The following is a 54,171-nucleotide window of genomic DNA, read 5'->3' on the forward strand; positions in this document are numbered from 1 at the left end:
CGGTCTTGCCGACTTTTGCGCCTTTTTCCTTGAGGAAGGTGCTCAGTTCTTCGACGAAAGTGTCGACCTGGGCAGGCGAGATGTCAGGTCGTGTGATCACGACGTGCTCGTAGAGTGCCATGTTTTCATTCCCAAAATCCGAAGATGCGGCGCCGGAGGGCGGGAACCCCTGCCAGCGATGGCCCCTCTTTTTCCGGCTCATTCCGGGGACTTGAGGACCGCACCTTGCTGTGAAGAGGCGCTCTAAAGCCCATCTGGCCGCAGATTTCAAGCGCTTGCATGCGGCAAGGGCCCGCTTTAGGGACGCCAAAAAGCAGGGAGCCCGGTAACCATATGACATTGGCATTCATATTCCCCGGTCAGGGCAGCCAGGAAATTGGCATGGGCAAGGCGCTGGCGGACGCGTTTCCGGCGGCGAAGGCCGTATTTGACGAGGTTAACGAGGCGCTCGGGCAGGACCTTTCGGGGCTGATGTGGGGGGGCGACATTGCCGAGCTGACCCTGACGGCCAATACCCAGCCGGCGCTGATGGCGCATTCCGTGGCGGCCATCCGGGCGCTGGAGGCGGGGTTCGGCATATCGGTGAAGGACGCGGCCTTTGTGGCGGGCCATTCGCTGGGCGAGTATTCGGCGCTGTGCGCGGCCGGGGCGATCAGCCTGGCGGATACGGCGAAGCTGCTGCGCATCCGCGGCAATGCGATGCAGACGGCGGTGAAGCCGGGCGAGGGCGCGATGGCGGCCCTTCTGGGCGCGGACTATCCGCAAGCGGAAGCCGCGTGTGCAGCGGGCCGCGAGGCCGGCGGCGTGTGCGACATCGCCAATGACAATGCGCCGGGCCAGCTGGTGATTTCCGGCAGCAAGGCCGCGATTGATGCTGCGGTGGAATGGTCGAAGGCGAACGGCGTGAAGAAGGCGATGGCGCTGAACGTGTCGGCGCCGTTCCATTGCGCCCTGATGCAGCCGGCCGCCGATGCGATGGCGGCGGCGCTGGCCACGACCGTGATCAACGCGCCGGTGGTTCCCCTCGTGGCCAATGTGATGGCGAGCGAGGTGACTGACCCGGAGACGATCCGGCAGAATCTGGTAAAGCAGGTGACGGGCCGGGTGCGCTGGACCGAGAGCGTGCAGTATATGGTCGGCAAGGGCGTCACCACGACCGGTGAAGCCGGCGCCGGAAAGGTGCTGACCGTGATGCAGCGCCGGATCGAGAAATCCCTGAACGGCCTCACCCTCGGCACGCCCGAGGAACTCGAAGCCTTCGCCACAGCGATCAAAGGATAAAGACAGATGTTTGACCTCACTGGCCGTACGGCCCTCGTCACCGGCGCTTCGGGCGGCATTGGCCGCGCAATCGCTCAGGCGCTTTCGGAAGCGGGCGCGAAGGTTGCGCTTTCGGGCACGCGCGAAGCGGTGCTGCAGGAGGTCGCCGCGACCCTGAAGGGTGAGAGCGCCATCGTGCCGTGCAACCTGTCTGACCCGGCGGCGGTCGACGCCCTCGTCGGGCAGGCGGAAGCGGCCATCGGTCCGCTGGATATCCTTGTGGCGAATGCCGGTATCACCAAGGACAAACTGCTGATCCAGATGAAGGACGAGGACTGGAGCGACGTGATCAACGTCAATCTCGGCTCGTATTTCCGGCTGACGAAATCGGCTGTCAGGGGAATGATGAAGCGCCGCCATGGCCGCATCATCGGAATCACCTCGATTGTTGGCGTCACTGGAAACCCCGGACAGGCGAATTACTGCGCCTCCAAGGCCGGGATGATCGGCTTCACCAAATCGCTGGCCCAGGAAGTGGCCAGCCGGGGAATCACGGCCAACACGATTGCCCCCGGTTTCATCGAATCGCCGATGACGGATGTGCTGCCGGAGGCCCAGAAGACAGCCCTGCTTGGCCAGATTCCCTCGGGCCGGCTGGGCCAGGGCGGGGATATTGCCGCAGCCGCCGTTTATCTGGCATCCAATGAGGCCGCGTACGTCACGGGCCAGACCCTGCACGTCAATGGCGGGATGGCAATGATCTGAGGGGCACTCGCCCCTATTGAGACAAGGGCTTGGCGCTCTGATAAAGTGTGTGCTAGGCGCAACACCAAGGGTTCGGAAACGGGCCGCAATACAGGCATATCGAGAGAGGTATCCATGTCTGACGTTCTTGAACGCGTGAAAAAAATCGTTGTCGAAAACCTCGACGTCGAAGCGGATAAAGTGGTTGAGGGCGCAAGCTTCATCGACGACCTCGGCGCTGACTCGCTCGACCTGGTCGAGCTGGTCATGGCTTTCGAAGAAGAGTTCAACATCGAGATCCCGGACGATGTCCAGGAATCGATCCGTTCGGTCGGCGACGCCGTATCGCACATCAAGGCCCACATCTAAGGCCGCCGCACAGCAATGTCCGGACGTCGCGTTGTCATTACCGGTATTGGTATCGTCTCGCCCCTGGCCAATGGCCGCGAGGCGACCTGGGAGCGTCTGATCGCCGGCAAGTCCGGCGCGGGCCGCATCGACAATTTCGACGCCTCGGACCTGCCGTGCAAGATTGCCTTCCAGGTTCCGTGGGCCTCCGGCCGCGGCGGCGGGGCAGGCGATGAGCATGCCTTCGATCCGGACAAGGTTCTGTCGGCCAAGGAACAGCGCCGCATCGACGAGTTCATCCTGTACGGCATTGCCGCCGCGGATGAGGCGATTGCCGATGCAGGCCTGACACTCGAGACGGATGAGCAGAAGGAGCGCGCCGGCGTTCTGATCGGCTCCGGTATCGGTGGTCTCGAGACGATCTACGAGACCTCGATCATCCTGCACGAGCAGGGCCCCCGCAAGGTGAGCCCGTTCTTCATTCCGGCCTCGCTGATCAACCTCGCCTCCGGGCAGGTGTCGATCCGCCACGGCCTGAAAGGCCCGAACCATTCGGTGGTGACGGCCTGCGCCACCGGCGCGCACGCCATCGGCGATTCCGCGCGGCTGATCATGTACGGCGATGCCGACGTGATGGTGGCAGGCGGCGCAGAAGCGGTGATCGGCAAGCTCGGCATTGCAGGGTTCTGCGCGGCCAAGGCGATGTCGACGAACTTCAACGACACGCCGGAGAAGGCTTCGCGTCCCTACGACAAGGACCGTGACGGATTCGTCATGGGCGAAGGCGCGGCGGTGCTGGTGCTGGAAGAGTACGAGCACGCCAAGGCGCGCGGCGCGAAGATCTATGCCGAAGTGGCCGGCTATGGCCTGACGGGCGACGCCTATCACATCACGGCGCCTGCCGAAGGCTCCGAGGGCGGCTACCGTGCCATGAAGATGGCGCTGAAGAATGCGAAGATCGATCCGACCGAGATCGACTATGTCAACGCGCACGGCACTTCGACGCCGAAGGGCGATGAGGGCGAGGCCGGCGCGGTCGAGCGGGCGTTCGGCGAGCATGCGAAGAACCTGTCGATGTCGTCGACCAAGTCGGCCGTTGGCCACCTGCTCGGCGCGGCCGGGGCGATTGAGGCGGCGTTCTGCGCCCTCGCGATCCGTGACCAGGTGATGCCGCCGACCCTGAACCTCGACAATCCGAGCTTCGAGACACCCATCGATCTTATCCCGCACAAGGCCAAGAAGGGCCGGGTACGCGCGGCGATGTCCAACAGCTTCGGCTTTGGCGGCACCAATGCCTCGCTGATCCTGCGTAAAGTCGACTGATCCGGGCGCCCCGCACTGCGACAGGGCATTTCCCCTGCCGGGCGAGGAACGCTAAAGTCCGCCGGATACCGCTGAGACGAGGCCGTGCATGCGATTCCTGAGAGCGCTGTTTGTCTGGATTTTCATGCTGGCCCTCCTGGCCGGGGTGGGCCTCGGGGCGGGCTGGGTCTGGTTCAACAACGCGATCAGTTCGCCGGGGCCGCTGGCCGAGGAGCGGGTGATCGAGGTGTTGCCGGGCGAGACGCTGACGGCGGTGGCCGCGCGGCTCGAGGCGGAGGGGGTGATCTCCGACGCGCGGCTGATGCGGATGAAGGCGCGCCTCGACAAGACCGAACTGGCGATCAAGAGCGGCGAATACCTGATCGAGCCGGGCACGAGCCTTGGCAAGGTGCTCAGCATACTGATTGAAGGCCGGTCGATCCTCTATTCCATCACGCTGCGCGAAGGACTGACGACCGGGCAGATGCTGCGCCTGATCGAGAAGCATGAGCACCTGACCGGCGACCTGCCGGAAGAGCCGCCGGAAGGCTCGCTGCTGCCGGACACCTACATGTTCCACAAGGGCATGACACGCGCGGACCTGATCCAGAAGATGCGCGATGCGCAGGCGAAAGTCATCGAGGAACTGTGGCCCGCGCGGCAGGAGGGCCTGCCTTTCGATACGCCGGAAGAGGCGGTGATCCTTGCCTCCATCGTCGAGAAGGAAACCGGCAAGCCGGACGAGCGCGACGAGGTGGCCGGCCTGTTCATCGGGCGGATGAAGAAGGGCATGCGGCTGGAGAGTGATCCGACGATCATCTACGGCGTCTCGCGCGGCGAGCCGCTGTACAATGCCAAGGGTCAGCGCCGGCCGATCCTCCTGTCCGAGAAGAACCGCGTGACGGACTGGAACACCTACCAGATGGACGGCCTGCCGAAGACGCCGATTGCCAATCCGGGACGCGAGGCGATTGCGGCGGTGCTGAATCCTCCGAAGACGGATTATGTATTCTTCGTGGCCGAATGCAAGGATGGCAAGATCACCGGCGACCATGTGTTCAGCCAGACCTATGCGCAGCACCAGCGCGCGGTGGCGGAATACCGCGCCTGCGCCAACCGGGAAATTGCCAGGGAGCGGGGGGGGAGCAACTGATGGGGCAATTGTCGGGGATGACCGGCTTCGCGCGGGTCTCGGGGGAGGAAAGCTGGGGCGCCTGGGCATGGGAGGCCAAGAGCGTCAATGGCCGCTCGCTGGATGTGCGGGTGAACCTGCCGCCGGGCTTCGAGGCGCTGGAGCGCGAGGTGAAGGCCGAGGCGGGGGCGCGGTTCAATCGCGGCTCGCTGCAGGTTGGCTTGCGGATTGATCTGGCTGCTGGCGCGGGCGGCGCGGTGATCGACGAAGCGCTGCTCGGCGCGATGATTGCGGCGACACGCAAGGCTGCCGGAACGGATGTGACGGCAGAAGCAGTGGCGGCGCTGATGACGGTGAAGGGCGTGGTGGAGACAGGGGGGGCTTCGCTGCGCGACCTCGCGCAGGATGAGGCGATTGTCGCGCTGCTCTCGGCGGGCGCGAAGAAGGCGCTGGACGAGCTGGCTAAAGGGCGGCTGGCGGAGGGCAGGGCGCTGGCAGGTGTGCTGGGCGGGCATCTGGACGAGATTGAGCGGCTCGCGGCGGAAGCGGCGACACATGCGGTGACGCAGCCGGGGCTGATCAAGGTGCGGCTTCAGAAGCAGCTGGATGAGCTGGACACCGACAAGCGCGTTGATCCGGAGCGTTTCGCAGCGGAGGCGGCGCTGTCGGCGGCGAAAGCTGATGTGCGCGAAGAGCTGGACCGGCTGGCGGCGCATGTGCGCACGGGCCGGGACCTGCTCAAGGCGGGCTCGCCTGCGGGACGCAAGATCGACTTTCTGGCGCAGGAGCTGAACCGCGAGGCGAACACGCTCTGTTCGAAATCGATCAGTCTAGATTTGACGAATGCCGGACTCGGCCTCAAAGGGGTGATCGATCAGTTCAAGGAGCAGGCGGCCAATGTCGAATAGCGGACACCCGAAGGATCACGGTCGCCGGCGCGGGCTGATGCTGGTGCTGTCGAGCCCGTCGGGCGCTGGCAAGACGACATTGTCGAAGATGCTGCTGGACGAGTTTTCCGATGTGAAGCTGTCCGTCTCTGCAACGACGCGCGAGCCGCGGCCGAACGAGGTGAACGGGAAGGACTATTTCTTCAAGACGCAGGACGAGTTCCGCGCGATGATCGACCGGCGCGAATTCCTCGAATGGGCGCATGTGTTCGACAAGTATTACGGCACACCGAAAGCCGACACCGAGGCGCGCCTCGAAGACGGGCAGGATGTGCTTTTCGATGTCGACTGGCAGGGCGCAGATGCGCTGCACGATCAGATGCCGAACGATGTCGTGTCGGTGTTCATCCTGCCGCCGAGCATTGCGGCGCTGGAAGAGCGGCTCAAGAACCGGCCGGGCTCGTCGCCGGACATGGTGGCGCGCCGGATGGAAGACGCCAAGCGCGAGATCATGCATTGGCGGCGGTATGATTATGTGATCGTGAATGACAGCCTCGACGTCGCCTATCAGCGCCTGAAGCGCATTCTTCTGGTTGAACGCCTGAAGCGGCTGCGGCAGCTGGATCTTGAAGATCTGGTGCGGGGGTTACTCGGGGAAGCGTGAGACAATGCCGGAACATTCTGGCGCGGCCCCGAGCAAATTTGGAGCGAGGACCGACCAGTGATACCTTCGCACCAGTTGTGGGGGTGAAACATGGACCGGCAAACCACAAGGCACGCGGAATGGGCCGGATGGGCCTTCTGGGCGGTGTATGGCGCGTTGCTGATACTCGCCCTCGTGGCCACGATCGCATTCAGTCCTCTTCGCGAGACTTATGACTGGCGCTTCTTTCTGCATATTGCCGCGGGCAGCTTATTTCTTGGCCTTGCGCCCTTCCAGTTCATCGGCGCGGTGCGGCGCAAGTTTCCAAAATATCACAGGATGGCGGGGCGCGGGCTGGTTGTGGCCGCGTTGCTGGCAATCTTCTCGACCTTTGCCCTGCACATGACGCCGCTGGGCACCGGCATACTTCCCAGCCAGACGGTGTTGCTTCTGATCTGGCTGGGAAGTGTCCTTGCGGCGGTTTGGTGCATACGCCATGGCGATGTCGTCTGGCATCAGCGGCACATGGCGCGGGCAGTGGTGGCGGGCGCCTATTTTCTGCTGATCCGGATTGTCGACCGGCTTATCGGTGTCGATACCATCCTGGGATTTGAGGAGAACCCGTCGATACAGTTTGTAAACAGCGACTGGCTCGGCTGGTTGGTCCCGATGATCGCCGTTGAAATCTTCATGGTGCTGACGACCGGTGGGCGCGGCAGACCGAGGGTTTCGGCGTAGCCCAGGTCAGGCGAGGCTAGCCGCTAATATCCTGAACTGCGCCTGCGTCAGCGTTTCGGCGCGTGCGGTGGGGTCGATGCCGCAGTCTTCGAGCCATTGTTCGGCTTTCATCCCGCGCTTCTTTGCAAAGGGCTTTAGCGCGGCGCGGAGCATCTTGCGGCGTTGGCCGAAGGCGGCGCCGGCGATCTGTTCGAGAAGCGCGATATGTTCAAAACGCTCCGCAGGCGGAAGAGGTGTCAGCACAGCAACGGCACTGTCGACCTTCGGCGGCGGGCGGAAGGCGCCCGGTGGCAGGGTGAAGGCGATGTGCGGCCTGGTCACAGCCTGTGTCAGCACCGCCAATCGTCCGTAGGCGTCGGTATCCGGTTTGGCGCAGATACGCTCGGCGACTTCTTTCTGGAACATCAGCGCCATCTCGCCGCGCCAGTCTCCGGCCTTCAGCCAGTCGATCAGCAGGATGGTGCCGACATTGTAGGGCAAGTTGGCAATGATCATCGCCGGCCCTTCGGCGTCCGCTTCGGCAAGTGCCTTTTCCCAGTGAACCTTGCGCGCATCCTTCGCGATGACGGTCATCTGGCCGGTCTTCGCCTCGGGCCATTCGAGCAGGGCCTGCGAGAATCGCGGATCGGTTTCGACCGCGATCAGTTTCGACGAGCCTTCGTTGAGGATGGCGCGCGTCAGGCCGCCGGGGCCGGGGCCGACTTCGATGACCGTGCGGCCCTTGGGCGAGCCGGCGGCCGTGGCGGCGCGTTTCAGGATCGAGGGGTCGAATAGGAAATGCTGGCCCAGCGATTTGCGGGCGGGCGCATCTGTGAGGGGCGGGGTGTCGTCGCTCATGCGGCGGCTTTCTGGCGGTTGGCGGCGAAAAGCGCCGCAAGGCGGATGGCGGCGATCAGGCTGTCCGGCTTGCAGGTGCCGGCGCGGGCGGCGTCATAGGCGGTGCCGTGATCGGGGCTGGTGCGCACGATCGGCAGGCCGAGCGTGGAGTTCACGCCGCCCCACATGTCGAGCGTCTTGACCGGGATCAGGCCTTGATCGTGCGTCATGGCGATGACGGCATCGAAGGCGCCGCCGCGCATTTCGGCGAAGACCGTGTCGCCGGAGCGGGCGTGGGAGATGGTGATACCTTCCGCTCTCAGACGATCTGCGGCGGGGTTGATGATCTCGACTTCCTCGCGGCCGATGGTGCCATCCTCGCCCGCATGCGGGTTGAGGCCGGTGAAGGCGATGCGCGGCGCGGCGATGCCGAAGTCGCGGCGCAAGGAGGTGTCAACGACACGCGCGATGCGTTCGAGGCGGCCATCGGCTAGGGCGCAGGGAACGTCCGTATACGGCATATGGATGGTGGCGAGGGCGACGCGCAGGCCGCCGCCGGTCAGCATCATCACCGGCTGCGCCTTGTGCCCGGCCTGTTCACACAGGTGGGCGACAAACTCCGTATGCCCCGGAAAGCGGAAGCCGGTGGAGTAGAGCAGGGCCTTGTGGATCGGGTTGGTGACGACGCCGGAGGCGCGCCCGGCGAGCGCGTCGGCGACGGCGTGCTCGATGGACCGGATGATGCTGGGCGCTGCGGCCGCATCGGGATGGCCGGGGGTGACAGACGGGATGCCGCCGAGGGCGAGAACCGGCAGCGCTTCGTAAAACACGCCGCGCGCTTCGGCGGGATCATCGATTTCGCGGAGGGGCACGTCCTGGAAGAGGTGCGGGGCGCCGATGAGATAGAAGGCGCAGTCCGGCTCGGTGCGCAGCGCGGCCCAGGCGGCGGCGCTGATCGGCGGGCCGCAGCCGGCAGGATCGCCCATCGTCAGGGCCAGGGGAGGCAGGTTGGCTTTGCTCACGCCGGCGGTGTCGCGCCAATTCGCGCGCCGTGCAAGCGCCATCGCCTGATCAGCGATAGATGATCGTGGCGTCGCGGCGGGAATTGCGCAGCTCGCGCTCCGAAATCATGTTCAGCTCGCGGGCCTTGATCGAGTTTTTCAGGTCTTCCTTGGACGGCAGCGCTTCGGCGCCCTCGTCGCGGCGGCAGACATACATCACCGCCAGACCGCCGCCGGCCGCGAAGATTTCTGTTGGCGAGCCGACTTCGGTGGCCATGACCATATCGCGGCCTTCCTGGCCGAGTTCCTCGACATTGAGATCATTCAGGTCCTGGGCGCGGAGCTCGGATTTCGAGTTGGCGACGGACTGGACATCATTGCAGGACGTGATGCGGATCATCGCGTCGGTCAGGGTGGATTCCTTGCCGTCGGTGGTGATCAACCGTTTCAGGTCAACCTTGGTTGTCGGCTGGCTCGGCTCGCGGCGGGCGTTCACCGAGAGGATGTAGATGCCGGAGGCCACTTCGATGGGCGGCAGCAAGGCAGGCGGCTGCGCCGACGAAAGCGCTTCGGCGAGTTCCGGGGCGAGGTCTTCCGGCGTCACCCAGCCCATGTCGCCGCCGGTGGCGGAGGTGGGAGCGGAGGAGATGCGCTGTGCGGCGATGCGGAAGTCCGCGCCCTGCTGCAGCTGCTGGACGATCGACTCGGCGGCCTTCATCGCTTCGACCTTGGTTTCCGGGTCCGGGGCGTAGAGGAAGATTTCGCCGACGCGGTATTGCGTCTTCTTCGACGCGGCGCGCATGCGCTCGAGCTGGTCTTCGACCTGGTTGTCGGAAATGCGGATGCGCGAGCCGTAGAGGCCGCTCATCAGGCGCTGCCAGGCGATGTCTGCGCGAATCTGTTCCTCGAGGCTGACCGGGTTGACGCCGGCGGCGAGCAGTTGCTGGCGCAGGCCGCTGGCGCCGATCCCGCTTTCGGAGGCCATGTCGGCAAGTTCGGCGTCAATCTCGCGCGGATCGACTTCGACCTTGTACTCCGCCACGCGGTCAAGCTGCAGGCGTTCATCGATCAGCTGTTCGAGGGCCTGGCCGGTGATCTGCTGGACCTGTTCAGGGGAGGGTTCGCCCCGCCCGAGGGTCAGCAGCAGCAGGCGCGCGCGCTGGCGCACGTCGGAATAGGATATCGGCTTGTCATTGACGATGACTGCGATGCCTTCCAGCTGGAGGCGATTCTCCTCCTGTGCCTGGGCCGCGGCCAGAGGGGCCGAGAGGGCCAGGAAGCCTGCCATCAACGCTGCGCGCACCATACTGATCCTCCGTGGAATTCCGCCCGGCGGAACCCTTAGACACTTTGCCGAAACCATACAAATCCCGATCCGGCGCGCAACGCACCAGCACAGTAATGCAGGCTTCCGGGCGGGATTAACTGCAGTTTCCGGGCCGGAATGGGGCCGGATCGAGGCCGGATCAGTCGAAATCGCTGGACCCGAAGTTTCCGAGCGATTTCAGGGTGAACCGGAACTGGATGTTTTCGGACGGGCCAAGGGTGCGGTCGCGCAGCTCATTCCGGCTGTAGATCAGCTCGAACCGGGCACAGTCATCGGAATAGGCAATTCCGATTTCCTGCTTGGCGTCGATGTCGTCGGTAATGTCCCGCAGCTGGCCGAAGATCAGCGAATAGCTGTCGGTGAGCTGGACCTCGCCGCGCACATACACCCCCTCATCGGGTGTGCCCAGCGGACTGATCCGTTCATCGATCTTGTAGTACTGGCCGACCATCCGGAACCGCTTCAATGAGGTAGATACCCGCACATCCAGACGGTTGAGGGCCAGGTCTTCATCATCCAGCCGGAGCCGGCTCGTGAGGGAGAGGGCCGGGCCAAGATCCAGTTCGGCAGAGGCGACCCAGTCCGAGGATTTGCCGTTCAGGTTTGATCCGACATCGAAGGCAGTGTCCTCGCGCGAGCGCCAGCGGCGTCCCACGGTCGAGCTGAGTTCGACCCCGTTCTTCCAGATCGCGCGGGCGGTGAGGCCGGCACTGAGTTTCGCGTCGCCTTCGTAGAGATCGTAATTGCCGAAGCCGTTAGCCTCGAACAGGCTCGATTCGTCGAACTCGTAGAGCAGGCTGTCCTCGACCGGGATGGCCGGATCGTTGACATTGGAAAAGCCCCAGGCGGCCATGACCGCCGGCTCGATCATCAGGTCAACGGCTTCGCCGGTGCGGATCAGCGGATAGGCGAGCTTGGCCCCCGCATTTCCGACCGCGCGGGAGACTTCGCTCTTGCCGCTGACGGCTTCGTCGAGGGCGTAATAGTCGCCGCGCAGTTCGGCGAAGGGTTCGAAGGTGAAGCCGCCGGGCAGAAGGTTGAAATCGCGCCATTCCGCGCCGGCGCTGATGCGGTGACTGTCGGCGCCGATATCGCGGGTCAGCACGGCAGAGGAGAGGTTGATGTTGGCAAAGCCGAGATTGCCGAGGTCGAAATTCTTTTCGGCGTAGAGCAGAGGCGAGACGACGGGCAGTCGGCTGGCATCGTCTTCGCCGCGCAGGCCCTGGAAGTTCAGCAACGAGACGTCCGTGTAATAGTCGTCGCCCTGGCCGATCATGTAGAGCTGGGATAGCAGGCGGCGGGGCTGGTTCGAATACAGGCCGCGCTTGTCGTTCTGGCCGTCGATATCGTAGCGCCGGTCGTAGAGGTCGTCGGTCTGGTGCTCAACGGCGAAGCCCCAGAGCCAGCCGGGCTGGAGCGCGAAGGCGCCGTTGGCAAAGACGTGGCCGCGGAAATTGTCTTCCCCGAACTTCTCGCCGTCGCCATCGAAATCCTGTTCCTGCGTGAAGCTGCCATCGATCTTCAGGGCGCCGGAATAGAACCGCTTGCGGTATTCGAAGTTCATCACCGGATTGACATTTTCCGTCACCATCGGCGCGACTGTCAGATCGGAATGTTCGGAAATCGCCCAGTAGTAGGGCTGCTTGTAGAAGGCGCCTAGCTTGGACGAGAGGCCGGCATTCGGGATCAGGAAGCCCGAGCGCCGGTCCGAGTTCGGATCGGGATGGGCGAGATAGGGCAGATAGAAGACCGGGATGCCGGCAACTTCCACGACCGCATCGCGGTAGGAAATCATCTGGCTTTCCTGGTCGAGCACCGCGCGCCGGGCGCGGATCTGCCAGGTGGGCGTGCGGTCTTTCTCGCAGACTTCGCAGGACGTGTAGACGACCTGATCGAGCGCATTGAAGCCGCCTTCCTTGCGGATGGCGGAATTGGCCGCGACACTGGCCCCATCTGCGAGGCGGGCGGAAAAGCCGATGGCGTAGCCGTCAGACAGACTCGGGCCGACATCGACCTCATCGGAGAATTGCTGCGAGCCGTCCGTGTCGGTGATGACGACATTGCCGCTGGCGCGGACGCGCTCCGTGGTGCGGTTGTAGACGAGCCGGTCGGCGCGCAGGGTGCGGCCCTGATACAGCGCCTGAACGTTGCCTTCGGCGACGAGGCTGTTCTCCTCGCTGAGTTCGTAGACCGTATCGGCCTCGAGGATCACGCGTTCGTCTGCGGCTTCGGCGGGGGCGGAGACGGGCGTTGCGGCGGCATCCTGTGCCTGCGACGCCAGGGGCAGCACGGCCGAGAATCCGGCGAGCAGCGCAACTTGGGACCAGAAAGCCACGGGTTCCACCCTCACTCTGCAACCGGATTGCGCGGGCCTGCACTCCCCTGCAAGCGCGCGCGGCGATGGGAGAGGCTTAGAGTTGATCCTGCGGGCCGTCCAGATGTCGATGCTGTTAGTTGCAGGTCAGGCCCGGCTGGCTTTCACGAGCGCCATCGCGGCGTCTGCCAGGTTGCCTGCAGGCTCTGACCCGGCCAGCAGCACGTTGCTGACGAAGGCGCCATTGATGAGGACAGCGAGCTGTGTCGCGAGGCGGGCAGGATCGCAGGCGCCGAGGCGGGCGGAGAGGTCTTCGAGCCTGCGGCGAAGCTCCTGCATATGCCGCGCCGCCACGAGGCGGGCGGGGTGGCCGGCCTCCGGGAATTCTGCGGCGGTGTTGATTTGCGGGCAGCCGCGATAGCCCTCGCGGCGGGTGCGGGCGCTGATCCAGTCGAGATGGGCGGCGAGCTCCGCTTCGGGATGGCCCCGGTGCGGCGCTGAGGCGTCGTCCCATGTCTGCCAGAAGTCGGCATCCTCGCGGTCGAGGAAGGCGGCGATCAGGTCGTCCTTCGTGCGGAAGTGCCGGTAGAGGCTGGTCTTGGCGACGCCAGCGGCCTCGACCACCAGGTCGACCCCGACAGCGCGTACGCCGCGCGCATAGAACAAGGCGGATGCGGTCTCTAGGATGCGCTCGCGCACCTCGTTGGGGGGCGGGGCTTCCGGGGACGCGGACCGGGGGGATTTCTCTGCCATGCGGGACCTCCTTCCTGTTTCATACCAGATACAGACTTGACGCACTACAGACCTGTATGTATCGGAATGTAAACAGACAGGTCTGTAGCGTCAGGGGATGATGATGGCGAGCCACGAAACGGGAGTGGAGCGGATGAAGGGTGCGAAAGTCGCCGTGGTCGGCGCAGCGGGGCATACCGGGCGGTTTGTTGTGGCGGATCTGCAGAAACGGGGCATGGCGCCCGTTGGCATTGTCAGGCCTCAGGCCCGGTCAGCGGAGCTGCGCGCCCAGTTCCCCGGCCTTGAGGTGCGGGAGGCTTCGCTGGAGCACCCGGCAACTCTCGATTCGGCCATTGCGGATGTTTCGGCGGTCATCAACTGCGCGGGCCCGTTCATGGACACGGCGGGGCCGGTCCTGCGCGCAGCGCTGAAAGCGGGCGCGCACTATGCGGACGTGACCGCCGAACAGGCGAGCGCATGGGCGACGCTCGGGGAATACCGCGAAGCGGCCCTCGCGGCCGGGGCGACCGTGCTGCCGGCGATGGGGTTTTTCGGCGGGTTTGCGGACCTGCTGGCCACGGCGGCGATGGGCGACTGGCAGGACGCCGATGAGATATGTACCGGCATCGCGCTCAATTTCTGGCACCCGACGGCCGGAACGCGCCTGACCGGCGCACGCAATACGGCGGTCAGGCAGATCGTGACCGGCGGAAACCTCGCCCCGCTGGCGCAGCCGGCAGCGCTGCAGAGCTGGCGCTTTCCAGCGCCGTTCGGAACGGAGACTGTGATCGAGCTGCCCTTCTCGGAGATTGCTCTGATTACGGATCATGTCCGTGCCGGCGAGGTGCGCACCTGGATGAGTGCGCGGGCCCTGAACGATATTCGCAACGCCGAGACACCGCCGCCCACGGCTGCGGATGCGCTGGGCCGGTCTGCGCAGCGCTTTGCCGTTGAGGTTCGGGTGCGCAGGGGCGGTGAAACCCGGCAGGCGCTTGCGGCCGGGCAGGACATCTATGCCTTTTCCGCACCGCTGATTTGCGAGGCGGTGCAGCGGGTTCTGGACGGGCGCGTGGCGGTGCGCGGGGCGAAGGCGCCCGGCGCAGTGTTCGATGCTGCGGATTTCCTCGATGCCCTCCGGACAGACCTCAGTATGCTGACGATCCGCGCCTGCTGAGCCTGGGGCGGGCTATACGGCGCGGGCGGCGAGCCCGCCGGGCAGCGTTAGAGCCTCGCCCGCTAGTTCAAGTTCCATCAGCACGGCGCTGCACTGGGCGGCGCTGAGGCCACAGGCGCGGGCGATTTCGTCGAGAGGCATGGCATGGGGCGTGAGCGCCTCGCGCACGCGGGCGAGCAGGTCGCGGGGCACCTCGCCGCCGGGGAAGTCCGCCTCGAATTCCGGCGCAGGCGGCGCAGCGACGCGCAGCGGCGGCAGGCCGGAGAGCACTTCGAGGACATCTTCCGCATGGCGCACCAGCGCGGCGCCCTGGCGGATGAGCCGGTTGGTGCCTGCTGCGCGCGGGTCGAGCGGGGAGCCGGGGACGGCCATCACTTCGCGGCCCTGTTCGCCCGCCATCCGCGCCGAGATCAGCGAGCCGGAACGCTCTGCGGCCTCGACCACGACCGTGCCGCGCGCGAGGCCGGTGACGATGCGGTTGCGGCGGGGGAAGTCCTGCCCGCGGGCGGTGTAGCCGGTGGGGCTTTCCGAGATGATCAGACCGCGCTCTGCGATTTCGCGGTACAGGCGTTCGTGCTGCGGCGGGTAGATGTGATCGATACCGCCGCCGAGGACGGCGACCGTGCCGGTGGCGAGGCTGGCGGTATGGGCTTCGCCGTCGATGCCAAGGGCGAGGCCGGAGATGACGGCGAGGCCGCTGCGGCCGAGTTCGGCGGCCATGTCGCGCGCGATCTTGCGGCCGGCGGCGGAAGCGTTGCGGGCGCCGACAATGGCGACGGCTTCCGGCCGGGCGTGTTCCGGATTGCCGAGCATCGTCAGCATGGGCGGCGGCGGATCGAGCGCGTGGAGGAGTTTGGGGAACTCTGCCTCGCAGCTGGCCACAAGGCGGGCACCGAGTTTTTCGGTGGCGGCGATCTCGTCTTCGATGCGGGCGGAGGGGGGAAGGTCGATGCGGCGGCCACGACCTGCGCGGTGGGCGATTTCGGGCAGGGCTTCGAGCGCGGCGGTGGCCGTGCCGTAGCGCTCCAGAAGTTTCTGGAAGGTCAGGGGGCCGACATTCGGTGTACGGACGAGGCGGAGCCAGTCGCGCCGTTCAGCATCGCTGAGGGCGCGGGGCAGGCTCATGCGGCGGGCTTGTCCTTGCCGCTGCCGAAGCGGGGCTCCGTGCCCTTTAGCAGACGGCCGAGGTTGGCGCGGTGGGTCCAGAAGACGAGAAGGGAGAGCGCGGCGAGTCCGCCAAGAACGACCGGATTGCGCTCGCCAAGCAGATAGGCGCCGGGCGGCACCGCGACAGCAGCGCACAGGGCCGAGAGCGAGGATATCCGCGTCAACGCAAACAGGCCGAGCCAAACCGGCGCGCCTACCAGCAGGCCCTTGAGGGGCGTGATGAAGATCAGCAGCCCGGCATAGGTGGCGACGCCCTTACCGCCCTTGAAGCCGAGCCAGACAGGATAGCAATGGCCGAGGAAGGCCGCGACGCCGGCGATCATGCCCGCTTCGCGCCCGCCGATCCATGTAAAGGCGAGCGCGGCGAGGCCTGCCTTCAGGCTGTCGAGCAGGAAGGTGGCGAGGGCGAGATCCTTGCGCCCGGTGCGCAGCACATTGGTCGCGCCGATATTGCCGGAGCCGATGGCGCGGATGTCGCCGAGGCCGGCGGCTTTCGTGATGACGAGGCCGAACGGAATTGACCCGGACAGATAGCCGACGACCGCCGCCAATGCGTAGAGTGCCTCAACTGGCATCTGAATTTCCCTCGCCCGTATTGCGGCAAGGTTTAGGGGGGCGGCGAGGATGGGGCAAGGCCCCCGCGGTCAGTTCGCTGAGTGGCTTGCTACCGCTCGAACACTGTCTTCCCGCCGACGAACGTCCGCATCACGCGGCCTTGCAGTCTGCGCCCGTCGAACGGGGAGTTCTTGGAGCGGGAGAGGAGGTGGTCGCGGTCACAGAGCCAGGGTTTGCCGGGGTCGAAGAGAATGATGTCAGCGGGCGCGCCTTCGGCGAGGCGGCCCTGCGGAAGGCCGAGGATGGAGGCGGGGCCGATGGTGACCGGGGCGAGGGCCTTGAGCAGGCTGAGTTCGCCTTCGGCCACAAGAGTCATCAGGCAGGGCAGCACGGTTTCGAGGCCTGCAGCGCCGAAGGCGGCTTCGCCGAGCGGCAGGCGCTTTTCCTCCGGGGGCTGAGGATCGTGCGCGGAGACAACCGCGTTGATCGCGCCTTCCTGCAGCGCGGACACCAGCGTCTTGCGCATCTGTTCGGTGCGGAAGGGCGGGTTCACTTTGCAATAGGTGAGATAGTCGCCGATATCGAGTTCGTTGAAGAACAGCGAGTGCGCGGCGACCGTTGTGAACACTTTTGCGCCGCGGCCTTTGGCGATGTCGGCTATGTCGAGCGTGCGCTGCGTGGTGACTTGATCGAGGATCAGCGTGCAGCCGGTCTGCTCGGCGAGCGTCACATCGCGCATGGCGCCGAGCCATTCGGCTTCGACGGGAATACCCGAGAGGCCGTGGCGCGCGGCGAACTCGCCCGCGTTCATCACGCCATTGCCGGAGAGGGTGCGGTCATCCGGGCGGGACATGACGATGGCGCCGCGGCTGGCGGCATAGGTCATCGCGCGTTTCATCACCTGCGCGCTGGCAACCGGCCAGTCGCCATTGGTGAACATCACGGCGCCGGCCTCGGCCATCATACCGATCTCCGCCATTGCCTCGCCGCCAAGGCCGACCGTGAGACCGCCGGCGGGATAGACGCGCGCGAAGGCAGTTTCACGGCCGCGCTCGGCGATGAACTGCACCAGCGCCACATCATCGATCACGGGGCGCGTATCGGGCATCACCACAAAGCTCGTGATGCCGCCGGAAAGGGCGGCGCGCGAGGCGGTGGCCAGCGTTTCCTTGTGCTCGCCGCCGGGTTCGCCGGTCTTGGCGCGCAGGTCGATCAGGCCGGGCGCGAGGCAGAGGCCGCCCGCGTCGAGGGTTTCATTCGCATCCGGGAAGGAAACGTTCGTCCCGGTACGGACTTCGCTGATCTTGCCCTTGTCGATGAAGAGGCCGCCGGGCGCATCGGTCTGCGAGGCGGGGTCCAGGATGCGGGCGTTCAGGATGGCGAGGCTCATGCGCGGCCTCCGGCGAGGAGGTGCAGCACCGCTTCGCGTACCGCGACGCCCATCTCCACTTGCTCGGTGATGACGGAGCGCTCACCGTCGGCGATGGAGCTTTCGATCTCGACGCCCCGGTTCATCGGACCGGGGTGCATGACGATGGCATCGGGCTTGGCCAGCGCCAGCCGGTCGGCGGTGAGGCCGAAATAGTGGAAATATTCCCGCTGGCTCGGCAGGAAGCTGCCATTCATCCGCTCCAGCTGAAGGCGCAGCATCATCACGACATCCGCGCCCGGCAATACGGCATTGAAATCCGTGCCCGCGCTTTCCGCCCCCCAAGTGTCCGTACCCGGAGGGGTCAGCGTGCGCGGCCCGCACAGGTGCACGCGCGCGCCCATCAGGTGCAGCGCCATAGTGGTGGAGCGCGCAACGCGGCTGTGGGCGATGTCGCCGCAGATGACGACCTTGAGGCCTTCGATACGGCCCTTCACGCGGCGGATGGTGAGTGTGTCGAGCAGGCCCTGCGTCGGGTGTTCGTGCGTGCCGTCGCCGGCATTGACCACCGCGCAATCGACCTTGCGCGAGAGCAGCTTGGCGCCGCCGGAAGCTGAGTGGCGCACCACCAGTACGTCGGGCTTCATGGCATTCAGCGTCATCGCCGTGTCGATCAGCGTCTCGCCTTTCTTCACCGAGGAGTTGGCGACCGGCATGGAGACGACATCGGCGCCGAGGCGGCGGGCGGCGATCTCGAAGCTCGACATGGTGCGCGTGGAGTTCTCGAAGAAGAGATTAACCACAGTGCGCCCGGTCAGGATCGGGTCGGGCCGCTTGCCGGCGCGAGTGGCCTCGGCGTAAGTGTCCGCGAGGTCCAGAATGTGAGAAATATCAAGGGGGTGGAGACCTTCGATTCCCAGCAGATGCTCGTGCCGGAAGGTGTAGTCTGCGTGCGCCGCTGCCATGAAGGCCCCTTCGATTTGCGGCGGTTTAGAAGGGATTCCCGGTGGGGGCAAGCCTTCACGCTGCCCCCAGCCACAGTATGACGAGCCACACCAGCGGCAGGGTCAGCGATGCCGCCACGGTCTGCACAGCGATCAGGTTGGCCGCCAGGGTCGTGTCGCCGCCGAGTTCGCGGGCGAGGACATAGGAGTTGGGAGCGGTCGAGGTGGCCGCGCACAGGAGCGCAATCGCGAGTGGCAGACCGGTGAGACCAATGGCGAGGCCGATGGCCAGCACGATGGCCGGCATGCCGAGCAGGCGGACGGCGGACCAGAAGAAGGTGCGCGCCCCGGCCCGTTTCAGCGCGCCGAGATCGACGCCTGCGCCGGCGCTGAGCAGGCCGGCGGCGATGGCGGCGTTCGCCAGCATCTTCAGCGTCTCGTCGGCGACGACCGGCAGCTTGATGTGAAAACTCGCGAGCGAAATGCCGATGGCGCAGGCGATAACCAGCGGATTTCTCAGCATGGCGAGCAGCGGCTGCGGCTTCTTTCCGGGCGGATGGTCGGCGTGCGAAATCAGGGCGTACACGGAAATAACGTTCGCCATCGGGATCATCGCGGCAGCGGCAAGGCTGACGAGGGCGACACCCTCATTGCCGAAGAGCTGGGCGCCTAGGGAAAGCGCAATGATCGTGTTCCAGCGCACGTTGGACTGCACGATCGTGCCGATGGCGGGGCGCTCTGTTACGGGCCACCAGCGTGCGCCGAGGCCGATCCCCGCCATCACAGTCTGCGCCAGCAGAAGTGCGCCGAGCATCGCCCAGGGCGCATGGTCAAACTCCGCATTCGCCAGTGCCCGCACGATCAGCGCCGGCAGCAGCACGAGGAAGGAGAGCCGGTCCATCGCCCGGAAGGCTTCCGGCGTGATCATGCCGCGGCGCGCAAGGATCTGCCCCAGCACCACGATCAGGATCACCGGCACAAGCGCGATGAGGAAAGCGTTCACTTGCCCGCCTCCAGCCGCGAGAGAGCCCCGCGCAGGATCATGGCAGCGGCCATCGCGTCGATCCGGTCCGAGCGGCGCTGTTCGGTGAAGGAGAGTTCGCGCACGACCTCGTCGGCTTCGACCGTGGAATAGCGCTCGTCCTGGAAGGCGACCGGGATGTCGCGCACTTTCAGGAGATTTGAGATGAGCGTGCGGACGGACTGCACCCGGGGGCCCTGTGTGCCGTCAGTGTTCAGCGGCAGGCCAACCACCAGCCCCACGCCGCCGCGCTCTTCATAGATGGCCAGCAGGCGTTCCAGCGACGGGGCGAGCTTCACCTTCTGGATGGTTTCGACCGGGCTGCACAGGATGCGGCTCGCATCGGTCGCCGCCACGCCCAGCGTCTTCGTGCCCGGGTCGAGGCCGATCAGCACGCCTTTTCCGGGCAGGTCGAAGAGATCCATCACGGGCATCGGCTGGCACATACCGCCTTGATGCGGCTTTGCCTATCGCGTAATCGGGCGCAGAGCCAAGGAGCCCGCCCATGAGCGTCACCCGTGATGATGTCCGCAAGGTCGCCCGTCTGTCCCGCATTGCGGTGCCGGAAGAGCGTCTGGATGAACTCGCCGGCGAGCTGAACGGAATCATGGGCTGGATCGACCAGCTTAACGAAGTGGATGTCGAAGGCGTCGAGCCGATGACCTCCGTGGTCGAGACGAAACTACCGATGCGCGAGGACGTTGTGACGGATGGCAACATCCAGGACCAAGTGCTGGCAAACGCCCCGCGCACGGAGCACGGGTTTTTCGTTGTGCCGAAGTCTGTGGAGTAGGGCCGGGGGCCTTCGTCTTTCCACTTGCTAGAATTCCCCCTCCGTCAGTCCGCTTCGCGGCCTGACGGAGGGGGCTCTTTCGCCCTACTTGTTCGGATTGATCAGATACTTCTCGCCCGTGGCCTTCGCATTGTAGGCTTTCAGCGTGTCGAGGTTCAGGGCCTCGGTCATTGAAATCTCTGCGGTGTAGTGGCTGGCGAACGTCGTGTGCAGTTCGTCTACCACGCGCTGGCGCATGCGGTTGCGCACTTCCGGGCCGACCTTCTGCAGGAACGGGGTGAGCAGGTAGCCGCCGAGGTTCCAGGCAAAGCCGACGCCGGGGGGCACCAGCGTCTGCGACATGTCGAGCCGGCCGTAGATATAGACCTGCGTTTCCTGCCCCGACCCGTAGCGGCTGAATTCCTTCATGTTGCGAACTGCCGCGGCTTCCATCGCTACCAGCAGCTGACCGGCTAGCGGGCCGCCGCCGATGGCGTCGAAGCCGAGCGTCGTCTTGGTTTCTGCGAGCGCGGTGATCAGCTCTTCCATGAAGCTCGGCGAGGTCGAGTCGACGATGTGCTTCGCGCCGATGGCTTTCAGGATGTCGGCCTGTTCCTTCTTGCGCACGATATTGACCAGCGGGACATTATCCTTCTGACAGATCTTCACGAGCATCTGGCCGAGGTTTGAGGCGGCAGCGGTGTGCACGATGCCGGTGCGGCCCTGCATCTTCATCGTTTCGACGAAGGACAGCGCCGTCAGCGGGTTAACGAAGCAGGAGGCGCCGGCCACTGGCGAGGTGCCATCCGGCAGGGGCAGGACCTGAGCGACATGCAGCAGGCGGTATTGCGAATACATTTCCCCGCCGAGCCCCGCGACGACCTTGCCGAGCAGCGCCTGCGCGGCAGGCGAGGAGCCAGTCTTGACCACCGTGCCGGCGCCTTCATTGCCGATGGGCATCGACTGGTTCAGGCGCGCGGCCATGGCGCGGAGTGCCGGCGGCGGCACGTTTGCGGTGATGACCGGACGGTCCTTCGTGCCGGAGGCCTTCGCGGTGGAGATATCGGCGCCGCCAACCAGCAGGCCGAGGTCTGACGGGTTGATCGGCGTCGCCTCGACCCGGATCAGCACTTCGTCGGGCCCTGGCTCCGGCACGGCCACTTCGGCCAGCGACAGTTCCAGCTCCCCGGAGTCTTTCACCAGCGTGCGCATTTGCAGCGCCGTCTTCGGAACGGTGTTGGTCATGGTGTTTCTCCCTGTGGCGGGCCTTCAGGCCCCTGTCAGATCGCTTCGTCGGCGAAGTCTTCGTAATCGATCAGGATTTCTTCGCTGGGCGCAATATCCCTTGCGGCGGTCAGGATGACTTCCGCCGCGTCAGCGTCAACGTCGAACACGGCATTGGGCTTCGGGCTGTGATTGCACATGGAGATTTCGCCGAAGGCGACGGCCGCGCGCACAGCGCCGTCTTCCCGCTCGTCGATATAGAAAACGTAGTGGTAGAGCCGCGTGGCTTTCAGCCTTGCGGTGTCCTCATGGCTGAGGACCAGCAGGGGATACCGGCCGATCTCGGTGCCTTCGCGAAGGGGCTGGGCAGCAAACAATCCGCGTCCATGCAGGGGCGAGGTGCGAACCTCGGCGCGGGCCCCTCCGGTGAGTGGTGACATGCGCGTGCTTCTAGCATGCGCCGGAGCGCGCGCCAGCCGGGTCAGGCGGGATTTTCTTCGGCTGCGGGGGCCGCCTCAGGGGCCGGCTTCGCTTTCGCTTTCGGGTCCCAGTTGCGGATGCTGGTGATAATGCAGCGCTGCGGGCCGAACGTGCCGCCCATCGCGCGGCTGACAATGATCGCGTCGCCCGGCGTCAGGCAGCCCGTCGGTGTGTCGAGGGCGATGGCCTCGGCATATTCCAGGTCCATGCAGGTGCCCGCGACCGCGACAAGGTAGCGGGTTCGGCCTTCGTGCAGCACCACGGAGTCGCGCTCGTTCATGCTGAAGCCGTCGATGGAGCGGGCAAAGCAGATGTTGCGCGCTTCCTCGCCCAGGCGCGGATCATCGGCATAGCGGGCAATGCCGCTGGGCGTGGCGGAGCCGGGCGTGCTGGAACAGGCGACGAGGGCGGCGGCTGCGGCGATCAGGGGCAAGGCGCGAAGCATGGCAGGTCTCCTGGGAGGAAAAGTCGGGGGTTGTCCGGCCACTAAGCGCCGGTTCCCGCCCTGCTGCAACCGGCTCACGGAGACTTGAACTTTTGCCCGGAGGGTCCTAGCAGGCGGGCTTGACGCAAAGAGGCCCAAGATGACCGATCTCACCGCCCTGACCCTCGCCGAAGCGCTGGACGGGCTGACATCGAAACAGTTCTCCTCGCTGGAGATCACCGAGGCCTTCATCAAGGCCATCGAGGCCTCCCGCGTGCTGAACGCCTATGTCGTGGAAACGCCGGAGAAGGCCCGCGAGATGGCGAGGGCCTCCGACGCCCGCCGCGCCAAGGGCAAGGCTGGCCGCCTTGAAGGCGCGCCGCTGGGCATCAAGGACCTCTACTGCACCAAGGGCGTGCGCACGACGGCATGCTCGAACATCCTCGGCGAGTTCACACCCACCTACGAATCCACGGTTACCCAGAACCTGTGGGACGAAGGCGCCGTAATGCTCGGCAAGCTGAACATGGACGAGTTCGCGATGGGCTCGTCCAACGAGACGTCGCGTTTCGGCCCGCCGATCAACCCGTGGCGCCGCAAGGGCGACAATCAGGGCCTGACACCGGGCGGCTCGTCCGGTGGTTCGGCGGCGGCCGTCTCCGGCAATCTCTGCCTCGCCGCCACGGCGTCCGACACCGGCGGCTCGATCCGCCAGCCCGCTTCCTTCACCGGCACGGTCGGCATCAAGCCGACCTATGGCCGCGCCAGCCGCTATGGCATGGTCGCCTTTGCCTCCTCGCTCGATCAGGCGGGGCCGATTGCCAAGACCGTGGATGACAGCGCGCTGCTGCTGGAGATCATGTGCAGCCATGACCCGAAAGACTCCACCTCGCTGGACATCCCTACGCCTGACTGGCGCAGCGATGTGCGCAAGGGCGTGAAGGGCATGAAGATCGGCATTCCGAAGGAATACCGCATTGAGGGCCTGTCGGACGAGATCGACGCGCTCTGGCAGCAGGGCATCAAGTGGTTGAAGGAAGCCGGCGCGGAAATCGTCGACATCTCCCTTCCGCACACGAAGTACGCGCTGCCCGCCTATTACATCGTCGCACCCGCCGAAGCCTCGTCCAACCTCGCCCGCTATGACGGCATGCGCTACGGGGCACGCGTCGAAGGTAACAACCTGACGCAGACTTATGAAGGCACCCGCGCCTCCGGCTTCGGCAAGGAAGTCCAGCGCCGCCTGATGATTGGCACCTATGTGCTCTCGTCCGGCTATTACGATGCCTATTACCTGCGTGCCCAGAAGGTCCGTACAAAGATTTTCCAGGATTTCGTGGAAGCGTTCGAGAAGTGCGACGCGATCCTAACGCCCGCCTGTCCGTCGCCGGCCTTCGCTTTCGGCGAAAAGTCCGGCGATCCGATCGAGATGTATCTCAACGACGTGTTCACGGTGACGGCGAACCTGGCCGGCCTGCCGGGCATCGCAGTTCCCGCGGGTCTCTCCGTGAATGGTCTGCCGCTCGGCCTACAGGTCATCGGCAAGGCGCTCGACGAGAGCGCCTGTTTCCGGGTCGGCGGCGCGCTGGAAGATGCAGCCGGTTTCGTGGCCAAACCCGAAAAGTGGTGGTAGGCTCGCAGCCATGCTGCGTTTCCTTGCCATATTCACCATCGTCCTCATGCTCGGTCTGATCATGCTGGCAGCCGTGCTCTCGCAATACGGCTACAGCCTATTCGACCCCGAAATGCAGGTGATGATCGCCGTTTGCATCGCGGTGGCCGCCTATGTCGGCTGGCGCATCAATGGCATCCTGAAGAACCGCGAGATGGACCTCGCAGACCGCCCGGCGCCCGGCGGGGCGGGGCAGGGCAAGCTCGCCGGCCTGTTCAGCGGTGGCCGCAACAAGACCTATGCCGACCGGCAGGCCCGTCTCGAAGCCCGCCGCCGCAAGCTGATCGAAGAGGGCAAGATGAGCGCCGACGAGGCGCCGCCCCCACTGCCTGCTGCGCCCGAGCCGGCGGCCCCGGCGCCCGGTTCCTCCGCGGCAATGCGCGACCGGATGGCAGCGCGCGCCGAACGCGTGCGCAAGGCCCGCGAAGAAGGCAAGATCTGAGGCATTGCCGCCTCGACATCCGGCCCCGGCTGCCTCTAAAAGGCGGCTGAAACCTGAAGCCACCCGAGAGACCGATGACCGAGAGACCCACCTACCGCATCAAGGGCGAAACCGGCGACTGGGAAGTCGTCATGGGGCTCGAAATCCATGCGCAGGTCGCTTCGAATGCAAAGCTGTTCTCCGGCGCCTCGACCGCGTTCGGCTCTGACCCGAACTGCAACGTCTCACTGGTGGACGCCGCCATGCCCGGCATGCTGCCGGTGATCAACAAGTTCTGCGTCGAACAGGCGATCCGTACCGGTCTTGGCCTCAAGGCAAAGATCAATACCTGGAGCCGTTTCGACCGGAAGAACTATTTCTATCCCGACCTGCCGCAGGGCTATCAGATCAGCCAGTTCGCCCACCCGATTGTCGGCGAGGGCGAGATCGAAGTGGATGTCGAAGTTCCGGGTAAGGAGGATTATTCCTTCCCTTGCCGCATCGAGCGGCTGCACCTTGAACAGGACGCCGGCAAGTCGATCCACGACATGGACCCGAACGCCACCTATGTAGACCTCAACCGCTCCGGCGTAGCGCTGATGGAAATCGTCTCGAAGCCTGACGTGCGCTCGCCCGCCGAGGCCGCCGCGTATGTCAAGAAGCTGCGCGCCATCGTCATTGCGCTCGGCACCTGCGACGGCGACATGGAAAAGGGCAACCTGCGCGCCGACGTGAACGTTTCCGTCTGCCGCCCCGGCGCCTATGAGAAGTTCCGCGAAACCGGAGACTTCAAACATCTCGGCACGCGCTGCGAGTTGAAGAACATGAACTCCTACCGCTTCATCCAGCAGGCGATCGAGTATGAAGCCCGCCGCCAGATCGAGATCATCGAAAGCGGCGGCAAGGTGGAGCAGGAAACCCGGCTGTTCGATCCGAACAAGGGCGAAACCCGTTCCATGCGCTCGAAGGAAGACGCGCACGATTACCGCTATTTCCCGGACCCGGACCTTCTGCCGCTGGAATTCGAGCAGGCATGGATCGAGGATATCCGCAAGTCGCTGCCCGAACTGCCGGACCAGAAGCGCGCCCGCTTCCAGTCCGAGTACGGACTTTCACGCTATGATGCCGGTGTGCTGACCTCTGAAGCAGACAAGGCGGAGTATTTCGAAATCGTCGCCAAGGGGCGCGATGCAAAGCTCGCCGCCAACTGGGTGACGCAGGAACTGTTCGGTTATCTCAACAAGGAAGGCCTGGAGCTGTCGCAGAGCCCTGTCTCTGCGCCATCCCTCAGCGGCCTCATCGGCCTCATCTCCGACGGCACGATCAGCGGCAAGATCGCCAAGGACGTCTTCGCCCGGATGATCGCCGGAGAAGGCGAGGCGGCCGCCATCGTCGAGAAGCATGGCCTCAAACAGGTCACAGACACCGGCGCCATCGAGAAGGTCGTCGACGAGATCATCGCGGCCAATCCCGAACAGGTCGCCAAAGTGAAGGACAAGCCGCAAACGCTTGGCTGGTTCGTCGGTCAGGTGATGAAAGCCTCGGGCGGCAAGGCAAACCCGCAGGCTGTCAACGACATCCTGAAGGCGAAGCTCGGCCTCTGATTGCGGCGTAAGGTCAGGCCTCCCGCGCCCAGTCGCGCAGGTCGGCCACATAGATTTCCGGCACTTCCATTGCGGCGAAGTGACCGCCGCGCGGCATGTCGCGCCAGCGGGTGAGGTTGTAGGCCCGCGCGACCCAGGTTTCGGGCGGGGCAACGATATAGCGCTCGCCCGGATAGTTCGCGAAGGCCGTCGGCGTCTCGCAGCGCTCGCCTTCCGGCAGGCCGTTGCCGCCTTCCTGAAACAGGGCGTTATAATACCACACGCTCGTCGCGATCGCGTCATTCACCAGATAAATCATCACATTCGTCAGAAGCTGATCGCGCGTGTAAACCTCGAACAGTCCGCGTTCGGACAGATCGCTCCAGCCGTTGAACTTCTCCAGAATCCACGCCGCCGTGCCCATCGGCGAATCCATCAGCGCCATCGCCAGCGTTTGCGGCTTGGTCGCCTGCTGCATCAGGTAGGCGCCCTCCATCTGCATCATCAGCTGCGAGTGCTGCAGCCAGGCTGTTTCCTTCGGCGTCTGCGGCGTGGCCGGCGTCGGGCGCAGGCCGATCATGTTGATGTGGATGCCCCGGCAGCCGCCCTTGCCATCATGGGTCCCGTGGTTCTTTCCGATCCAGGAAGTGACGAGACTACCCCAGTCGCCGCCCTGCGCGAGATAGCTGTCATAGCCGAGCACACCCCGCAACAGCTTGTCCCACAGCGCCGCCGTGGCGCGCTGGCCGATGGGCGAGGCGGGCTTGCCGGAAAAGGCATAGCCGGGCAGGGACGGGATCACGAGATCGAAGGCATCCTCGGCCGACCCTCCGTGCGCGGAGGGAAAGGCGAGCGGGCCGATGGCGTTCCAGAATTCGTAGATGCTGCCGGGCCATCCATGCGTGATCAGCAGCGGCCGCTTGCCGCCCGCTTCGCCGACAACATGCACGAAGTGGATTATCTGCCCGTCAATTTCGACTGTGTACTGAGGATGTACGTTCAGCGCCCGCTCCGCCGCGCGCCAGTCATAAGTGTCTAGCCAGTAGCGCTGCAGCTCCTGCATCACGGGCGTCGACATGCCATAGGCAAAGCCCTGCTCGTTCGCCGGGGCGGGGAACCATCTGTAAGCCTCCACCCGTGCACGGATTGCGGCGAGTTTCTCGTCCGGCACATGGATGGTGAAAGGCTTAGGCGCGCTCATGGTCTCTCCCGGGTTTCTGGGGGAGGTTAGCGCGCAATCGGGCCGGCGTCTAAGACTGCCGCAGCGGCAGAGTGAGGATCAAACCGAAAAGCTCGTTCCGCACCCGCAGGCCGCCGTGGCATTCGGGTTGCGGATCTTGAACGCCGCCCCGATCAGCTCGGTCGAGAAGTCGATTTCAGAGCCGCGCAGGAATTCGAGGCTCATCTCGTCGATCAGCACCCGCGCGCCGTCCAGCTCCACAACGAGGTCATCTGGCGCAGCTTCTCCTGCAAAATCAAACTTGTAGGAAAAGCCGGAACAGCCCCCACCTTCGACGGAGACGCGCAGGAAGGCCGCGCCGTCCTGTTTGGCGAGAATCGCGTTAATCCGCTTCGCAGCCGAGGCGGTCAGGGTCACATCCGGTGTAGAAACGTCGGTCATACCGCAGAACATAAGGACGAAACCGGCAATGGAAAAGAGAGCTCCTTTCGCCACACGGTTTGAAGACAGCCGTGGCCGCTTCGTCGAGGAGGCGCCTTCTGCGACCCGCACGCCGTTCCAGCGCGACCGGGACCGGATCATCCACGCCACGGCTTTTCGCCGCTTGAAGCAGAAAACCCAGGTTTTCGTCGCCCATGAAGGCGACCATTTCCGCACCCGGTTGACCCATACGCTGGAAGTCGCCCAGATCGCCCGCACGATCGCCCGCACGCTGGGGCTGGACGAAGACCTCGCTGAAACCCTCGCCCTTGCGCACGATCTCGGACACCCGCCCTTCGGCCATGCGGGGGAGGACCAGCTCGATGCCTGCATGCGGCCCTATGACGGGTTCGACCACAACGCCCAGTCGCTGCGTATCGTCACGCGGCTGGAGCGGCGCTATCCGCAGTTCGACGGGCTGAACCTCACCTGGGAAACGCTCGAAGGTCTCGTCAAGCACAACGGCCCGCTGCTCGGACCGGACACGATGCTGAAAGACCTGCCCGCCGCCTTCCGCGACTATCCGCATCTCGAAGCGCTCGAACTCGACACCTTCGCCGGCCCGGAAGCCCAGGTCGCCGCCCTGTCGGACGATATCGCCTATAACAACCACGACATCGATGACGGCATCGCCGCCGGCCTCTTCACAGTCGAGGACCTGATGGCCCTGCCTGTGGTCGGGGATGTCTTCCGCAGCGTGCGGATCGAGTATCCGGCCATCGATGACCGGATGGTCACCTATGAAGCCGTCCGCCGCCTCATCGGCCTGTGGATAAATGACCTGCTGGAAGAGACCCGCGCCCGGGTGAAACGGCACAAGCCGAAATCCGCTGCGGATGTCCGCGCGCTGGACGAGCCACTGGTCGCGTTCTCGAAGGAACTGGAATCCCCGCAACGCGCCCTGCGCGCGTTCCTGTATGGCCGGATGTACAAGCACTACCGGGTGAACCGGATGCGCTCGAAGGCGAAGCGGGTGCTGGCGGACCTGTTCGAGGTGTTCCTGAACGAACCCCAGACCCTGCCGCCGCCCTGGAACAATCTGCCCCAGGCGCTCGACGAGGCGGGCCGCGCGCGCATTGTCTGCGACTATATCGCCGGAATGACGGATACTTTTGCCCTTGAGGAGCATCGCCGGCTCTTCGATTCCTCCAGCCTCGCCTGAGGCTTGGCGCCCGCGACGGACTGAGCCGGAACTCCGTCTCTTCAAGGCTCGTTAAGGAAAACGGCCCTAGTGTTAACTTCGCAGATTCTCACAGGAGCGACCGATGAGCCGATCGAACGCCCACGGCCATGAATATACCCCGTTCGACGACGATTACCGGGGGTTTGAAGCCCGCGAGGAAGAAACCGCGCGCGGACCGCTGATCCTGGCGATCGCCATCGGCGTCCTGCTGATCTTTGGCGGGGTGATCTGGAACACTTACCGCCAGGGCGTGCGCCCGGAAGGCGAGGGGTTGCCGAGCGTGCTGGCTGCGCAGCAGGACAGCTGGAAAAAGACTCCCGAAACCCCGGCTGCTGCCGGCGTTGCGGATACCGACAAGCATTTCTTCGACAGCCTGGACGCGACGGCGCGCGAACCTGTTGCAGCAGTGCCGGAGCCTGCTGCCGAGGAGGCGGTGATGACGCTTGCAGGCGCAGACGCTACCGGTGACGGCGAGCCGACACAGCTGCGGCGCGGGCCGGTGGAGCCGCTGGTGGAACTCGGCGCGGCGCCGTCAACACCAGCCACGCCGGCATCGGAGCAGATCCAGCCTGCTGCTGCCATCGAAGCTGCCCCTGTGCCGCAGGGGCCCCGCGCACAGTTCGTGTTCCAGCCGGATGGGGCTTATCTCGTCCAGCTCGCGGCCCTGCGCACGGAAGAGCAGGCGGAAACCGCGTGGAAACGGGTCAATTCCTCCGCGCCGGAGCTGTATTATGGCGCCACCAAGATCATCCAGCGCGCCGATCTCGGCCCGAATGGTGTGTTTTACCGGTTGCGCGTCGGTGCCTTTGCCGACAGATCGGAGGCTTCGGCCTTCTGCGACGCCATCAAAAAGACCGGCGCGACCTGCATCGTGGTGACTGGATAGTGGTGAAAGCCTGCATTCTCAGCGTATCCGGGCCGGAATTGACCCCGGCCGAGGCTGTCCTGTTCCGGGCGGAGAACCCGTGGGGCGTGATCCTCATGGGCCGCTCGTGCGTCAGCAGGATGCAAGTGCGCTGCCTCGTGGCGGATATCTGGGAAGCCACAGGCCGCGAAACGCTGATCTTCATCGATCAGGAAGGCGGCCGCGTGGCGCGCCTGAAGGCGCCGGAATGGCCGCTGTTTCCGCGCGGGTCGGACTATGCCGCGGTCTATGCCAGAGACCCTGAGCTTGGGCGCGAAGCCACATGGCTGGGCCACCGGCTGATCGCCGCCGAACTCGCCAGTCTGTCAATCCATGCCGACTGCGCCCCGGTGGTCGACCTGCCGGTGCCCGGCGCCCACGACATTATCGGCGACCGTGCCTTCGGCACCACGCCGGAAGCTGTCGCCGACCTCGCCAGAGCCGCGCTCTCCGGCCTCGCTGCCGGCGGCGTTGCGGGCGTGATCAAGCATATCCCCGGCCATGGCCGCGCTTTCGCAGACAGCCATCTGGAGCTGCCGCGCGTAACTGCCGGAAACAACGAACTGGCGAAAGACTTCGACGCCTTCGCCCGCGTCGCCGACGCGCCGATGGCGATGACTGCGCATATTTCCTATGACACGTTCGATCCCGGCAAGGCGGCCACCGTGTCGCGGATCATGATTCAGGACGTCATCCGGGGCCGAATCGGCTTTGATGGGCTCCTGATGACAGATGATCTGGGGATGAAGGCCTTGGGGGGCACTCTGACCGAGCGCGCACATGCCTCTATCGCAGCGGGCTGCGATGTGTTGCTGCATTGTTCAGGCTTCCTGAAAGACCCCGCCGACATCCTCGCCGAGATGACCGAAGTCGCGCAGGCCGCACCGCACCTAAAGGGCAAGGCCGAAGACCGCGCAGATGCGGCCGATGCGATCGCGCGCCGCTCCGAAGCCTTCGAAGCCGCCAAGGGTTGGCGCCGGTTTGGCCAGCTTTTCCCGCAGCTGGAGGCGATGGCATGAGCGGCGAGGCGATTTCCATCGACGCCCTGTCGGCGGATGCGGCCGAGGCGGAAGGTGTGAACCTCTTTACGGTGGACGTACCGGGCTATGAAGGCCCGCTGCACCTGCTGCTTGAACTCGCGCGCCGGCAGAAGGTGAACCTCCTGCAGATCTCCATGCTGCAGCTCGCCGAGCAGTACATGGCCTTCATCGAGGACGCACGCACGAAGCGGATCGACATCGCTGCGGACTACCTCCTGATGGCGTCATGGCTCGCCTTCATGAAGTCGCGCCTTTTGCTGCCCAAGCCGGACGCACTGGAAGAGGACGAGCCAACCGGCGAAGAAATGGCCGCGCGCCTCGCGTTCCGCCTGAAGCGTCTGGAGGCGATGCGCACGGCTGTGCGCGAACTCGAAGCCGGGCCGGTCCTGAACAATGTCGTATTCCTGCGCGGCGCGCCGGTTCAGCCCAAGGTCGTGCGCCTGACAGAATACACCGCTTCGCTTTACGACATCACCTCCGCCTTCGGAATGATCCGTGACCGGAAGGAAAAGGAACGCCCGCACCGTATCGAGCCTCAGCCCGTCCTCGCGCTGGAGCAGGCACGCAACACGCTGCGCGGACTGCGCAAGCAGCTCGAGAACTGGTCGAGCCTCGACGATATCCGCACCGCGCTTTCCGAAAACACGCCCGAAGTGCCGGGCCGCTCGGTTACCGCCTCGGTCTTCTCCGCAGCGCTGGAGCTGACCCGCGACGGCGAGGTGGATATCCGGCAGGATGCACACTTCGCCCCGATCTACCTTCGCAACGCTGACGCTCACAGCGGGGAGGCGCTCGATGCAACCGCATGAGAAACTCGCAATGACTGACAACTCGACGGAGCCGTCGCGCTCCGCCTTCGACCAGCTCTCGCAGGCGCAGGCGCGCGCGGAGGCAGACCTTCTCGGCGGCCGTGACGCCGCGCTTGCCGAAGGTGTGCGCCGCGCAGAAGCGGTGCTGTTTGCAGCAGGCGAACCTCTGTCTGCGGAGCAAATCTCCGAAATCCTGCCGCAGGGTATTGAGGCAGGTGAAGTGCTGATGGCGCTGCGCGCGGTCTATTCGAAGCGCGGCGTGAACCTCGTGGAGGTGGCCGGGAAGTGGCGCTTCCAGACCGCGCAGGACCTGTCCTATCTCTTCGTCGAAGAGCGCCAGGTGCAGAAGAAGCTCAGCCAGGCCTCGCTCGAAACCCTCGCCATCATCGCCTATGGCCAGCCGGTGACGCGCGCCGAAATCGAAGCTGTGCGCGGTGTCGCGGTGGCAAAGTCGGTGATCGACACGCTGCTCGAAACGGGTTGGGTGCGCGTGCGCGGACGCCGCAAGACGCCGGGCCTGCCGATCACTTACGGCACCACGGACAAGTTTCTCGAACATTTCGGCCTCGAAAGCCTAGACACGCTGCCCGGCAAGGCGGACCTCGAAGCCGAGGGCCTGCTGACCGACGTGATCCCGTCGGGCTTACAGATGCCGGATGAAGAGGCCCTCTCGGAAGAAGACATGCTGATCGACGAACTCGGCAATATCGAGGATGTCGAAGCCTTTGTGACCGATTTTATGGGTGAGGACGCCGCGGCTGCTCCGCCTGCGGAGGAAGTATCAGGGGATGAGGAAGACGAGGGCGGTCTTTCCGTCTTCGCCTATACCCGCGAGGCGCCGCCTGCCGAAGATCCGGAAGCCTTCGATCAGGACAGCGTCAAGGCTGCCGTCCTCAAACTCCGTAATGAAACCCGTATGCCGCAACAGCCGATGCACACCTGGCGGGACGACGAGTAGGGGCGGCCTCAAGCAGCGGGTGGTTCAAACCGGAACCGGTGCGGCGTATCATAATCCGCATACAGCTCATCCTCGCGCGTGCCGCCGCCGATATTGTGGATGTACAGGGCCTTGCCGGTGAGCGCGTCATAACCTGAGAAGATCGCGATGTGGGGCAGCCGGCCGCCGAGACGCATGGTAACGAGGTCGCCGGGCTGCCAGTCCTCCCGCGCGCCCGGCATTTCGCGCTCAAGGCCCTGTCGCTTGAAGAAAGTCTCGAGGTTGGGCACTCGGCGGTGATCAATGTTCCGGTCAGGTTTCGTCAGTCCCCAGATCTTCGGATAGCTGCTAAACGCGGCCTTCATGTCCTCGTGCACCAGCACCTGCAGGTCAGTGGTGAACGCATCCCGGTAGGCGCGGATCACGACATCGGTGCACACGCCGGTCGCGCGGTCGATATCGCCGCCGGGATAGGCGAGGGTGACATAGGCCGGATCATAACCAAGCGTGACGCCTACCTGCTGCCTGGCCGCGCGCACCAGTTTCTTCGTCCACCGGCTCTCCTCCGCTACCAGCGGCAGCGTGGGCAACAGCGGCAGGCTCAGTCCGGATACAAAGAATGAGCGGCGCGTTAGCATGCGCCGATAACACCGCGCCATTCCGGCAGGATTTAGGCAGGAATCAGAAGCCTCTGAACTCCGCGATCTCCCCCAGCGGCGCGCGTTCGGCGTAGAGCGTGTTCGCCTTCTCGTCCGGGTCCGGCTTGCCGACAGCGACGCCGCACCAGATCATTTCTGTCGGGCCCAGGCCAAAATGTTCCTTCAGTGTCGGGCGCAGGATGCCCCAGCATTCCTGCATGCAGGTGCCCCAGCCGCGCTCCTCGGCGAGCAGGCAGAGGGTCTGCAGGTACATGCCGGTATGTCCCCACTGTCCATGACCCATGCGCTCGTCGATGACGATGAACACGGCGAGCGGCGCGCCGAAGAAGCGGAAATTGTTGGCGAACCAGCGCATCCGCCCGGCGCGGTCTTCGCGCGGAATGCCGAGCGCTTCGTAAAGCATCTCGCCCACGCGGCGGCGGCGCGCCTCATGCGGCTCCCAGAGGTTGGGCGGATAGATCGGCCGGTCCGTCGGCTCGCCGCCGGGGCTCTGCGCGAGTTTCGCCTGCGCGATTCCGATCACCTTGTCCTTCTCTTCGCCTGTCACGACGATGACGCGCCAGGGCTGCGTGTTGCCGCCCGAAGGCGCGCGCTGCGCCGCAGTCAGCCAGGCCTTCACCTCATCGAGGGGCAGGGCATCCGGCAGGAAGCCCCGCGTGGATATGCGCTTCGCCACCGCTGTCGACACGTCCATGAAAAAACCTCCTGTCATCACTGACAGGAGGTCTAATCAGGATACCGCGGAGCGGCCAGTCCTTACTTCGGGTGAAGCACGACCGGCATCCAGGTGTAGCCGCGCACGAAGGCGCCTGAGGTGTAGGACGGCTCGGCCAGCACTTCGATATGCTCGTAGCGTGCCATCAGTTCTTCCCAGAGGATGCGCAGCTGCAGCTCTGCGAGGCGGTTGCCCACACAGCGGTGGATGCCGAAGCCGAAGGAAAGGTGCTGGCGCGCATTCTTGCGGTCGATGATGAAGTCGTTCGGGTCCTGATCCCAGAAGGTCTCGTCGCGGTTGCCCGAGACATACCACATGGCAATCTGCTCGCCTTTCTTGATCGTCTTGCCACGGATGGTCACGTCTTCCAGCGCGGTGCGGCGCATGAAGGAGAGTGGCGTCTGCCAGCGGATGGTTTCGGAAACCATGTTCGGGATCAGGCCCGGGTCTTCCTTCAGCTTGGCGTACTGGTCCGGATACTTGTTGAGGGCGTAGACCGAGGCCGACATCGTGTTGCGGCTGGTGTCATTGCCACCGACGATCAGGAGCACGACGTTGCCGAGCAGTTCCATCGGCGTCATGTTCCGGGTCTTCTCGCCGTGGGCGAGGAGGCTGATCAGGTCCATGCTCTCGGGCTTGTTCTGCTTCTCCTGGAAGATGCCCATGAACACCATCAGGCAGTCCATGAGTTCCTTCTTCCACTGCTCCTCGCCGCCGGGACAGATGTCCGGGTTATGCATGTTTGTCACGATATCCGACCAGCGGGTCAGTTCGCGGCGGCGCTCCTGCGGATAGTCGAACAGGGTGGCCAGCATCATGCCGGTCAGTTCGATGGAGACGCGGTCCACCCAGTCGAAGGGCTCATTCACCGGCAGGCTGTCGAGCACCTTGCGGGTGCGCTCGCGGATCAGCGGCTCGTATTCCTTCAGCATGTTCGGCGCCACGGCCGGCTGCACGGTCTTGCGCTGCTCGGAATGGCGCGGCTCGTCCATGGCGATGAACATCGGCATCTCGAAATCCGGCACCGATCCGCCAAGCGTTATGCCGCCATGCTCCCAGCTTGAGGAAAAGCGCTTGTGGTCAGTGTCGACCGCCATGATGTCTTCGTAGAGCGTGACCGACCAGTAGGGGCCAACGAAGCTGTCTGGCGTGTAGTGAACGGGGTCTTCCTTGCGCAGGCGCTCCAGCCGGTCCCAGAACTTGCCCTGGCGCCACATTTCCGGGTCAACCACGTCCAGCGTCTCGAGATCGAGTTCGGAGGCCGGTTTCACTTCGCCGAACGTCGGCGTGTAGCCCGGGTGCATCGGCTCGCGCGGCGTCACTTTCGGGCGCTGCAACGCGGGGTGGTTGTCGAAGGTGAAAGTGTCGGCAGCCATGAAACATCCTCCGGAAATGAGCCCGTCTGGGGGGCAATTCTTGCATCTGGATAATTATCTAACACTGCTGGCGTGAAAAATCCATGACGCATGCGTCATTTTTTTCAGAAACCGGCACAAAAGCCCGTGAACTCAGGCCGGGGCGCGCTCGCTGCGGGCGGCGCGGACGGCGTTTCGCAGGGCCTTGGCGAAGCTCAGCCGCTCGTCCGGGGTCAGGAACCGGCCGATCACCCAGGCCGTGCGCCCATGCTCGATTCGCAACCAGCTATGGGTCATTACCGGCTCATCCAGCTCCACGCGGGCAAAGGCCGTGGGCACCTCGGCCTCTTTCTCCCGGCCTTTCGGATCAGTGTGATGCACGCGGATCGACCGGGCGGTGACCACCACGCGCGTCTGCTCGCGCTGCTTGTTGAACGACAGGCGGAAGGCCAGCCAGATCGCCACCATGTCGAGCCCGAAAAAGCCAAGCACGGGCAGGGCGCCCATCGAGTAAAACATCAGCCCGGTCAGGAAGAAGGCCACCGCAATGATCGCCATCGCAATTGCAAAGCCCCGCTCGCTGAGAGAGCGGTTCGGCGTCAGCACGGCGTCGAGGTAGATGGTCTCTTGCGGCTCGGTCATGTCGGTAAAAACACTTAGCACGCCCTTGCGCCGGAAAAAGGGCGCTCTATGCCTCACCCGCATGGCAAAAACGGTCCGCTCAAAATTCACCCGCGCCAAGGCAGAAGTCCTGTTCGCTGCGCTCGCCGCCGACCGGCCGGACCCGCGCACGGAGCTGGACTTCGTGAACCCGTTCACACTGGTCGTCGCCGTCGCCCTCTCGGCGCAAGCGACCGATATCGGCGTCAACAAGGCGACGAAGAAACTCTTCGCCGTCGCCGACACGCCGGAAAAGATGCTCGTGCTGGGGGAGGAGGGCGTCGCCGCCCATATCAAGACCATCGGTCTCTGGCGCAACAAGGCGAAGAACGTCATCGCCCTCAGCCGCAAGATCATCGATGATTTCGGCGGCGAGGTGCCCCGCACACGCGACGAGCTGACCACCCTGCCGGGCGTCGGGCGCAAGACAGCGAATGTCGTCCTCAACGAAGCCTTCGGCGAGCCGACCATCGCCGTCGACACCCACATCTTCCGCGTTTCCAACCGCACCGGCCTCGCCCCCGGCAAGACACCGGACCGGGTCGAAGCAGGGCTGGAGCGCATCACACCTCCGGAATTCAAGAAAGGCGCCCACCACTGGCTGATCCTGCACGGGCGTTATGTGTGCAAGGCGCGCACGCCGGAATGCTGGCAGTGCGCGATCCGTGATCTGTGTGCGTACAAACCGAAAACGCCGGACCCAGCGACGGTGAGCAAGTTGGGACCTAGGGGGCCTCGCAGGGCGACCTGAGAACCCCTCTCCCTTGGGAGAGGGGCAGGGGTGAGGGGGGCTGACTTTTGAGCTGGATGATCCGGGGAGGTGTTGCGCCCCCTCATCCCCAACCCCTTCTCCCAAGTGAGAAGGGGCTTAGAAAGAAAGCCGCCGCGCCACACCCGCCGCCATCCGCTCCCCTAACTCTGGCCCCTCGACCGGATAGAGATACGGCTCGATCACTTCGAGCTCCATCAGTAAGAGCTCGCCATCCTCGCCGCGCAGCAAGTCGACGCGGCCATAAAGCGGCGCCTCGTCCAGCGTGCCGATGATCGCGCGTGCCGCGGCGAGGTCGTCCGCAGACGGAGTGATCTTCTCCTCGCGCCCGCCATAGGTGGACTGGATCCGGTAGTCGCCCGGCTGCGCGCGCTTGATCAGAGCGTGGCAGAACTCGCCGTCGATGAAGATGAAGGACAACTCGCCCTCCTTCTGGATCATCGGCAGGAAAGGCTGCACCATCATCGGGTGGCGCATTTCGGGAATGGCTTCGCCGCGTTTCAGCCGGTGCTGGTCCTTCGCGCCCGCGCCGACCTGCCGCTTGAACACAAGGTCATCCGCGCCCAGCGCATCAAACGCCGCCCGCGCCGCTCCCTCATCCGCCGTGTCCAGCCACAGGGTCGGGATCAGTTTCGCGCCCCGGCTTTCCAGTTCGCGCAGATAGGTCTTCCGGCAGTTCCAGCGCACCAGCGCGGAGGGGTTGAACAGCTTCGTCTGTCCCTCGATCCGCTCCAGGACGCTGAGGAACTCATCCAGCCGGTCCCAATAGTCCCAGGTCGTGCCGATGATCGCGGCTTCATAACTCGCCCAGTCCGCCTTCGGGTCGTCCCAGGAAACATCCTCCACCCGCAGCCCGCGCGCCGCGAAGGGGCCGCGCAGGGCGTCCATCATGAAGTCATGCTCGAAAGCATCGGTGCGGCGGACCACCGAGCCCGGCAGGGTCACGCGGCTGGCGAGATAGGCGATCTTTTTCATGGCCTGCGCTCTAATGAGGTCCGGGCCTTGTGTCCACGGGCTCTCTCTGGCAAGGCGCGGGGCACCAGCAGCGGCAAGGGAACCGGCAGGCATGAGCGGCGCAAAATTCGATGTGGTGGGTCTCGGCAACGCGATCGTGGACGTGCTGGCCCGGGCCGATGACGCCTTTCTCGCCGAGCACGGCATCGCGAAGGACGCGATGAACCTGATCGACGAGCCCCGCGCGGAACTGCTGACCGAGCACGCGAAAAACCCCGTCATCACCTCCGGCGGCTCCGGCGCCAACACCATCGCCGGCCTCGCCAGCTTCGGCGCCTCTGCCAGCTATATCGGCAAGATCGCGGACGACGAACTCGGCCACCAGTTCATGCGCGAGATGATGGCCGCCGGCGTGCCCTTCCATACCCGTCCGCTTACGGAGGGTCCGGCGACTGCCCGATCCATCATCTTCGTCACTGATGACGGCCATCGCAGCATGAACACTTTCCTCGGCGCCTCGGTCCTGTTCACAAAGGAAGATGTCAGCGCCGAGATGGTCCGCAATGGCAGCATCCTCTATCTGGAAGGCTACCTGTTCGACAAGGACGAGGCGAAGGAAGCCTTCGTCCACGCCGCCGAGATCGCCAAGGCGGCGGGCCGCAAGGTCGCCGTCACGATGTCGGACCGGTTCTGCGTCGACCGCCACCGCGCGAGCTTCCGCCACCTCGTCAAGGGCTTTGCCGACATCGTGTTCGCCAATGAGGCGGAGCTGAAATCCCTTTACGAAACCGAAGACTTCGACGCCGCCCTGCGCGCCTTGCGGGCAGACTGCGCGGTCGCCGCCGTCACGCGCAGCGAGAAGGGCTCGATCGTCATCGGCGAAGGCGCGCCGGTTGTCGTGCCCGCGATGCCTGTCGCGAAAGTGGTTGATACTACGGGCGCGGGTGATCAGTATGCGGCCGGTTTTCTGTTCGGCATCGCGCGTGGCCTGCCGCTCGCCACCTGCGCCCATCTCGGTCATATCGCGGCGGCGGAAGTGATCTCCCATTTCGGTCCGCGCCCGGAGCAATCCTACAAGGCGTTGGCGGAGAAGGCAGGCGTGTTCGCCTAGGCGGTCAGCGCCCGCTCCACATAATCCAGCCGGTCGTGGCCGAAGAACAGGTCGCCGTCCACAAAGAAGCTCGGCGCGCCGAACACACCGCGCGACACCGCCTCGTCCGTATTCGCCTTGAGCTTTTCCTTGTTCGCCGGATCGGTCGTCATTGCCGCGACCTTTGCCGCATCAAACCCATGCTTCTCACAGAGCTGCTGCAGGTGAGCCGGATCGCCGAGGTTCAGCGGCTGCGGCACGCTCCAGCTCTCCTGGAAACAGGCGGTCGCAAACCGGCGCTGCTCGGCCTTGTCTTCGAAGCCGACCGTCGCCCGCAGCGCCGCCAGCGTGTTTACCGGGAAGGCGGGGTTCATGTAGAACGGGATGCCGACATGCGCCGCACAGCGCTGGATGTCGCGCGCCATATAGGCGCCCTTGGCCGCCACCGTGCCCGGCGGGCGGTTGCCGGTCGCCTGCATCACCCCGCCAAGGAACATCGGGCGCCACACCGATTGCGCCCCGGTGCGCTTCTCGATCGCCGCGATCAGGGGCAGGGACAGGGGCGCCGTGGCGCTCGCGTAATCGAAGAAGAATTCAAAGGTCCGGGCCATGTCAGTCTCCCATTAAGTTTTATTTTGGAACTTATGGCAAACTGCGCTAAGGGTGTCATCCATGAAATGGTCCGAGCTTTCCGATAACTGGTGCCCGGTGGCCCGCACCCTCTCCGTGGTGGGCGACCGCTGGACTCTGCTGATCCTGCGCGACGCCTTCCTGGGCAAGTCGAAATTCGAGGAATTCGCCGAGTCGAGCGGCATGACGCGCCACATCCTGGCCGACCGGCTGAAACGCCTCGTCGATGTCGGCATCTTCGAGCGCCGCCTCTACTCGGACGCGCCAAAACGCTACGACTATGTGCTCACCACCAAGGGCGAAGAACTCCGCCCCGCGCTCCGCATCATGAAAGACTGGGGCAAGAAGCACATGCCCGTGCGCCGCGAGGCGAAGGCTTAGGCCGCCTCCACCTTCCGATCACCCCCCACGCAGGCGGGGGCCTCAGCGAACCAAAATCTGCTCCCGATCCCCGCCTTCGCGGGGATGTGCGGGTATCAAAGAATAAACTTCGACAAGTCTGCATCGCCCGCAAGCGTGCCGACCTTTTCGTCGACATAAGCCGCCGTGATCACGAAGGTCTCGCCCGCCTTGTCCGGGGCCTCGAAGCTGATCTCGTCCAGCAGGCGTTCGAGCACGGTCTGCAATCTGCGCGCCCCGATATTCTCGACCGATTTGTTCACCGCCTCGGCAAGGTCCGCGAGCCGGTCGATGGCGGCTTCCTCGAACAGGAGTGTCACCTTCTCCGCCGCCATCAGCGCTTCATACTGGCGGATCAGGCTCGCTTCCGGCTCGACGAGAATGCGGCGCAGGTCGTCGCGCGTCAGCGGTTCCAGTTCCACGCGGATCGGCAGGCGGCCCTGCAATTCGGGCAAAAGGTCAGACGGCTTCGACACATGGAACGCGCCCGACGCAATGAACAGGATATGATCGGTCTTCACCGCGCCGCGCTTGGTGGAGACGGTCGTGCCCTCGATCAGCGGCAGCAGGTCACGCTGCACACCTTCGCGGCTGACATCGGCCCCGCCGCGATCCTTGCGCGCGGCGATCTTGTCGATCTCGTCGAGGAAAACGATGCCGTCTTCTTCCACCGCGTTCAGCGCCTCGCGGACAACCGCTTCCTCGTCCACCAGCTTGTCGGCTTCTTCCGTCAGCAGCGGCTTGTAGGCATCCTTCACAGTCGTCCGTACACGGCGGGTACGCCCGCCCATCGCCTTGCCCAGCATTTCCGAGAGGTTGATCATGCTCATCGAGCCTTGCTGGCTCGGCAGGTCGAACATCTGCATCGGCCCGCCGGTTTCGGCAAAGTCGATATCGATCTCCTTGTCGTCCAGTTCCCCGTCCCGCAGCTTGCGGCGGAACACATCGCGCGTCGAACGCTGCGCCTCAGCGCCGACCAGCGCGTCGAGCAGGCGCTCCTCAGCCTTGTCCTTCGCGGCCTGTTCCACACCGGCGCGCTTATGCTCACGGATCATGCCGACAGCCGCCTCGACGAGGTCCCGCACGATCTGCTCCACGTCGCGGCCAACATAGCCGACCTCGGTAAACTTCGTTGCCTCAACCTTCAGGAACGGCGCATTCGCCAGCCGCGCCAGCCGGCGCGAGACTTCCGTCTTGCCCACCCCGGTCGGCCCGATCATCAGGATGTTCTTCGGCGTGATCTCTCCGCGCAGGTTCTCCGGCGCCTGCTTGCGCCGCCAGCGGTTGCGCAGGGCGATGGCCACGGCGCGCTTGGCGGCGTTCTGACCGACAATGTGGCGGTCGAGTTCGGCAACGATTTCGCGGGGAGTAAGTTGGGTCATCAATACATCTCGGAAAGATAGGGAAGGGTCCAGAAATCAGGTGGTGCGTGTAGACAGTTTCTGGACGGGTCAGGCGTGCGTTTCGGGCGGGAAAATCCGGCCGGCGAGGCCCTCCTTCGGCAACCGCTTCAGCACCCAGCGCCGCGCTGAATGCCACCCGCCGCCGAGCGCGATTATGCCCGCGCCGAGCAACAAGGCAGTGGCGATGAACGTGGTCGATCCGCCTCCGCCCACTGCGTCAACCACCTGTCCCAGCGCGAGCCAGAAGCTCAGGAGGCTCGACACCACGAGCGCCCGCCGGTTCAGTGCCAGCGACAGCAGGCCCAGCCCCGCCAGGCAGGCCAGCAGCACCATCGCCTCGAAGGTCGAAGGCGTCGCCCCGGGCGATCCCATCACCACCCCGCGCAGTCCCAGAATGATCTGCGGCGCCGCGGCAACGTGCAACCAGAACGCATTATCCGACAGTCGAGTGATCCGCCCAGGGTCCTGCTGGTCGAACCATATGGCCGCCGCCAGCGTGGCAAAACCGATGATGACTGACAGGAGCCCGCCGAGCACGAGGCCGGTATCGCCGAAAATGCCGGTGAAGGTGTAAGCCGTGGCCGCTGCCGAAACAGCGATCAGGAACATGCAGAAGGGCAGGCGGAAGCGCCACCAGGCGAGGAAGGCCGCTGCCCCGCAGCCGAGGAAGGTGCCGACGCCGGTATTGCCGAGTGTGTCCCAGGCCTGCGTCAGGCTGGTGACCGTCTTGGCGTTCATGCCGGTGAGGCCGCTGGCGATCATGCCGATCGAGAGGCCGGAATACAGGGTGAAGACAGAGATCGCCGCCATGGTCGGCAGCAGCATCCGGCGGCGGCGCCCGAAATACTCGGCCAGCAACCACATCACGCCCGCCACCGGCATCAGGATCATGGCGCCGAACGCCCCGGCATTTCCGCCCGTCACCATTGACCAGAATTGCGGCCCGAAGAACAGGCTGGTCACCGCTGTCAGGCCCATTGCCAGGATGACTATGCCAATCGTGATGAAGATGTCGTTGAAATTGTTGAGGAAGCGCAGGTTTTCGCCTTGCTCGGGCGCGACCTGCGCAACCGGATCGGCGCGCTTGGTGAGGAAGGCTTCCAGCCGGCTCGCCTGATCCCGGGTGATGATCCCGGCATCGACCGCGGCGCGAAGGTCAGTCCGGTCAAACATCCAGGCTTTCCAGCGTGAAGTGCGCGTTCGTGTAAACGCAGATGTCGGCGGCAATCTGCATGGCCTTGCGGCCGATAACTTCCGCGTCCTGTTCGTAATCATACAGGCCCCGCGCTGCAGCGAGGGCGAAGTTGCCGCCGGAACCGATGGCCACGACATCGTGCTCGGGCTCCAGCACATCGCCTGCGCCAGTGATGACGAGGGTGCTCGTCCTGTCGGCAACGATCAGCAGGGCTTCCAGCTTCTGCAGGTAGCGCTCGGTGCGCCAGTCCTTGGCGAGTTCTACGGCGGCGCGCTGAAGCTGGTCCGGGAACCGTTCCAGCTTCTGTTCCAGCCGCTCGAACAGGGTGAAGGCATCGGCAGTGGCGCCTGCGAAGCCGGCGAGAATCTTGCCATCCGCAATGCGGCGCACCTTGCGGGCATTGCCCTTCATGATGGTTGGCCCCATCGAGACCTGACCATCCGAGAGCATCACGATCTTGCCGCCTTTACGCACGGCCAGCACGGTCGTGCCATGCCAGGGAAGGCCTGAATTTTCCTGTATTGTCATGGCCGATTAAGTGGCCGGTTTGCTACGCCCGCGCAAGGGATTGTGGGCAAAAGCGGAAATGTGACAGTCTTGTCACGCAACTGTCACACACGGGTTCTAAGGGGGCGCGGAAAGCGGCGACAGGGACAACCATGCTGCAACAGCTCGGCCAACTGCCCATGGGCTGGCTGCTGATCGCGCTGATCGCAGTCTTCGGCTCATCCGCGTTTTTCCTGGGCCGTGTCCGCGCTGAAAAGCTGCTTCTGGCAGGCACGAAGCGCATGCACTCCCGCCCCAATTATCACGGCTATTTCGTCGCCATGTGGGCGACAGTGCCGGTCATCCTCATTGCGCTCGCGTACGCGGTGTTTTCCGAATCGATGACACGCAGCCAGCTCATCGGCGAGTTGCCCTCCCAGTTTGGCCAGCTGTCGGAAGCCGAGCTGCATTCCTATCTCGATTCCGTCCGCCTCGCGGCCAGCAGCGCTGCATCGGCCGGTTCTGACCGCGTCTTCCTCGCGGTGACCAACCGCTACCTCGAAATCCGCGGCATGTTGAACACCGGAACGCTGATCGCGCTGGGCCTTCTGGCGGCCGCCGGCACGCTCTGGGCGCGCGGGCGGCTGAAGTCCGACTTCCGGGCGCGCAGCTTTGTTGAGCGTGGCATGGAACTGGTGCTGTTCCTCTGCGCCGGTGTGGCGATCGCCACGACGGCGGGCATCGTGCTGTCGCTGCTCTGGGAAAGCCTGCAATTCTTCCGCGTTGTCTCGGCCTGGGACTTCCTGACCGGCACCCGCTGGAACGCACAGACAGAAGCCGAATTCGGCGCACTGCCGCTGTTTTTCGGCACGTTCATGATCGCGCTGATCGCGATGATTGTTGCCGCGCCCATCGGCCTTTTCTCCGCGATCTTCCTGTCGGAGTACGCCTCGCCCCGGGCGCGCGCCTGGATCAAGCCGATCCTCGAGATTCTCGCCGGCATCCCGACCGTCGTGTATGGCTTCTTCGCGCTGCTCGTCGTCGCGCCGGGTATCCGGCAGCTGGCAATCTGGTTCAACGAGGGCGTCATTCAGCTCGGCCTCGCCACTGGGCCGATCCTTGCCGCGCAGCCCACCAGCGCGCTGGCTGCCGGCCTTGTCATGGGGATCATGGTGATCCCGTTCGTTTCCTCACTCTCGGATGACGTCATCAACGCCGTGCCGCAGACCCTGCGCGACGCCGCCTATGCACTCGGCGCAACGAAATCGGAAACCGTGAAACAGGTGGTCGTGCCGGCCGCATTGCCCGGCATCATCGCGGCGCTGCTGCTGGCCGTGTCGCGCGCTATCGGGGAGACGATGATCGTGGTGATGGCCGCGGGCAAGAGCGCGCGCATCTCGATGGACCCTACATCGGATCTGACAACCATCACCGTGCAGATCGTCTCGCTGATGACCGGCGAGACCGGTTTCGATGATCCGAAAACCCTCTCTGCCTTTGCCCTCGGCCTTGTGCTGTTCGCCGTGACACTCCTGTTCAACATCGTCGCCTTGCGCGTCGTGAAGAAATACCGGGAAAAGTATGACTGACACGGCCCGCACCCTGTCCAGCCCGGAGGCCCTGAAGCGCCTGAAGAAGCGCCGCGGGGCCGACGTGCGTTTCCGCTGGTACGGTCTCGGCGCGATCCTGATCGCGCTCGGCGCCCTCGGCGTGCTGGTGTTCTCGATCGGCTCGCAGGGGCTTTCGGCGGCGACCTATCACGTCGTCAAATACGATATCGTGCTCGATCCGGCAGAGATCGCACCTGAAGGTGAGGCCTCGCCGGAGGACATCTCGCGCAACCTCGAAGGCTTTTTTGGCCTCGCACGGGACAACCTTCTTGAAACCTTTCCGGAAGCGACCGCCACCCGCGCGACCCGCCGCGAACTCTCTGACTTCCTGACACGGCTCGCGGTCCTGCCGACCGCCCGGCAAGTCGCACGCAATCCCGAACTCGTCGGCAGTCGCATCACGATGACAGCGCCGCTCAACGATGACCTCGACCTCTATCTTAAAGGGCAGGGTGTCCGTGAACGGAAGATCAGTCTTGGCGCGGTTACAGTCAGCGATGGCGCGGCCGATGGTGAAGCCCGCGTCAATGGCAGCTTTGCGCCGCTGACCGCTGCAATCCGGGTCGCCAGCGAAGGCCGGGCCGAGGACGCGGCCGAGATCGATGTGCTTCTGACCGCCGGGGCGGCGACTGGCCGGCTCACCGGTGTCACCGAGACCGGCGCTGCCATCGAATTGCTCACCGGCAGCCTGCAGCAGTTTTCGGGCGGGCGGACAACGGCGCGGATCATACTATCCTCGGAAAGCGAGCGCACGATCAGCGACCGGCAGATCGCATGGGTGCTGGCTCTCAAGGAAATGGGCCGGATCGAGCGCGTGCCGCGCACAACACTGCTCACCAATTCCGACAGCACTTATCCGGAGCTTGCAGGCGGCCTGTCTGCCATCGTCGGCTCGCTCTGGACAATGCTGATCACGGCCCTCGTCGCCATGCCTATCGGCATCCTTGCTGCGGTCTATCTGGAAGAATTCGCGCCGCGAAATCGCGTGACCGAGTTCATCGAGGTCAACATCAACAACCTCGCCGCTGTGCCCTCCATCGTGTTCGGCCTGCTCGGTGCGGCGCTATATCTGAATTTCCTCGGCATGCCGCGGTCGGCGCCGCTGGTCGGCGGTCTCGTGCTGGCGCTGATGACCTTCCCGGTGGTGATTATCGCCGCGCGCGCGGCGCTCAAGGCCGTGCCGCCTTCGGTCCGCGCTGGCGCGCTGGCGGTCGGCGCCTCGCAGATGCAGACCGTGTTCCACCATGTCGTGCCGCTGGCTGCGCCCGGCATCCTGACCGGGGCGATCCTTGGCATGGCCCGCGCGCTGGGCGAAACTGCGCCGCTGCTGCTGATCGGCATGGTCGCCTTTGTGGGCGATGTGCCGACCGGGCCGACGGACGAGTCGACCGTGATGCCGGTGCTCATCTTCAGCTGGTCGAACAATGCCGAACGGGCCTGGGAGCCGCTGACCTCGGCCATGATCATTATTCTTCTGGCCTTCCTTTTGCTGATGAACGGGCTGGTGGTATTCCTGCGGCGCAAATACGAACGGAGATGGTGATGGATACGAGCCAGGGGACCCCCGCTATGGTCGATGACAGCCTCACGGTCCCGCGCCAGCCGGATGCGGCTCCGCGCATGGATTGCCGGAACATCAAGGTGTTCTACGGCGCCGCGCAGGCCATCCACGATGTGTCGATGACCTTCCCGGACCGGGCTGTCACTGCGCTGATCGGCCCGTCGGGCTGCGGCAAGTCCACCTTCCTGCGCTGCCTCAACCGGATGAACGACACGATCGAGGGCTGCCGCGTCGAGGGCCAGATCCTGATGGACGGAGAAGATATCAACGATCCGGATGTCGACCCTGTGCTGCTGCGCTCGCGCGTCGGCATGGTGTTCCAGAAACCGAACCCGTTCCCGAAATCCATCTATGACAATATCGCCTATGGCCCCCGCATCCATGGCATCGCTAACGGCAAGGAAGACCTCGACGGCATCGTCGAGAAAAGCCTGCGCCGCGCGGGTCTCTGGGACGAGGTGAAGGATCGTCTCAACGCTCCGGGCACCAGCCTGTCCGGCGGCCAGCAGCAGCGACTGTGCATTGCGCGCGCCATCGCCGTGAAGCCGGAGGTCATCCTGATGGACGAGCCCTGCTCGGCGCTGGACCCGATTGCCACGGCACGCATCGAGGAACTGATCGACGAGCTTCGCAACCGCTACTGCATCGTCATCGTGACCCATTCCATGCAGCAGGCCGCCCGCGTGTCACAGCGCACCGCCTTCTTCCATCTCGGCAACCTGGTGGAACTGGGCGATACCAACCAGATCTTCACTAACCCGCGTGAGAAGCGTACCGAAGACTATATCACCGGCCGGTTTGGCTGAGTTAGGATCATCTGATGTCTGAGCATATCGTATCGGCCTATTCCGACGAGTTGGAACGCCTCTCCGCCGATATCATGAAGATGGGCGGTATCGTTGAGACGATGATCGCGGACGCGGCGCGCGCGCTCGGCGCCAACGATCTCGACCTCGCCCGCGAAGTCGTCGCCCGCGACCCGCAGGTCGATATGATCGAGGCAGATGCAGAGCGCCAGGTGGTTTCTCTCATCGCCCGCCGCCAGCCGATGGGCCACGATCTGCGCACGATCCTCTCGGCGATGAAAATCTCCAACGAGCTTGAGCGGATCGGCGACCTTGCCAAGAACATCGCCAAGCGCGCGCAGCGCCTGGACGAAAACGTCAGCCCGGAAATGCGCAATGCGATCATCCGCATGTCGCATCCGGTGCACCAGCAGCTGACGAATGTTCTCAACGCCTATGCGTCGGGCAATGCCGACAAGGCGAAGGCCGTGTGGAGTTCCGATGATGACATCGACCTTCACTACAACTCGGTGTTCCGCGAGATGCTGACCTATCTGGTCGAAGATCCGCGGCGCATCTCTGCAGGTGCGCACATGCTGTTCATGGCGAAAAACCTTGAGCGTATCGGCGACCACTGCACCAACATTGCCGAGTTCGTTTATTATCAGGCCGTCGGGGAATACCTCTCCGAACTTGAGCGGCCGAAGCTGAATCAGGTCTGACCCCGGTGGCGGGCCGGGCGAAAAGAATGGAGCCGACCCCATGAAGCCTTATGTGCTGATCGCAGAAGACGAAAAAGCCGTATCAGAGCTGCTGCTGTACAATCTGCGCAAGGAAGATTATGACGTCGGCGTCGCCGGCGACGGCGAAGAAACGCTGCTGATGATCGACGAGCGCACACCGGACCTCCTGCTGCTCGACTGGATGCTTCCGAAAGTCAGCGGCATCGAGATCTGCCGCCGGGTGCGCGCTGGCGGGGCCAATCCGAACCTGCCGATCATCATGCTGACCGCGCGCGGCGAGGAGAGCGACCGTATCCGCGGGCTTGATACGGGAGCGGACGATTACGTCACCAAGCCGTTCTCGACGACAGAGCTGATGGCGCGCGTGCGGGCGGTGCTGCGCCGCATCCGTCCGGGCCTTAAGGATGACCGGGTGAAAGTCGGTGACCTCGAGATCGACCGCGTGGCGCACCGCGTCACCCGCGACGGCGCAGACATCCATCTCGGCCCGACAGAGTTCCGCCTGCTGGACTATTTCATGCAGCACCCGGGACGCGTCTTCTCTCGCGAACAGCTGCTCGACACGGTCTGGGGCTCGGACGTTTATGTTGAGGCGCGTACAGTGGACGTGCATGTCGGCCGGCTGCGCAAGGCGCTGCGCCAGACGGGCGGAGATGATCCGATCCGCACGGTGCGCTCGGCGGGCTACGCCCTGCGTGAGGACTGACGGGCGCCGCATCTGGCGCCCGCCAATGGCGCCTCAGCCGAACACTTCGGCGAGGAAGGTTTTCAGGTAAGCGAAGCTGCGGCGGTCTGTATCGGCATGATACTGCGTTGCATCGCCCGTTGCGCCCACCGTGGTGAAGGCATGCGTGGCGAGGCCGTGCGCGTGCAATTGCCAGTCGGCGCCTTCGAACTCTTTCGCAATCGCCAGCACATCTTCCGGTGTCGCCATCGGATCGCGCCAGCCGTGCTCGATCAGCACCTTCGCCTTGATCTTCGGCTGCGGGATATTCTCTGCCGGTCGGAAGAGGCCGTGGAACGAGCCGACGCCCAGCACATCCATCCCGGCCCTTGCCATGTCGAGCACGCAGAGCCCGCCAAAGCAGAAGCCGATGGCTGCCGCCTTGGTGGCGCCGGAATGCGCCTTGGCCACCGCGATGCCGCCCGCGAGGCGCTTCTGCAATTCGGCCCGGTCGCCCACCAGCGGATACATCAGGCCTTCATTCTCAGCTTGCGTCGTGCCGCGCTTGCCTTTGCCATAGACGTCGATGGCAAAGGCGGCATAGCCGAATTCCTTTGCGATGATGTCCGCCTTCTGCTTCTCGTTGGCGCCGAGCCCGCCCCAGGCGTGGCAAATGATGACCAGCGGCGCATTTGCCTTTCCGTCCGGCTTCACGAACCAGCCCTCATAGGTCTGGCCATCCACGGTATAGTCGACTGCGCTCATCTTCTGTCTCCTCTGGGCTTCTCAGGGTCTCGATAGAGCGCAACCGCCCCGGATTTCAAGGCAAACCGGGCCCTTTCAGCGATTAGTATGCGCTTTCTAGACTTTTTCCCTACATCGGGCGGCATGAAACAACTGTCTCCCTGAAAGGAGCCCCCCATGGCGAAGAAAACCACGAAGACCGCCGCCCGCGCCAAAGCGAAGGCTGTCGGCAAGCAAGTTGAAGCTCAGTCGGCTGAAATGGCCTACAAGATCTGGCTCGCCGGCGTCGGCGCTTATGGCAAAGCCTACGACACGGCTGTTGCCGGTGCGAACGTCCTGAACAAGCAGTCGGCCGAAGTCTTCGAAGACCTCGTCAAGCGCGGTTCTGAAATCGAGCACGACGTGCGCGCCCGCCTTGCCGCTGATGAGCGACTCAGCGGTGCGACCAAGCAGGTTTCGAAAACCTTCGAAACCGTCCGCGACCTGCAGCTGCAGGCCCGCGACCAGTTTGAAGCCCGCATGGAGCGGATGCGCGACCTGCTCGGCGTCAAAGGCTTCGGCACCGTGCGTGAAGCCGTTGCCCGCCAGATTGACAAGCTCGAAGACGAAGTTGCTGCGGTGACCTCGAAAGCTCGCGCAAAAGCCGGCGACGTTGACCTGAAAGTCCGCCTTGCCCGCCTGACCGCCGAGATCGAAGCCGTTGCCGGCGAGACCGGTGCGGAAGTCGCCAAGACCGCCAGGAAAGCGGCCCGCAAGACGTCGAAAGCCATGAAGGCCGCCTTCGCGGCTCCGGAAGGCGCTGACGACCTGACGCAAGCTGTCGGAGTTGGCCCGGCGCTCGCCAAGAAACTGAACGCAGAAGGCTTCACCACCTTCAAACAGCTCGCCGCCCTGAAAAAGGCTGAGCTGACCGCCCTCGACGCAAAAGTGACCGGCCGTGGCCGCGTCGCAAAAGCCGACTGGGCAAGCCTCGCGAAAGCTGGCTAAGCCAATCCGGAGGGCGGTGCCTGAGGCGCCGCCCTTCTTCCTCTAACCTTTCGTTTCCTCGAAGTGCCGGATCATGCGTCCGAGCGCTGCGGGACCGGCTTCGCCCATATAGGGCACGAACAGGCACATCACCTGGAACACCGTCTTGTGGATGAGGGCAGGGCCGTCATGGACTTCCTTGGACAGCGCATCTCCCGCCAGCCAGAACGTCAGTGTCGTGATGATCTGATCGGCCAGCGGCGCCTTCAGGCGGCTGTCGATCCGGATCAGGCCGAGCTTTTCGAGGTCGTCAATGCTGCGGGAAATCGTCTGACGCTTGCCGGCGGCAAGGCTGCGGAAGCGCACGGCAAGGTCCGGATAGCGAGCCAGAAGGCCGGCCAGGTCGCGGTAGAAGAAGCGGAAGTCGTAAATTTCTTCGAGCAGGATGTAGATATAGATCCAGTTGTCCTCGACCGAGGCGAGCCCGCCTTTCGAGCCGCGCAGGATCACCCGCATCTCTTCCTCGAAGCGGTCGAACAGGGCCCGGATGATCGCGTCCTTGCCCTTGAAATGGTAATAAAGGTTACCCGGACTGATCTCGAGCGCGTTGGCAATATCGACAGACGACAGCTCGCTTTCCCCTTCCTCGTTGAAGAGAAGCAGGCTGACTTCAAGTATCCGGTCGCGCGTTTTCATGGCCAGAACAGCAGTTTGACAGGTAAATCTGACTGTGGAACGAATTTTCGGAGAAATTTTACCACGATCTCTTTGCCAGATGGCAAGAGACGGCAAGTAGACCGGCATCTGGCGGCTTGTGGCCAGATAAAGCCGGCATCTGGGAGGGAAGCATGAGCACACCTAAGGACGAAATCGCACAGAATGCTGCACAAAACACGACGGCGCTGAACCCGCTTCTGGGCGGATTCAACCGTCAGGAACTGCTCGGTGCCGTTGCCATGATGCTGCGTTCAACCATGACGAACCCGGTCACGACAGCGAAAACAGCGCGCAAGATCGCGGCCGAAAATGTCGAGATCATCCTCGGCAAGTCGACCCGGGAAGCCGACAAGAAGGACCGCCGGTTCAAGGACCCGGCATGGATGCACAACCCCTTCTACAAGCGCGGCATGCAGGCCTATCTCGCCACGCAGGAACATCTGCAGGAATGGGTGAGCGAACTAAAGATGTCCGAGCTGGAACATGCCAGGGCAAAGTTCGTGATGGGCATGATCACGGATGCGATGGCGCCCACGAACACCCTTGTCGGCAACCCTGCCGCCACCAAGCGCGTGGTCGATTCCGGCGGCCTATCCCTCCTGAAGGGCATGAAGAACCTCTACGAGGACCTCACCAAGAATGGCGGCCTGCCGAGCCAGGTGGACAAGCGCCCCTTCAAGGTCGGCGAGAACCTTGCCACGTCCAAGGGTTCGGTCGTCTGGAAGAACGAGATGCTGGAGCTGATCCAGTATGCTCCGCTCACGGAGAAGGTGTACAAGACCCCGATCCTGATCATCCCGCCGCAGATCAACAAATTCTATGCGATGGACCTGACGCCGATGACGTCGATGGTCCAGTTCCTGCTCGCGATGGAGCAGCAGGTGTTCGTCATCTCCTGGCGCAACCCGAAGAAAGAGCACCGCAACTGGGGCCTCAGCGACTATATCGACAGCCTCGTGCAGGCGAGCGAAGTCATCCGCAAGATTACCAAGTCACCGAAGATCAACGTCTCCGGCGCCTGCTCGGGCGGCATTACGACAGCCTCCTTCGCCAGCCTGCTGGCCGCAGCCGGCGACAAGCGGATCAATGCCGTCACCTTCATGGTCTGCGTGCTGAACCCGCAGCGTGAGGACAGCGATATCGGCCAGATCGTCTCCGATGGCAGCCTCGAGATCGCGCGGAAAATGTCGAAAGCGCGCGGCATCCTGAAGGGCGACGACCTCGCGCGGATGTTCGCCTGGATGCGCCCGAACGACCTCATCTGGAACTATGTCGTCAACAACTACCTGATGGGCGAAGATCCACCGCCATATGACGTCCTTTTCTGGAACAACGACACGACCAACCTGCCGGCCCAGCTTCACTCGGACTATCTCGACATCGCGCTGGAACAGCCCTTCGATCATCCGGGTACGGTGGATGTTGCCGGCCACAAGGCCGACCTGCGCAAGGTCACGGCCGATGCATTCGTCGTCGCCGGCCTCACCGATCATATCACGCCGTGGAAGGCCTGCTACCGCACGCCCTCCCTGCTCGGTTCGAAGAATATCGAGTTCATCCTCTCCTCCAGCGGCCACCTACAGGCGCTGATAAACCCGCCCGGCAATCCGAAGGCGAAGTATTTCCGCTCCACCGACATCAAGCCAACCCCCGATGAATGGGCTGCCAGCGCCGATGAGCATATGGGCTCCTGGTGGCCGCGCTGGGGAGAATGGTTGAAGGAGCGCGCGGGTCCGCTTAAGGCGGCCCCAGCGTCGGTGGGTTCGGAAGCTTTCCCGCCGCTCTATGCGGCGCCGGGCCGCTATGTGTTCAACGACTGAAGAGACCCCCATGAGCGGCCAGAAACGTCTGCCCAATATCTTGATGGAGGACGTTGACGGCGTCATCCTGCGCACCGCTCACTGGCCCGCGCCGGAAGGCGGCGAGGACAATGTCCCGATGCTGTTTTTCAACGGCATCGGCGCAAACCTCGAACTGACGCAAAGCCTCGGTGACATGTTCCCGGACCGGGAAATCCTGACCTTCGACGTGCCGGGTGTCGGCCTCTCGCCGGTCACGCAATGGCCTTACCGCCACTGGATGCTGGCGCGCTGGACGCGCAAGCTGCTCGACATGTACGGCCTCGAGACGGTCGACGTGATGGGCGTCTCCTGGGGCGGTGCGCTCGCCCAGCAATTCTCCTTCCAATACCGCAGCCGCGTGCGCCGCCTTATCCTGTGCGCCACGTCATCCGGCATGACGATGATCCCCGGTCGCCCGGCCTCACTGTCGCGCATGGTCGATACCCGCCGTTATACCGACCCGGAATTCATGCGCGAGAATTTTGCCACGCTCTACGGAGATATGGCGGACGATTCCGCCGGCCGCCATATCGATGGCCTGCTGCCACCGGACCCGAAAGGCTATCTCTACCAGCTGCTCGCCTTCGCAGGCTGGTCGAGCCTGCCATTCATCCGTTTCCTGAGAATGCCCACGCTGGTGTTGATGGGCGACAAGGATTCCATCGTGCCGCTGGTGAACGGGCAGATCCTGAACTGGGCGCTGCCGGATTCGCGCCTGCACGTCATCGAAGGCGGGGGCCACCTCTTCCTCGTCACACGCGCGGAAGAAACTGCGAAGGTCATCCGCGGCTTCCTGGCCGGGCAGGGCGCCCATGCCGCCAGGGCGGCCTAGTCGCTCATCAGCCGTTCGGCTTCCGCGCGCACGGCGCTGTAATCCACCTTGCCGGTACCCAGCACAGGGATCTGCTCAACCCGGAAGACGCGGCGCGGTACGGAGATTTCCGGCACGCCGTTCTGCTGGGCCCAGGACAGGATCGGCGTGCGGGCGGCTTCCGGCGCTTCGCTCAGCAGCACGACCTGCTCGCCCTTCTTCGGGTCGGGCAGGGTAACGGCCGCATGCAGATGATCCGGCCAGACCGCCGCCGCGCAATTCTCGACCACCGCCAGCGACACCATTTCGCCACCGATCTTGGCGAAGCGCTTCACACGGCCAAGGATCCGGATAAAGCCATCCTCATCCACATCCACAATGTCGCCCGTGTCATGCCAGCCTTCCGGCAGGCGCTCGATCACACCGGGATTTGAGGCGCGCAGATAGCCCATCATCACGTTCGGCCCGCGGATATGAAACCGCCCGCCTTCCGGAATGCCCTCCACGCGCACCAGCTTGTATTCCATGCCGGGCATCAGGCAGCCGACCGTGCCGGGCTTGTTCTTTTCCCACTGGTTGGCGGCCACGACCGGCGCCGCCTCTGTCGCGCCATAGCCTTCGAGGATCTCGATATTGAACTTGCGGCGCACATAGTTGCGCGTCTCGTCCTTCACGCGCTCTGCGCCGCAGACGGCGAGGCGGATGGAGTCCATGTCGCCTTCCGCGCCGGTGCGGGCATATTGCGAAATGAACGTGTCGGTCGCGAGCAGGATGGTCGATGCCGTCTCGCGGATGCGCCGCACAATTTCTTTCGGCTGCAGCGGTGAGGGG

General features: G+C 64.4%; 57 protein-coding genes (1 of these 57 only partly in view). 29 read left to right on the forward strand and 28 right to left on the reverse strand.

Going from position 1 to position 54,171, the window contains the following annotated elements; genetic code table 11:
• The first annotated feature begins 333 nt into the window (after positions 1–333).
• The 8 genes from fabD (at position 334) to ACK4TE_RS06205 (ending at position 7,054) form a co-directional block, all read left to right on the forward strand.
• Positions 334–1,281, forward strand: a complete 948-nt coding sequence (gene fabD / locus ACK4TE_RS06170; protein ID WP_409910616.1) for an ACP S-malonyltransferase — start codon at positions 334–336, stop codon at positions 1,279–1,281.
• Between the two features lie 6 nt (positions 1,282–1,287).
• Positions 1,288–2,025 (forward strand): 3-oxoacyl-[acyl-carrier-protein] reductase, encoded by a 738-nt coding sequence (fabG, locus tag ACK4TE_RS06175; protein ID WP_409910617.1) that lies wholly within the window; start codon positions 1,288–1,290, stop codon positions 2,023–2,025.
• Between the two features lie 114 nt (positions 2,026–2,139).
• Entirely contained in the window at positions 2,140–2,373 is a 234-nt protein-coding gene (locus ACK4TE_RS06180) for an acyl carrier protein (protein WP_291070495.1), read from the forward strand.
• A gap of 15 nt (positions 2,374–2,388) precedes the next feature.
• The gene (fabF, locus tag ACK4TE_RS06185) at positions 2,389–3,675 is read left to right on the forward strand and encodes a beta-ketoacyl-ACP synthase II (RefSeq protein ID WP_409910618.1); all 1,287 of its coding nucleotides are present in this window, start codon (positions 2,389–2,391) and stop codon (positions 3,673–3,675) included.
• 88 nt (positions 3,676–3,763) lie between these two features.
• A complete protein-coding gene (gene mltG / locus ACK4TE_RS06190) occupies positions 3,764–4,807 on the forward strand; it encodes an endolytic transglycosylase MltG (RefSeq protein ID WP_409910619.1) in 1,044 nt (347 codons plus the stop codon).
• Positions 4,807–5,694 (forward strand): YicC/YloC family endoribonuclease, encoded by an 888-nt coding sequence (locus ACK4TE_RS06195; RefSeq protein ID WP_409910620.1) that lies wholly within the window; start codon positions 4,807–4,809, stop codon positions 5,692–5,694. The genes mltG and ACK4TE_RS06195 overlap by 1 nt, the downstream gene beginning before the upstream one ends.
• On the forward strand, positions 5,684–6,337 hold the full coding sequence (gene gmk, locus ACK4TE_RS06200; protein ID WP_409910621.1) for a guanylate kinase: 654 nt from the start codon (positions 5,684–5,686) through the stop codon (positions 6,335–6,337). Before ACK4TE_RS06195 ends, gmk begins: the two co-directional genes overlap by 11 nt.
• Positions 6,338–6,427: 90 nt before the next feature.
• Positions 6,428–7,054, forward strand: coding sequence for a DUF2306 domain-containing protein (locus ACK4TE_RS06205; RefSeq protein WP_409910622.1), 627 nt, complete (start codon positions 6,428–6,430; stop codon positions 7,052–7,054).
• A 6-nt stretch (positions 7,055–7,060) separates the two neighbouring features.
• Here ACK4TE_RS06205 and rsmA read toward each other — a convergent pair whose 3' ends face one another.
• The 5 genes from rsmA to ACK4TE_RS06230 form a co-directional block, all read right to left on the reverse strand.
• Complete coding sequence (gene rsmA / locus ACK4TE_RS06210; RefSeq protein ID WP_409910623.1) at positions 7,061–7,891, reverse strand: 16S rRNA (adenine(1518)-N(6)/adenine(1519)-N(6))-dimethyltransferase RsmA; 831 nt, start codon at positions 7,889–7,891, stop codon at positions 7,061–7,063.
• Entirely contained in the window at positions 7,888–8,892 is a 1,005-nt protein-coding gene (gene pdxA, locus ACK4TE_RS06215) for a 4-hydroxythreonine-4-phosphate dehydrogenase PdxA (protein WP_409910624.1), read from the reverse strand. Before pdxA ends, rsmA begins: the two co-directional genes overlap by 4 nt.
• 49 nt (positions 8,893–8,941) lie before the next feature.
• The gene (locus tag ACK4TE_RS06220; protein ID WP_409910625.1) at positions 8,942–10,177 is read right to left on the reverse strand and encodes a peptidylprolyl isomerase; all 1,236 of its coding nucleotides are present in this window, start codon (positions 10,175–10,177) and stop codon (positions 8,942–8,944) included.
• A gap of 160 nt (positions 10,178–10,337) precedes the next feature.
• Positions 10,338–12,533 carry an LPS-assembly protein LptD gene (locus tag ACK4TE_RS06225; RefSeq protein WP_409910626.1) on the reverse strand — a complete coding sequence of 732 codons (2,196 nt, stop codon included), beginning with the start codon at positions 12,531–12,533 and terminating at the stop codon, positions 10,338–10,340.
• 126 nt (positions 12,534–12,659) lie between these two features.
• A complete protein-coding gene (locus tag ACK4TE_RS06230; protein ID WP_409910627.1) occupies positions 12,660–13,265 on the reverse strand; it encodes a TetR/AcrR family transcriptional regulator in 606 nt (201 codons plus the stop codon).
• 103 nt (positions 13,266–13,368) lie between these two features.
• On the opposite strand from ACK4TE_RS06230, the gene ACK4TE_RS06235 reads away from it, so the two are divergent.
• Entirely contained in the window at positions 13,369–14,418 is a 1,050-nt protein-coding gene (locus ACK4TE_RS06235; protein WP_409910628.1) for a saccharopine dehydrogenase NADP-binding domain-containing protein, read from the forward strand.
• Between the two features lie 12 nt (positions 14,419–14,430).
• Here ACK4TE_RS06235 and dprA read toward each other — a convergent pair whose 3' ends face one another.
• The 6 genes from dprA to ruvX form a co-directional block, all read right to left on the reverse strand.
• The gene (gene dprA, locus ACK4TE_RS06240) at positions 14,431–15,543 is read right to left on the reverse strand and encodes a DNA-processing protein DprA (RefSeq protein WP_409910629.1); all 1,113 of its coding nucleotides are present in this window, start codon (positions 15,541–15,543) and stop codon (positions 14,431–14,433) included.
• Entirely contained in the window at positions 15,540–16,160 is a 621-nt protein-coding gene (gene plsY, locus ACK4TE_RS06245) for a glycerol-3-phosphate 1-O-acyltransferase PlsY (RefSeq protein ID WP_409910630.1), read from the reverse strand. The genes dprA and plsY overlap by 4 nt, the downstream gene beginning before the upstream one ends.
• Before the next feature lie 89 nt (positions 16,161–16,249).
• Positions 16,250–17,530 carry a dihydroorotase gene (gene pyrC, locus ACK4TE_RS06250; protein ID WP_409910631.1) on the reverse strand — a complete coding sequence of 427 codons (1,281 nt, stop codon included), beginning with the start codon at positions 17,528–17,530 and terminating at the stop codon, positions 16,250–16,252.
• Complete coding sequence (locus tag ACK4TE_RS06255) at positions 17,527–18,474, reverse strand: aspartate carbamoyltransferase catalytic subunit (protein ID WP_409910632.1); 948 nt, start codon at positions 18,472–18,474, stop codon at positions 17,527–17,529. The genes pyrC and ACK4TE_RS06255 overlap by 4 nt, the downstream gene beginning before the upstream one ends.
• 55 nt (positions 18,475–18,529) lie before the next feature.
• A complete protein-coding gene (locus ACK4TE_RS06260; protein ID WP_409910633.1) occupies positions 18,530–19,456 on the reverse strand; it encodes an AEC family transporter in 927 nt (308 codons plus the stop codon).
• Positions 19,453–19,908: a Holliday junction resolvase RuvX gene (gene ruvX, locus ACK4TE_RS06265; RefSeq protein ID WP_409910634.1), complete on the reverse strand. Its 456-nt coding sequence runs from the start codon at positions 19,906–19,908 to the stop codon at positions 19,453–19,455. The genes ACK4TE_RS06260 and ruvX overlap by 4 nt, the downstream gene beginning before the upstream one ends.
• A 71-nt stretch (positions 19,909–19,979) precedes the next feature.
• On the opposite strand from ruvX, the gene gatC reads away from it, so the two are divergent.
• Positions 19,980–20,267 (forward strand): Asp-tRNA(Asn)/Glu-tRNA(Gln) amidotransferase subunit GatC, encoded by a 288-nt coding sequence (gene gatC / locus ACK4TE_RS06270; RefSeq protein WP_409910635.1) that lies wholly within the window; start codon positions 19,980–19,982, stop codon positions 20,265–20,267.
• Between the two features lie 84 nt (positions 20,268–20,351).
• On the opposite strand, the gene ACK4TE_RS06275 is transcribed toward gatC, so the two are convergent.
• Genes ACK4TE_RS06275 through ACK4TE_RS06285 form a run of 3 tightly spaced genes read right to left on the reverse strand, consistent with a single transcriptional unit; the run spans position 20,352 to position 22,395 of the window.
• Entirely contained in the window at positions 20,352–21,491 is a 1,140-nt protein-coding gene (locus tag ACK4TE_RS06275) for a zinc-binding dehydrogenase (RefSeq protein WP_409910636.1), read from the reverse strand.
• A gap of 35 nt (positions 21,492–21,526) precedes the next feature.
• Positions 21,527–21,910: an SET domain-containing protein gene (locus tag ACK4TE_RS06280; protein WP_409910637.1), complete on the reverse strand. Its 384-nt coding sequence runs from the start codon at positions 21,908–21,910 to the stop codon at positions 21,527–21,529.
• A gap of 41 nt (positions 21,911–21,951) precedes the next feature.
• Complete coding sequence (locus tag ACK4TE_RS06285) at positions 21,952–22,395, reverse strand: DUF6491 family protein (RefSeq protein WP_409910638.1); 444 nt, start codon at positions 22,393–22,395, stop codon at positions 21,952–21,954.
• A gap of 139 nt (positions 22,396–22,534) precedes the next feature.
• Between ACK4TE_RS06285 and gatA the strand changes: the two genes are divergently transcribed.
• The 3 genes from gatA (at position 22,535) to gatB (ending at position 26,071) form a co-directional block, all read left to right on the forward strand.
• Entirely contained in the window at positions 22,535–24,007 is a 1,473-nt protein-coding gene (gene gatA / locus ACK4TE_RS06290) for an Asp-tRNA(Asn)/Glu-tRNA(Gln) amidotransferase subunit GatA (RefSeq protein ID WP_409910639.1), read from the forward strand.
• Positions 24,008–24,017: 10 nt separating this feature from the next.
• Complete coding sequence (locus ACK4TE_RS06295; RefSeq protein ID WP_409910640.1) at positions 24,018–24,488, forward strand: hypothetical protein; 471 nt, start codon at positions 24,018–24,020, stop codon at positions 24,486–24,488.
• A 74-nt stretch (positions 24,489–24,562) separates the two neighbouring features.
• Entirely contained in the window at positions 24,563–26,071 is a 1,509-nt protein-coding gene (gene gatB, locus ACK4TE_RS06300) for an Asp-tRNA(Asn)/Glu-tRNA(Gln) amidotransferase subunit GatB (RefSeq protein WP_409910641.1), read from the forward strand.
• A gap of 13 nt (positions 26,072–26,084) precedes the next feature.
• Here the strand turns inward: gatB and ACK4TE_RS06305 are convergent, their stop codons facing one another.
• Together ACK4TE_RS06305 and erpA are read right to left on the reverse strand one after the other, a co-directional pair.
• Entirely contained in the window at positions 26,085–27,251 is a 1,167-nt protein-coding gene (locus ACK4TE_RS06305; protein ID WP_409910642.1) for an epoxide hydrolase family protein, read from the reverse strand.
• Positions 27,252–27,329: 78 nt separating this feature from the next.
• Positions 27,330–27,671, reverse strand: a complete 342-nt coding sequence (gene erpA / locus ACK4TE_RS06310) for an iron-sulfur cluster insertion protein ErpA (RefSeq protein ID WP_409910643.1) — start codon at positions 27,669–27,671, stop codon at positions 27,330–27,332.
• A 10-nt stretch (positions 27,672–27,681) separates the two neighbouring features.
• On the opposite strand from erpA, the gene ACK4TE_RS06315 reads away from it, so the two are divergent.
• From ACK4TE_RS06315 to scpB, 5 genes are all read left to right on the forward strand, one after another.
• A complete protein-coding gene (locus ACK4TE_RS06315) occupies positions 27,682–28,872 on the forward strand; it encodes a deoxyguanosinetriphosphate triphosphohydrolase (protein ID WP_409910687.1) in 1,191 nt (396 codons plus the stop codon).
• Between the two features lie 103 nt (positions 28,873–28,975).
• A complete protein-coding gene (locus ACK4TE_RS06320; protein WP_409910644.1) occupies positions 28,976–29,779 on the forward strand; it encodes an SPOR domain-containing protein in 804 nt (267 codons plus the stop codon).
• On the forward strand, positions 29,776–30,816 hold the full coding sequence (gene nagZ, locus ACK4TE_RS06325; RefSeq protein ID WP_409910688.1) for a beta-N-acetylhexosaminidase: 1,041 nt from the start codon (positions 29,776–29,778) through the stop codon (positions 30,814–30,816). The genes ACK4TE_RS06320 and nagZ overlap by 4 nt, the downstream gene beginning before the upstream one ends.
• Positions 30,813–31,646 (forward strand): segregation and condensation protein A, encoded by an 834-nt coding sequence (locus ACK4TE_RS06330; RefSeq protein WP_409910645.1) that lies wholly within the window; start codon positions 30,813–30,815, stop codon positions 31,644–31,646. The genes nagZ and ACK4TE_RS06330 overlap by 4 nt, the downstream gene beginning before the upstream one ends.
• A gap of 10 nt (positions 31,647–31,656) precedes the next feature.
• Positions 31,657–32,604 (forward strand): SMC-Scp complex subunit ScpB, encoded by a 948-nt coding sequence (gene scpB, locus ACK4TE_RS06335; RefSeq protein ID WP_409910646.1) that lies wholly within the window; start codon positions 31,657–31,659, stop codon positions 32,602–32,604.
• A gap of 8 nt (positions 32,605–32,612) precedes the next feature.
• On the opposite strand, the gene ACK4TE_RS06340 is transcribed toward scpB, so the two are convergent.
• The 4 genes from ACK4TE_RS06340 to ACK4TE_RS06355 all read right to left on the reverse strand — a co-directional run bounded on the left by ACK4TE_RS06340 (position 32,613) and on the right by ACK4TE_RS06355 (position 35,954).
• Entirely contained in the window at positions 32,613–33,221 is a 609-nt protein-coding gene (locus tag ACK4TE_RS06340; protein ID WP_409910647.1) for a DUF1287 domain-containing protein, read from the reverse strand.
• Positions 33,222–33,264: 43 nt separating this feature from the next.
• Complete coding sequence (locus tag ACK4TE_RS06345) at positions 33,265–33,936, reverse strand: nitroreductase (protein WP_409910648.1); 672 nt, start codon at positions 33,934–33,936, stop codon at positions 33,265–33,267.
• A gap of 62 nt (positions 33,937–33,998) precedes the next feature.
• Positions 33,999–35,333 (reverse strand): cytochrome P450, encoded by a 1,335-nt coding sequence (locus ACK4TE_RS06350; protein WP_409910649.1) that lies wholly within the window; start codon positions 35,331–35,333, stop codon positions 33,999–34,001.
• A 132-nt stretch (positions 35,334–35,465) separates the two neighbouring features.
• Positions 35,466–35,954, reverse strand: a complete 489-nt coding sequence (locus ACK4TE_RS06355) for a DUF2244 domain-containing protein (protein ID WP_409910650.1) — start codon at positions 35,952–35,954, stop codon at positions 35,466–35,468.
• 61 nt (positions 35,955–36,015) lie between these two features.
• Here ACK4TE_RS06355 and nth point away from each other — a divergent pair, with 61 nt between their 5' ends.
• On the forward strand, positions 36,016–36,723 hold the full coding sequence (gene nth, locus ACK4TE_RS06360) for an endonuclease III (protein WP_409910651.1): 708 nt from the start codon (positions 36,016–36,018) through the stop codon (positions 36,721–36,723).
• A gap of 117 nt (positions 36,724–36,840) precedes the next feature.
• On the opposite strand, the gene ACK4TE_RS06365 is transcribed toward nth, so the two are convergent.
• The gene (locus ACK4TE_RS06365; RefSeq protein WP_409910652.1) at positions 36,841–37,716 is read right to left on the reverse strand and encodes a RimK family alpha-L-glutamate ligase; all 876 of its coding nucleotides are present in this window, start codon (positions 37,714–37,716) and stop codon (positions 36,841–36,843) included.
• Positions 37,717–37,807: 91 nt separating this feature from the next.
• On the opposite strand from ACK4TE_RS06365, the gene ACK4TE_RS06370 reads away from it, so the two are divergent.
• A complete protein-coding gene (locus ACK4TE_RS06370; RefSeq protein WP_409910653.1) occupies positions 37,808–38,806 on the forward strand; it encodes an adenosine kinase in 999 nt (332 codons plus the stop codon).
• On the opposite strand, the gene ACK4TE_RS06375 is transcribed toward ACK4TE_RS06370, so the two are convergent.
• Positions 38,803–39,396, reverse strand: coding sequence for a 2-hydroxychromene-2-carboxylate isomerase (locus ACK4TE_RS06375; protein WP_409910654.1), 594 nt, complete (start codon positions 39,394–39,396; stop codon positions 38,803–38,805). The genes ACK4TE_RS06370 and ACK4TE_RS06375 overlap by 4 nt on opposite strands.
• Before the next feature lie 61 nt (positions 39,397–39,457).
• Between ACK4TE_RS06375 and ACK4TE_RS06380 the strand changes: the two genes are divergently transcribed.
• Positions 39,458–39,796 (forward strand): winged helix-turn-helix transcriptional regulator, encoded by a 339-nt coding sequence (locus ACK4TE_RS06380; protein ID WP_409910655.1) that lies wholly within the window; start codon positions 39,458–39,460, stop codon positions 39,794–39,796.
• 95 nt (positions 39,797–39,891) lie between these two features.
• Here the strand turns inward: ACK4TE_RS06380 and hslU are convergent, their stop codons facing one another.
• The 3 genes from hslU to hslV form a co-directional block, all read right to left on the reverse strand.
• The gene (gene hslU, locus ACK4TE_RS06385) at positions 39,892–41,196 is read right to left on the reverse strand and encodes an ATP-dependent protease ATPase subunit HslU (protein WP_409910656.1); all 1,305 of its coding nucleotides are present in this window, start codon (positions 41,194–41,196) and stop codon (positions 39,892–39,894) included.
• A 69-nt stretch (positions 41,197–41,265) separates the two neighbouring features.
• Positions 41,266–42,390, reverse strand: coding sequence for a hypothetical protein (locus ACK4TE_RS06390; RefSeq protein WP_409910657.1), 1,125 nt, complete (start codon positions 42,388–42,390; stop codon positions 41,266–41,268).
• Positions 42,383–42,940 (reverse strand): ATP-dependent protease subunit HslV, encoded by a 558-nt coding sequence (hslV, locus tag ACK4TE_RS06395; protein ID WP_409910658.1) that lies wholly within the window; start codon positions 42,938–42,940, stop codon positions 42,383–42,385. The genes ACK4TE_RS06390 and hslV overlap by 8 nt, the downstream gene beginning before the upstream one ends.
• 131 nt (positions 42,941–43,071) lie before the next feature.
• Here hslV and pstC point away from each other — a divergent pair, with 131 nt between their 5' ends.
• Genes pstC through phoB form a run of 5 tightly spaced genes read left to right on the forward strand, consistent with a single transcriptional unit; the run spans position 43,072 to position 48,303 of the window.
• Entirely contained in the window at positions 43,072–44,487 is a 1,416-nt protein-coding gene (gene pstC, locus ACK4TE_RS06400; protein ID WP_409910659.1) for a phosphate ABC transporter permease subunit PstC, read from the forward strand.
• Complete coding sequence (gene pstA / locus ACK4TE_RS06405; RefSeq protein ID WP_409910660.1) at positions 44,480–46,051, forward strand: phosphate ABC transporter permease PstA; 1,572 nt, start codon at positions 44,480–44,482, stop codon at positions 46,049–46,051. The genes pstC and pstA overlap by 8 nt, the downstream gene beginning before the upstream one ends.
• On the forward strand, positions 46,051–46,875 hold the full coding sequence (gene pstB, locus ACK4TE_RS06410; RefSeq protein ID WP_409910661.1) for a phosphate ABC transporter ATP-binding protein PstB: 825 nt from the start codon (positions 46,051–46,053) through the stop codon (positions 46,873–46,875). The genes pstA and pstB overlap by 1 nt, the downstream gene beginning before the upstream one ends.
• Before the next feature lie 14 nt (positions 46,876–46,889).
• Positions 46,890–47,576, forward strand: coding sequence for a phosphate signaling complex protein PhoU (gene phoU, locus ACK4TE_RS06415; protein ID WP_409910662.1), 687 nt, complete (start codon positions 46,890–46,892; stop codon positions 47,574–47,576).
• Positions 47,577–47,616: 40 nt separating this feature from the next.
• Entirely contained in the window at positions 47,617–48,303 is a 687-nt protein-coding gene (gene phoB, locus ACK4TE_RS06420) for a phosphate regulon transcriptional regulator PhoB (protein ID WP_409910663.1), read from the forward strand.
• A 33-nt stretch (positions 48,304–48,336) separates the two neighbouring features.
• On the opposite strand, the gene ACK4TE_RS06425 is transcribed toward phoB, so the two are convergent.
• Entirely contained in the window at positions 48,337–49,026 is a 690-nt protein-coding gene (locus tag ACK4TE_RS06425; protein WP_409910664.1) for a dienelactone hydrolase family protein, read from the reverse strand.
• A 156-nt stretch (positions 49,027–49,182) separates the two neighbouring features.
• Here ACK4TE_RS06425 and ACK4TE_RS06430 point away from each other — a divergent pair, with 156 nt between their 5' ends.
• A complete protein-coding gene (locus ACK4TE_RS06430; RefSeq protein WP_409910665.1) occupies positions 49,183–49,992 on the forward strand; it encodes a phasin family protein in 810 nt (269 codons plus the stop codon).
• A 42-nt stretch (positions 49,993–50,034) separates the two neighbouring features.
• Here the strand turns inward: ACK4TE_RS06430 and ACK4TE_RS06435 are convergent, their stop codons facing one another.
• Positions 50,035–50,667, reverse strand: coding sequence for a TetR/AcrR family transcriptional regulator (locus tag ACK4TE_RS06435; RefSeq protein ID WP_409910666.1), 633 nt, complete (start codon positions 50,665–50,667; stop codon positions 50,035–50,037).
• Between the two features lie 152 nt (positions 50,668–50,819).
• On the opposite strand from ACK4TE_RS06435, the gene ACK4TE_RS06440 reads away from it, so the two are divergent.
• Both ACK4TE_RS06440 and ACK4TE_RS06445 read left to right on the forward strand, forming a co-directional pair.
• Positions 50,820–52,508, forward strand: coding sequence for an alpha/beta fold hydrolase (locus tag ACK4TE_RS06440; protein WP_409910667.1), 1,689 nt, complete (start codon positions 50,820–50,822; stop codon positions 52,506–52,508).
• A gap of 10 nt (positions 52,509–52,518) precedes the next feature.
• The gene (locus ACK4TE_RS06445; RefSeq protein WP_409910668.1) at positions 52,519–53,361 is read left to right on the forward strand and encodes an alpha/beta fold hydrolase; all 843 of its coding nucleotides are present in this window, start codon (positions 52,519–52,521) and stop codon (positions 53,359–53,361) included.
• On the opposite strand, the gene ACK4TE_RS06450 is transcribed toward ACK4TE_RS06445, so the two are convergent.
• A protein-coding gene (locus tag ACK4TE_RS06450; protein ID WP_409910669.1) for an AMP-binding protein crosses the window boundary here: on the reverse strand, positions 53,358–54,171 show its 3' portion. 773 nt of this gene lie beyond the right edge of the window; 814 of the gene's 1,587 nt are visible here — the last part of the coding sequence; its start codon lies off the right edge, out of view; its stop codon occupies positions 53,358–53,360. The genes ACK4TE_RS06445 and ACK4TE_RS06450 overlap by 4 nt on opposite strands.

This window comes from Hyphomonas sp. (assembly GCF_046313975.1).
Taxonomy (GTDB): Bacteria; Pseudomonadota; Alphaproteobacteria; order Caulobacterales; family Hyphomonadaceae; genus Hyphomonas.

Excerpts from the sequence above, each read along its gene's own strand:
- pstC (WP_409910659.1), top strand. The coding sequence starts at position 43,072 with ATGCTGCAACAGCTCGGCCAACTGCCCATGGGCTGGCTGCTGATCGCG.
- ACK4TE_RS06220 (WP_409910625.1), bottom strand. The coding sequence starts at position 10,177 with ATGGTGCGCGCAGCGTTGATGGCAGGCTTCCTGGCCCTCTCGGCCCCT.
- ACK4TE_RS06280 (WP_409910637.1), bottom strand. The coding sequence starts at position 21,910 with ATGTCACCACTCACCGGAGGGGCCCGCGCCGAGGTTCGCACCTCGCCC.
- ACK4TE_RS06195 (WP_409910620.1), top strand. The coding sequence starts at position 4,807 with ATGGGGCAATTGTCGGGGATGACCGGCTTCGCGCGGGTCTCGGGGGAG.
- ACK4TE_RS06305 (WP_409910642.1), bottom strand. The coding sequence starts at position 27,251 with ATGAGCGCGCCTAAGCCTTTCACCATCCATGTGCCGGACGAGAAACTC.
- ACK4TE_RS06380 (WP_409910655.1), top strand. The coding sequence starts at position 39,458 with ATGAAATGGTCCGAGCTTTCCGATAACTGGTGCCCGGTGGCCCGCACC.
- phoU (WP_409910662.1), top strand. The coding sequence starts at position 46,890 with ATGTCTGAGCATATCGTATCGGCCTATTCCGACGAGTTGGAACGCCTC.
- ruvX (WP_409910634.1), bottom strand. The coding sequence starts at position 19,908 with ATGCCCGTGATGGATCTCTTCGACCTGCCCGGAAAAGGCGTGCTGATC.
- gmk (WP_409910621.1), top strand. The coding sequence starts at position 5,684 with ATGTCGAATAGCGGACACCCGAAGGATCACGGTCGCCGGCGCGGGCTG.
- pstB (WP_409910661.1), top strand. The coding sequence starts at position 46,051 with ATGGATACGAGCCAGGGGACCCCCGCTATGGTCGATGACAGCCTCACG.
- ACK4TE_RS06340 (WP_409910647.1), bottom strand. The coding sequence starts at position 33,221 with ATGCTAACGCGCCGCTCATTCTTTGTATCCGGACTGAGCCTGCCGCTG.
- hslV (WP_409910658.1), bottom strand. The coding sequence starts at position 42,940 with ATGACAATACAGGAAAATTCAGGCCTTCCCTGGCATGGCACGACCGTG.
- fabG (WP_409910617.1), top strand. The coding sequence starts at position 1,288 with ATGTTTGACCTCACTGGCCGTACGGCCCTCGTCACCGGCGCTTCGGGC.
- erpA (WP_409910643.1), bottom strand. The coding sequence starts at position 27,671 with ATGACCGACGTTTCTACACCGGATGTGACCCTGACCGCCTCGGCTGCG.
- plsY (WP_409910630.1), bottom strand. The coding sequence starts at position 16,160 with ATGCCAGTTGAGGCACTCTACGCATTGGCGGCGGTCGTCGGCTATCTG.
- ACK4TE_RS06370 (WP_409910653.1), top strand. The coding sequence starts at position 37,808 with ATGAGCGGCGCAAAATTCGATGTGGTGGGTCTCGGCAACGCGATCGTG.
- gatA (WP_409910639.1), top strand. The coding sequence starts at position 22,535 with ATGACCGATCTCACCGCCCTGACCCTCGCCGAAGCGCTGGACGGGCTG.
- ACK4TE_RS06435 (WP_409910666.1), bottom strand. The coding sequence starts at position 50,667 with ATGAAAACGCGCGACCGGATACTTGAAGTCAGCCTGCTTCTCTTCAAC.
- ACK4TE_RS06285 (WP_409910638.1), bottom strand. The coding sequence starts at position 22,395 with ATGCTTCGCGCCTTGCCCCTGATCGCCGCAGCCGCCGCCCTCGTCGCC.
- ACK4TE_RS06330 (WP_409910645.1), top strand. The coding sequence starts at position 30,813 with ATGAGCGGCGAGGCGATTTCCATCGACGCCCTGTCGGCGGATGCGGCC.
- ACK4TE_RS06255 (WP_409910632.1), bottom strand. The coding sequence starts at position 18,474 with ATGGCAGCGGCGCACGCAGACTACACCTTCCGGCACGAGCATCTGCTG.
- dprA (WP_409910629.1), bottom strand. The coding sequence starts at position 15,543 with ATGAGCCTGCCCCGCGCCCTCAGCGATGCTGAACGGCGCGACTGGCTC.
- gatB (WP_409910641.1), top strand. The coding sequence starts at position 24,563 with ATGACCGAGAGACCCACCTACCGCATCAAGGGCGAAACCGGCGACTGG.
- ACK4TE_RS06205 (WP_409910622.1), top strand. The coding sequence starts at position 6,428 with ATGGACCGGCAAACCACAAGGCACGCGGAATGGGCCGGATGGGCCTTC.
- ACK4TE_RS06295 (WP_409910640.1), top strand. The coding sequence starts at position 24,018 with ATGCTGCGTTTCCTTGCCATATTCACCATCGTCCTCATGCTCGGTCTG.
- ACK4TE_RS06445 (WP_409910668.1), top strand. The coding sequence starts at position 52,519 with ATGAGCGGCCAGAAACGTCTGCCCAATATCTTGATGGAGGACGTTGAC.
- ACK4TE_RS06345 (WP_409910648.1), bottom strand. The coding sequence starts at position 33,936 with ATGGACGTGTCGACAGCGGTGGCGAAGCGCATATCCACGCGGGGCTTC.
- nth (WP_409910651.1), top strand. The coding sequence starts at position 36,016 with ATGGCAAAAACGGTCCGCTCAAAATTCACCCGCGCCAAGGCAGAAGTC.
- scpB (WP_409910646.1), top strand. The coding sequence starts at position 31,657 with ATGACTGACAACTCGACGGAGCCGTCGCGCTCCGCCTTCGACCAGCTC.
- hslU (WP_409910656.1), bottom strand. The coding sequence starts at position 41,196 with ATGACCCAACTTACTCCCCGCGAAATCGTTGCCGAACTCGACCGCCAC.
- ACK4TE_RS06390 (WP_409910657.1), bottom strand. The coding sequence starts at position 42,390 with ATGTTTGACCGGACTGACCTTCGCGCCGCGGTCGATGCCGGGATCATC.
- ACK4TE_RS06430 (WP_409910665.1), top strand. The coding sequence starts at position 49,183 with ATGGCGAAGAAAACCACGAAGACCGCCGCCCGCGCCAAAGCGAAGGCT.
- ACK4TE_RS06440 (WP_409910667.1), top strand. The coding sequence starts at position 50,820 with ATGAGCACACCTAAGGACGAAATCGCACAGAATGCTGCACAAAACACG.
- fabD (WP_409910616.1), top strand. The coding sequence starts at position 334 with ATGACATTGGCATTCATATTCCCCGGTCAGGGCAGCCAGGAAATTGGC.
- pstA (WP_409910660.1), top strand. The coding sequence starts at position 44,480 with ATGACTGACACGGCCCGCACCCTGTCCAGCCCGGAGGCCCTGAAGCGC.
- rsmA (WP_409910623.1), bottom strand. The coding sequence starts at position 7,891 with ATGAGCGACGACACCCCGCCCCTCACAGATGCGCCCGCCCGCAAATCG.
- mltG (WP_409910619.1), top strand. The coding sequence starts at position 3,764 with ATGCGATTCCTGAGAGCGCTGTTTGTCTGGATTTTCATGCTGGCCCTC.
- ACK4TE_RS06375 (WP_409910654.1), bottom strand. The coding sequence starts at position 39,396 with ATGGCCCGGACCTTTGAATTCTTCTTCGATTACGCGAGCGCCACGGCG.
- pyrC (WP_409910631.1), bottom strand. The coding sequence starts at position 17,530 with ATGAGCCTCGCCATCCTGAACGCCCGCATCCTGGACCCCGCCTCGCAG.
- ACK4TE_RS06355 (WP_409910650.1), bottom strand. The coding sequence starts at position 35,954 with ATGACCGAGCCGCAAGAGACCATCTACCTCGACGCCGTGCTGACGCCG.
- ACK4TE_RS06425 (WP_409910664.1), bottom strand. The coding sequence starts at position 49,026 with ATGAGCGCAGTCGACTATACCGTGGATGGCCAGACCTATGAGGGCTGG.
- fabF (WP_409910618.1), top strand. The coding sequence starts at position 2,389 with ATGTCCGGACGTCGCGTTGTCATTACCGGTATTGGTATCGTCTCGCCC.
- ACK4TE_RS06320 (WP_409910644.1), top strand. The coding sequence starts at position 28,976 with ATGAGCCGATCGAACGCCCACGGCCATGAATATACCCCGTTCGACGAC.
- gatC (WP_409910635.1), top strand. The coding sequence starts at position 19,980 with ATGAGCGTCACCCGTGATGATGTCCGCAAGGTCGCCCGTCTGTCCCGC.
- ACK4TE_RS06235 (WP_409910628.1), top strand. The coding sequence starts at position 13,369 with ATGGCGAGCCACGAAACGGGAGTGGAGCGGATGAAGGGTGCGAAAGTC.
- ACK4TE_RS06180 (WP_291070495.1), top strand. The coding sequence starts at position 2,140 with ATGTCTGACGTTCTTGAACGCGTGAAAAAAATCGTTGTCGAAAACCTC.
- ACK4TE_RS06275 (WP_409910636.1), bottom strand. The coding sequence starts at position 21,491 with ATGACCAACACCGTTCCGAAGACGGCGCTGCAAATGCGCACGCTGGTG.
- ACK4TE_RS06365 (WP_409910652.1), bottom strand. The coding sequence starts at position 37,716 with ATGAAAAAGATCGCCTATCTCGCCAGCCGCGTGACCCTGCCGGGCTCG.
- ACK4TE_RS06230 (WP_409910627.1), bottom strand. The coding sequence starts at position 13,265 with ATGGCAGAGAAATCCCCCCGGTCCGCGTCCCCGGAAGCCCCGCCCCCC.
- ACK4TE_RS06350 (WP_409910649.1), bottom strand. The coding sequence starts at position 35,333 with ATGGCTGCCGACACTTTCACCTTCGACAACCACCCCGCGTTGCAGCGC.
- phoB (WP_409910663.1), top strand. The coding sequence starts at position 47,617 with ATGAAGCCTTATGTGCTGATCGCAGAAGACGAAAAAGCCGTATCAGAG.